Here is a 57,671-nt window from a genome sequence, read left to right as displayed (position 1 = left end):
GATCAGGTTGGTGTAGTAACCCAGCCGGCGCGCCTCGCCGATCAGTTCGGCGAGGTCCTGGCGTACCAGTGGCTCACCGCCGGAAAAGCCGATCTGCGCGGCGCCCATTTCCCGGGCTTCGGCCATCACCTTGAACCACTGCGCGGTACTCAGCTCCTGGCCCTGGGCGGCGAAGTCCAGCGGGTTGGAACAGTACGGGCACTGCAGCGGGCAGCGGTAGGTGAGCTCGGCCAGCAGCCACAGCGGCAGGCCGACTGCGGGCGTGGGCGGTAATTCAGGAGAGGACGATCCAGTGTTCGGCACGGGCCACCTCCATGAACTGCTCGATGTCATCGGCCACTTCCGGGACACCGGGGAACTGTTGTTCGAGTTCGACAATGATCGCGGCAACGTCACGCTGGCCGTCAATCAGGCCACCGATCAGGGCCGCGCTGTCGTTGAGCTTGATCATGCCCTCGGGGTACAGCAACACATGGCCTTTTTGCGCCGGTTCGTACTGGAAGCGGTAGCCGGGGCGCCAGTTCGGCACTTGCTTGCGATTGAAACTCATAAGGTGATCCCTTTGTGCCACACCCGTTCCTGGGTGACGGAGTGATAGGGTGGGCGGTTCAGTTCATAGGCCATGCTCATGGCGTCGAGCATGCTCCAGAGAATGTCCAGCTTGAACTGCAGGATCTCCAGCATACGCTCCTGGCCCGCGCGGGTGGTGTAGTGCTGCAGGGTAATCGCCAGGCCGTGCTCCACGTCACGCCGGGCCTGGCCCAGGCGGGTGCGGAAATATTCGTAGCCGGCCGGGTCGATCCACGGGTAGTGCTGCGGCCAGCTGTCCAGGCGCGACTGGTGGATTTGCGGGGCGAACAGTTCGGTCAACGAGCTGCTCGCGGCTTCCTGCCAGCTGGCCCGCCGGGCAAAGTTGACGTAGGCGTCCACGGCAAAACGTACGCCGGGTAGCACCAGCTCCTGCGAGCGCAGTTGGTCCGGGTCCAGGCCCACGGCCTGGCCCAGGCGCAGCCAGGCTTCGATACCGCCGTCTTCGCCGGGTGCGCCGTCATGGTCGAGCAGGCGCTGGATCCATTCGCGGCGTACTTCGCGGTCCGGGCAGTTGGCCAGGATCGCCGCGTCCTTCATCGGAATGTTGACTTGGTAGTAGAAGCGGTTGGCCACCCAGCCCTGGATCTGCTCACGGGTGGCTCGGCCCTGGTACATCGCCACGTGGTAGGGGTGATGAATGTGGTAATAGGCGCCCTTGGCGCGCAGGGCCTGCTCGAATTCGGCAGGGGACATTGGCAGTGCGTCGCTCATTCGGCTGGCTCCTGTAAAACGATTATCCGGCCTGGCAATACCCACAGGGTTTCTGCCACCTCTTGTGCAGTTGTTACAACTCGATACTCATGCCATCGAAGGCCACTTCCACACCTCTGCGCAGCACTTCGGCGCGTTCGGGCGAGTTCTCGTCGAGGATCGGGTTGGTGTTGTTGATGTGGATAAGCACCTTGCGCTGGCGCGGGAAGCCCTCGAGCACCTCCAGCATGCCGCCAGGGCCGTTCTGAGCCAGGTGGCCCATCTCACGCCCGGTACGGGTGCCCACGCCACGCCGTTGCATCTCGTCATCTTCCCACAGGGTGCCGTCGACCAGCAGGCAGTCGGCGTCGTCCATCATCTTCAGCAGCTTGTCATCCACCTGGCCCAGGCCCGGGGCATAGAACAGTTTGCCGCCGGTGCGGGTGTCCTCGACCAGCAAGCCCAGGTTGTCGCCGGGGTGCGGGTCGAAGCGGTGCGGCGAATACGGCGGTGCGGCGCTGCGCAGGGGGAACGGGGTGAAGCGCAGGTTGGGGCAGGCGTCGATCACGAAGCTGCCTGCCAGTTCGATGCGGTTCCATTGCAGGCCGCCGTTCCAGTGGCTGAGCATGTTGAACAGCGGGAAACCGGTGGTCAGGTCCTGGTGGACCATGTCGGTGCACCACACCTGGTGCGGGCAGCCTTCGCGCAGGCTGAGCAGGCCTGTGGTGTGGTCGATCTGGCTGTCCAGCAGCACGATGGCATTGATGCCGGTATCGCGCAGGGCACGGCCCGGCTGCATCGGCGCAAAGGCCTGGAGCTGGGCGCGGATATCGGGCGAGGCATTGCACAGTACCCAGTGCACGCCGTCATCGGACAGGGCAATGGACGACTGGGTGCGCGCCGTGGCCCGCAAGGTGCCGTCACGGTAGCCCTTGCAATTGACGCAGTTGCAGTTCCACTGAGGGAACCCGCCACCGGCGGCGGAACCGAGAACCTGGATATACATGGCCACTCTCTATGCAGAAAACCGTAGCGAATAAACGAAAACGCCCCGGCAGGCCGAGGCGTTGAACCGTAAGCCAGGCTTAGCGGTTGGCGAAGTACATGGTGACTTCGAAGCCGATGCGAAGATCAGTGTAAGCAGGTTTGGTCCACATGGAATTACTCCTTCCGGATGAGGGTTGGGTTTGTCAGCTAATACTAGGGTACCGCCATGGGCTGGAGGTTCCCTTGAATCGGGATTGCGCTATCTTACAAGAAATAGCTGTACCGAAAGGTTAATTATTAAGAAAAGTGCCCTTGCAGCTGGCGTAACAATCACGCGGTTGCGGTCAGCCAGTCGCCCTCAGGTGCGGCGGCATTGGCCAGGCACAGCCACCGGCTGTCGCTGTCGAGGAGGTAGCCCAGCAGGTGCTCCAGATCCGCTTGTTGCGTGCCGAGAATCGCCCCGCGCAGCGCATCCAGCCCCCCGGTTTGCCTAGCCAGGCATGTCTGCCATGCCCATTCGGCGACTTCCTCGTTGGCCATCGCGGGTTCCGCGAATTGCCCGGCCAGCGCCTGACGAGCGGCAGGGTCGAAAGTAATGCCCTGGCGTAGCAAGGTGAGCAGGTGGTCGAGTATCTGCGTCTGGCTGGTATGTGGCGACTGCACGCCGAACAGCAGGCCACCGACCCCTTCGACCTGACGAAAGGCACTGAATACCGCATAGCCAAGTTGCAGTTCTACCCGCAGCCGTTGATAGACCGGCCCTTGCAGCAGTTGGGCAAGCAGGCGGCCAGCGGCTTCCCACGCCGCCGGCAATGGGCAGAACAGCAGCAGGGCACGTTCACTGCCCGGGACGTCGACCTGCTGCCAGCGGTGGTTGGCCCAGGCCGGCAGCGGGCCAGGCGCCGTGGCCCGACCAGGGCAACGCTGCAACGCCGCTGCCAAGGCGTTCAGGGCGCTATCGTCGAAGCCAACCGCCAGGCCGTGCCAGCGGGCATGCTGCCAGAGACTGTCGAGCTGAGGCCGCGCCAGCGTGCCGGGTGGAACAGGCGCAGGCAAGGCACCGAGCACGGTGTCGGGCAGCTGCTTGAGCAAGGCCCTGATCGGTATCAGCGGCGGAGCCGGGGTCGAAGGGGCGAGCCAGCTATCGTCCGGTGGCTCTGCCAGCAGCACCAACGCCTGTTCCAGGGTACCCAGCACCGCTGCCGGCAGCCCGGCGCAGTGCAACTGCCAGTATTCGCCAGCGGCGCTCAACTGCAACTGTACCGACGCCCGCGCGCAGCGCTCCTGCAGGGGTTGCAAGGCGCGTTCGAGCACCGCGTACAGCGGCTGACGCGAGGGGGCCGGGACCTGCCAGCGCAGGTACAGCGTCGCGTACTGACGGGTGGCCGGCAGCTGGTCGCTGATCTTCAGGGCTGCTGGCAATGGTTGTGGCCTGGCAGCAGGCAGGTCGGCCTTGAGCAAGGGCTCTACGGCGGGCAAATGCCAATGCCCATGTACACAGCTCGGCAGGCCCGCCAGCAGGCTACGGAAGGCCTGCAGGGTATTTGTATCCAGGCCGGTAAATGGCAGACCGGCACTGTCCCGGCGGGCCAGCTCAAGCGCGCTGGCACTGCGTTCGCGGCTTTGCTGCAGCAAGCCGAATTCGGCGTTCAATTGCTCGGCTTCGGTTTGTCGGAGGAAGCCGAACCATCCTTGCAGCAGGGCATCCACCTCTTCCCCGCACGCGTCCTCGGCAAGCTGCAGGTCGATATGCCACAACAATTGCCCGGCGTATGCATACAACGCCTCGGCCTTGAAACCCTGCAGCCAGCCGCGTTGGCGAAGCGCAGCCAGCCAGGTGCCCGGGCGGCTGTCGCCAAGGCAACTGATCAGCAGCTCCAAGGCTTGCTCGGCACCCACCGGCAAGTGCGTGTGGCTGAATACGCGCGCCGTGGTCGCCGCGGCCAGTGGCGGTGGCAGGGCCTGAGGTACCCGTTCACTCGTTGTGAACTGCGCAGCATGCTGTCGGCCGAGCATTTCCAGTTCATCCAGCGGCTGCGGGCCGCACAGGCTCAAGGTAATCTGGCCGCCTTGGTAAAAGCGTTGATGAAAGCCCTGCAACGCTTGCTGGAAGGCCGGGTCGTGCAAGGCCAGGGTGTACCGGTTGCCGGCGTGGAAAGCACTCAGTGGGTGGCCGGGCGCTGCGGCCTGCAGCAAGGCGAACTGCTGCTGGGCCTGCGGGTTGCGCGACCAGGCAATGAACTCGGCGTGGATCACTTCACGCTCGCGGCGTTGGCGCTCGATACCCAGGTCCGGTTCGGCGAGCATCTGGCACAAGCGCTCGAGCCCGCCCGCCAGGGCCCTGGGCGGGACCTCGAAGAAAAAGTCGGTGGTGCGTTCCCGGGTGCTGGCATTGACCTGGCCACCCAGTGCCTGCACGTACCGCATCAGGCCGTCTGCAAGCGGGAAACGCGGGGTGCCGAGGAAGAACAGATGTTCCAGGAAGTGGGCCAGGCCGGGCCATTTACCCGGGGCATCGTGGCTGCCCGCGTGCACCCGCAGGGCAGCGGCCGAACGCTTCAGGCGCGGGGCGTGGCGCAGGGTCAGCTGCAGGCCGTTGGCGAGGGTCAGGTGGCGGATGGCGTCAGGCATGGGGGCTCCGGTTGCTGCATGCCATGCTAACCCATTTGTTGGCAGGCTCGGCCTCTTCGCGGGTTAGCCCGCGAACAGGCCGTCAACCTTTATGCAGGTGCAGTTCCTGGCGCAGATCGGTCAGGTAGGGAAATGCCGCCCGTCCCTGTACCACCCGCTCATGCTCGAGTTCGGCCAGCAACTGGCACTCGTCATGCCCGGCCATTGCCAGCAGGCTGCCATCAGGGCCGATGATGCTGCTCTGCCCGCAATAATGGATCTCGTCTTCGGCACCACAGTAGTTGGCATACACCAGGTAGCACTGGTTCTCCTGAGCCCGCGCCCGCACGGTCACCTGGCAAACGAAGTCGTACGGCGTCATGTTCGCCGTCGGCACCAGGATCAGCTCGGCGCCGTCCAGCGCCAGGCGGCGGGCATTCTCCGGGAACTCGATGTCGTAGCAGATCAGCAGCCCGACCTTCCAGCCATCCAGCTCCACCACGGGGAAATGGTCAGGACCTGGGCTGAACATCGAGCGGTCCAGTTCTCCGAACAGGTGGGTCTTGCGGTAGTTGCCCAGGCTGCGTCCCTGTGCATCGATCAGCTGCACGCTGTTGTAGATCGCGCCGTCAGCGCCGCGCTCCGGGTAGCCATAGACGATGGCAATGCGGTGCGCCTGGGCGATCTCCACCACTTCCATGGCGGCCGGGCCATCGTCGGCCTCGGCCAGGCGTTCGACCTGGCCCAGGCCGATGTTGTAACCGGTCAGGAACATTTCCGGGCACACCAGCAACCGCGCGCCGCGTTCGGCCGCCAGTTGCGCCTGGTGGCGCAAGCGTTGCAGGTTGCCGGGCACGTCCAGTGGCTTGGGCGTGCCCTGGAACAGAGCGATGCGCATGCTGCCTCCTTGTCTCAGTCCGCCAGGGCGATCGGGCCGATGTCGTTGAACACGTCGCCTGGGCCAGGGTTTTCCGGGTGGGTGCGGCCACCAAAGTGGTTCATGATACCCCACACCGCATTCAGCGAGGTCTGCACAGCGCCTTCGACCCAGGCAGGGGTCCAGGACACGTCGTCGCCGGCAATGAAGATGCCACGCTGCTCGGCAGGCATGTCTTGCTGCATGAAGTGCGCATACATGCGCTGGTTGTAGCGGTAGTGGCCAGGCAGCGCACCCTTGAAGGCGCCGAGGAAGTACGGGTCGGCTTCCCAGGAAACGGTGATCGGGTCGCCGATGATGTGCCCGGCGATATCGGTCTTCGGGTAGATCTTCTTCAGCGCGTCCAGGGCCAGCTGCACGCGTTTCTCCACCGGGTGCGGCAGCATCTTCAGGGCGTCGCTCATCCAGGCGTAGGACAGGCAGATCACCCCCGGCTTGTCGTCGCCGTTGTCGAACAGGTAGGTACCGCGGGTGAGGCGATCGGTGAGGGTCATGCTCATCAGGTCGCGGCCGGTTTCCGGGTCCTTGTCCTTCCAGAATGGCCGGTCGACCATGACGAAAGTCTTCGACGACTGCATGTAGCGGGTGCGGTCCAGGGCCATCCACATCTTTTGCGAGAACAGCGATTCCTCGCAGTCGATCTGGGTGGTCAGCAGCCAGGTCTGGCAGGTGGCGAGCACGGCGCTGTAGTGCCGCGTGTCGCCCCAGTTGTCGGTGACCGCCAGGCGGCCATCGGCAGCGCGGGCGATGCGTTTTACCCCGGTACGCGGCGCGCCGCCATGCAGGGAGCTCAAGCTGGTGCCTTCGGGCCAGTGCACGCAACGCTCCGGCACATGGCGCCAGATGCCTTGCGGCACCTGCTCGACACCGCCGACCACCAGGTGCTGGTGGTCGTCGCAATTGGTCATGACCACGCGGAAGATTTCCAGCATCGAGTTGGGGAAGTCCGAGTCCCAGCCACCGGTGCCGAAGCCAACCTGGCCGAACACTTCGCGATGCTGGAAGCTCAGCTTGGCGAACGAGCGCGAGGTGGCCACGAAGTCGTAGAAGGTGCGGTCATCCCACAGCGGTACCAGTTTGTTCCACAGTTCCTTCAGGCGCGGTACGTCACGGTCGCGGATGGCCTGCTGGATGTCGGCGAACTGGGCACCGCTTTCCAGCGCGTCGGCCCAGGCGTCGGCCACCTCCTGGAACAGCTTGGGCAGGTCGCCGGGGTTCTCGGCGTAGTAGGTCTGCCCTTCCAGGTCGATCACGGTGCTGCCGGAGGCCGGCGTCAGCGGGTTGGGGAAGGGCTTGGTTTCCAAGCCCAGCTTGTCCACATAGTGGTAGAAGGCGGTGGACGATACCGGAAACCGCATGCCACCCAGTTCGGCGATGACCCCGTCGGTACCGTTGAAGGCTTGCGAACGCAGGCGGCCACCCAGTTTGGAGGCCTCGTACACCACCGGCTTGAGGCCCAGCTTCATCAGCTCGTAGGCCGCCACCAGCCCGGCGATACCGGCGCCCACGATGGCCACTTCCTCACCATGGCGCTCGGCCGGGATGCTGCCCAGGCCGGCGGGGTGTTCCAGCCAGTCGTCGAAGGCGAAGGGGAAGTCCGGGCCGAAAATGGTAATGGGCTTTTTGCCGTCGGCGGGGTGGCGGTTTTTCTTGTTCATGGAAGTGACCTTGCCAGAGGGGCTGCGCTGGGCGCGGAGCCTGAGTATAGGAGATGCCTGGGGCCATTTTAGGGAGTGGGGTGTTCGTTATTAAGGTGCATAGTGTTGTCCAAATGTCGCTTATCTCGTCTGAATGACGATTAATTCGACGTTTATGATGGATAGCCTATCCGAAGCAGACGCCTTTCCCTGTGGGCTTTGAGTCGGAGGTGATCAGCCATTTCCTACACCCGCGCCGGGCGTTAAAGAATTACCCTACGCCCGCTATAGCCTCGGTCTGGCTGCGTGGGAAACGCCTCATCGTTAACTTCACTGGGTCGCCCCCGTTCGGGCGATCGGGTGTGAGAACCCATCTCCAACTTCGCACCAAGGCTTGTGTCATGGCAGCTGTGCGCGGGCAGGCTTCGGCCTGGCCGGATTTCCAAGTTGGCCGGTTTCTCACCCCGTGCATGGCTGCCGCCCAGTCCCGTGAGAAGGAGTTGGCCGGCAGTTTCCTCAAGTCTCAATTTGGAAATTGCATCATGAAGAGTTCTGATTCCGGTCAACCCGAAAAACTCAGACCCACCGCCGAGAAATCCTTCTGCAACTGCGACTCCAGCCACCCATCGCTGTTCGCCATCCGCCCCGGCATCGACGCCGCAGACGCCCTCGTCCACGCTTGCCTTCTGGCCCGTGGCCTCAACCAGATCGCCAGCGACTACGCCCAGCACCATGCCCCCGAGCGCAGCCGTGACAGGGTCTGGTCGATGCAGCATTGCGCCGAAAGCCTCTCGGCGATCCTGGAGGGCTTGCTCGACGGCCAGGAGGCCTGACCGCCAGCTGGCTCAGAGCGGCTGCCCGCGGTCCACCTTGCTGCTGAGGATGATCGACGTGGTGGTCTTCTCCACCCCGTCGAGACTGCCGATCTGGTCGAGCAACTGGTCCAGCTGTTCGGGCGAGTCGGTACGCAACCAGGCCACATAGTCGAACTCGCCGCTTACCGCACACAGCTGTTGCACCTGCCCCATGGCACTCAGGCGCCGCACCACCTCCTTGCCCGAGCGCGGCTGCACCTTGATCCCCACATACGCCTGCAGCCCGCCGCCCAGCACCCGCTGGCCCAGGCGCACACCATAGCCGGAGATGACCTTGTTCTTCTCCAGCCGCTCCAGACGCGAGTTGACGGTGGTGCGGGCGATACCCAGCTGGCGGGCGAGGGTGGCGACGCTTTCGCGGGCGTTGATCTGCAGCAGGGCGATCAGCTGGCGATCGATTTCATCCAGCGTGATGGAGCGGGGATCCGACATGGCAAGTCTCTACGGTTGGCCCGCTAGCCTAGCCAGCCCTTGGCAATCAGGGCAAGGGCAGCCGCAGTGGCTTTTGTTGACGAGGTGCTGTGCTGGTAGCAGGTGAGGCGTCGGGAGGGGGGGAATCAGGTGTTGGGGTTTTGGCCATCGGCACATGCAGAAACCGAAGCGACCGCGCCCTTGAGGAACGTCAGCAGACCAGGATGGAGCCAGGTGCCGATGTGCAGCTCTGGCTCCGACTCCTCGGCCCGTCGCATGGTCTGGAGGGCAGCGTCGTCCAGCGCGAGCTTGCGGCGCATGTCCAGCCACGACCTGGCGATAGCCTGCACCTCGGCGTTCGTGGTCGGACAACGAGCCTTGCGCAGGGCTTCCAACCTGTCCAGCAGGCGCGGCCACTCGCGCATGACGTCGATGTAGGTGCGTCGCAGATGTTTATAGGCGTTGGCAGTCAGGTGCTTGCGATAAACCAGCAGGCGGTGCTCACAGAACGCACTCAGGATGTACTCTGCGAGTTGTGGAGTAAAACATGTATTCGCCAGATCGGCGCTTTGCGAAGCCAGCAGATTATCTACGCGCACGAACATTCCAGCATTGGACCGCGTGTCTTTTTCCAACAGCGCTATCCAGTCGCGTGCTGCATGACGAGCAACCGATGCGCGTGGTGACACGCCCTTTGCAAGCAAAGCGCGAAGGCCATCAACCCGCCCCTGCCAAGCAGCCGCGAATTTTCCGTTGCTTCCCAGCAAAGGCAAGCTGAGATCGTCCTCGGTGAGGTGTTGGCGGTAGCATGCCAGGGCTTCCAGCGTGCTCAGGCAAGCCGCTTCGGACGGTTCCTCTTCAAGTATTGCGCGCTGTAGACGTTCCAGGCTGGCGCGAAGTTTCTGCTGACGTGCTATTTCCGCATCGACACGGGCCAACTGCGCAGCTAGCACCGCTGGAGTTGAAAGCACGCCTCCATCAAGGGTGTGGCGAATTTCATCCAGAGGAATGCCCAGCTCGCGAAGCGCCAGGATCTTGCCGAGCCTTTGGATGTCTGCCGCGCCATAAAGGCGATAGCCAGCGTCAGAGCGAACTGACGGTTTGAGCAACCCAAGGCTGTCATAGTGGTGCAGGGTGCGTACCGAAAGCCCCGACCGCCTGGCAAGTTCGCCGACTTTAAGCCGCACAGCAATGTCTCCTCATATGACCCCGTTGCGAATGTACGTTAACCGACGGTGGCCCTGTACAGGCGCAAACCGCCATCCAATGTCTGCAGGCCGTCTCGCCGGCGCACGAAGTAGCGAGCGTTGATCGCTTCAGCGTCCAGGCATTCCACTTCGCAGTACCCACTGCAAAGGAGCGTCGCTTTCAGTTCGGCAGGGTCAAACGCGCTTAGCCAAGGCTCGCCTGCGGCCGCGAATGATCGTGCAGCCATATCGTCCATCCACTGCTCGACCGGTGACAGCAATCCGCGTGCAACGCGCGCATCGAACACAATCTCGCTCTGGGACGGATAAAGGGCAACCTGGCGGACCATTGCCAGCGCGACGGAGGTTTCCAGGTAGGGAAGTACGCCCAGGCAACTGAAAAAGGTCGGGCGTCCCGGGTCGATTCCATGTTTATCGAGCACTGCTGGCAAAAGAACTTCAGCAAGGTCTGCGGCAACGAAGGCGACGTTGGAAGGGATCGCGACACCGCTCTCTTGCAAACGCTCCAGTTTCCATTGCTGGATCTCTGCCTGATCCAGCTCAACGCATCTGACGCTGTCGGGAAGGCGGAGGGACAGCGTGTCCAGCCCTGCTCCGAGGATCACGACCTGGCGCAGCCCAGCGCTTATGGCGAGGGCCACTCGGTCTTCCACCAGCTTGCTGCGTGCGACCACGGCCGCGCGCAGCGTACGGAGCATCGGCGCATTGTAGGCATAGGGGTCGACGACCGTTTGCCGTGCCAGGCTGCTGCCCAGTACGTCGAACGCGTGCCTGTCCTGCAATAGCGTGGGTTCATCGAGAAGTTGGTGGGCCGCACGCGCAAGGGCCATGGTAAGTGCTGACCGGCGGCGGGGAATGCCCTCGAGAAGGGGTTGTTGTTTCATCATTACCGTTACATCCCATCACGTCTGGTTGACCATACGCATGGTCAAGCCTCCCGTAGCGTGAGGGTCAAGTCCGCTTACGCGTTCTGTTGGTGCGGGGGTGGCCATTGTTCTACGGGCTGATGAAGCAGTGCGGCAGATGAGAGTGGTTCAGCTGCTCAGCGTGTTATCTGATAGCGTGTGCTGCGCCCGCCACCAGGCAGCCGTTCGATACAGCCCTTTTCCAGCAAGTCGCTCAGGTGACGGGTCGCGGTGGCTTTGGATACCTTGGCTACCGCTTGGTACTGAGCGGCGCTGATGCCATTTTCAAAGCCACGTTCTCCACCATCCAGCAGGTGATTGAGCACTTTGACCTGCTCTACCGACAACGCCTGGCTGCGATGCGCCTGCCAGAAGCGTGCCTTGGCCAGCACGCGATCGATACGAGCAAGGGCCTGATCCAGGCTGTTGAGCAAGGTCGCGAGGAACCATTGCAGCCAGGCGGTGATGTTCAGGAAGCCTTTCTGGCTGGCCTCGAGGATGTGGTAGTAACCGGTGCGGTCATCGAGGATGCTTGCGGACATGGCGTAAAAGCGGATGGCCTGCTGCTCGCCCTGGGCCAATGCCAGGTCGGTGATTGCGCGCGTAAGGCGACCGTTGCCGTCATCGAAGGGGTGCAAGGTAACGAACCACAAATGAGCGACGCCCGCGCGTACAAAGGGGTCGAGGCTCGTATCACTGCGACTGCGCTCGAACCAGGCGAGGAATTCTGCCAGTTGCGCTTCCAGCCCTGCGCGAGGAGGGGCTTCGAAATGTACGGTAGGGCGGTCGATCCGGCCTGATATGACCTGCATCGGCTCATCGCCACGCAGTGCGCCGATGTGTAACGGTCGAGCCAGCAGTTGCTCGTCGCGGGGGAATAACCAACGGTGCCAGGTGAACAGTCGCTGTTCGTCCAGCGCTTGCTGGTGGGCACGGGTGGCGTCGAGCAGGAGTTCCGCCAGGCCTTCGGAGCGTGAGGTGGTGCGGCCTTCTTCCTTCAACCCCAAGCGCCGTGCCAGTGATGAGCGTACCGAACCGACATTCAGTTGTTCGCCCTCAATGGCAGAAGAGGTGATGATGTTCTGCAGCATGGCATCCAGGCTGCTCTGCACTTCGCTGTCCTTCCCCACCGCGCCGAGCATGCCCAGCAAACGTCCCTGTGCCTGACCGCAAGCGCGCAGCAGCGGTGCAAGCGCTTCGGCTTGCCAGCTGAAGTGCGGCCAGTCGGGCTGCTGCCAGATCCAGAGCGGGTCGTTCATAAGGTTCGCTGAGCCGATTAACGAGCCTATTCGGCTCATATGATGAGCCGATAATGCCGGCTATTCGGCTCACTGTCTATTTTCAAGGCAGGTTGTTTGGTTATTGCGGGTTGTGGAACGTCAAAGTCACCTTGCGTTTTCGCAGCGCTAGAAACGCAAAAGCCGCGCAATCGCGCGGCTTCGTCGTAGCTGGTGGGCCCACACGGACTCGAACCGTGGACCAAAGGATTATGAGTTGCTGGGCGAGCTGATATGCCTGGAGAAAGCGCTGTAAAGTGAACGTAGCTTGGCATAGCTGTAGGCCCCGTAATTCCGGATGTTGAGCTTAATCTTGAGAAGGTCGCCCAAGCTGAGCATTGTACCGCTTCCGTACCGATTTTCAGTAGAAATATCCAACGGTACTTGGAGTACGGGGCGTCTGAATGCCCACGTGTAGCTCTGCTACCAAACGGTTAGGCTGAGCAACCGGCGTACCGGGCATTCCTAAGATTGCGCGCTACAAGTGAATGGACCGTGAATTCAGTGCTTCGACTTTTTTAGTGAAAGTAAACGAGCTCGATCCTCTAAAATTATGTTCTTAACTTTCTCATGGCTTCGTTGCTTTGCTCGTAACTCGAAAGCTTCTGCTTGGAAAATATTTGAAATAGAGTTCATGCGTCTTTCACCTAGTCGAGCTAGTAGCCAGTCTACAAATTCCTCGTTAAAGAAAGGGAATGTAAGCGAAGACTTTCGGTGCATTGCCATTGCGCGTAGCTCTGTAAGTCTGAGGATGTCAGCCACATCGGTATCAAAGGTGATTAAATTGCCAAGGTAAAATTCAGCTTCAGGTAGAGTATTCGTGTTGGCCATTGCATCTAAAGCTCTTGGTAAATAAAGATCCCATGAGCAATTCTTTATTATTGCAAGTGGGTCTTTCTTATCAAGCAAAGAGTTGAGTTTTTTTGATAGCGCAGATCGGCCGCTTCGACATAATATGTCAGCGCAAACAATCAACTCTCTTAGCATAAAAATTGATAGATCTTCATGCATGAACTGCATAAGCTCTTCCATCTTGTACTCTGATGATTTGGAAGAGCTTGCTTCAATAATTTTGGTGCGTAAAATCATGCATTCCACAAGGCTTACTTGTTGTTCAATGCCCTCGCTCAACCCATTATCTAGTTGGCTTTGAAAATCAGAAATTAATTGGTCTGCCTGATATTCAGCTTGCTCTTTGTGAAGTTTTCTAAATCGTAAGCCCCAAGACTCGTCTAGAGGGTTAGGGTCTAGTGACAGTGCATGGATTGCTGCGAGAGTCATGCGGCTGTTCTCGATCGTTTGTGAACTCCAGGAACGTTGCGCCTCCCACAGATACAAATATGGATTTAGGTTAGAAAGCTCCTCTCGGTTGAGGTTTTTTCGTAGAGATAGCCCGCGATTAATCAGTTCCGAAGACGGCTTGTCGCGATATCCCAGTGCCTTAATGAAGCTTGCTGCATTGGAATCAACAAACGTACCATACCCCATTTGAAATCTTACTGGCGACAAAGTGCTGATTGCTTCAGTGTCCAATATCCAAAGTGATTTTCCGCGAAAACAGGTTGATATAAAGCCTCGGTCAGCGAACTCTTGGCGTCTAAGTTTAAATGGACCTCGATCATCAGCCGCGGCATAAATTATCCTCCAGTCCTTGAGCAAATGGTGGTTACTTTCATACGCCCTTAATGCTGAGAGCGGATCTGGAGAGGAACATACCTGATGCAGAGCGAACTGCATGTCATAGCTGGCGTGGCTGAGGTCCATAGGATTAAATACTCCTGTCAGAGTGGATGCGCATTTAATTTGGCTGCCTGGCAAATCCAGCATCGTTGACGTAACACTTATATCTGGCCATCATCTATTTGTGTAAGGGAATGCTTTTGGGGGGCGGCTAAGTCCCAGTCATCAATAAGGCCGGTCGGAAGACCATTCACTCCATTTGACCTATAGTGTGCAATTTCCAACCCTTGGATTTCGTAGGCAACGTTATGAGGTATGTCGTTGTCAACCAAAATTATCTGGCAAAGTTTGTTTTTATTGTCGAATTGCTCGGCGGTTTTAATAAGTGCTTCGAATAGGTTTTTGTACTTCTCAGGATCCGCAACTCCATCTGCTTCGTTTAGATCATCGGTTTGATCTGTGGCAGAATTTTCGGGAGTCTTACCCAAAAACTTACCTACGGTGTCAATCATTAGCAGTCCCGGAAGATTGGTGTCCTTCCGTAGCTTTTGAGAAAGGATAGCCGTCAGATAACCAATTGAGACGATCGTGCGCAGACCTCCAGAATTGATTTTCCGATACTCAGTGCCTCTCACTACAGGGAAAAAAGTTTTTGAATGAATTCCTACGCCGTTGTGGTTTTTTATTTTAATTTCTTTTATGAAGTTGTTGAGGTCAATGCCTAAGTCTCTAATTACGTTGTCGAGCGAAGGCGCATTCTTTCGAAGCTCTTCCAATTTTATTTTAAGATTCTCAATATTTCCTGCTAAGCGCGCTATCTGATCAGCAATTCCTGTTTGAGTGTTTCTTACACGCAGAGAATGCACCGCTTTTCCTCTGCGTTCATCAAGCTGGGCAAGTTCTGAAATGATCGCATCTCGCTCTGCTAAGTAAGGCGATATCGAGGTTTTTAGCTCGTCGTCGATCATCTCGCGAGCTTTGTTTTTCTCTGTGTAAAGCGCTGAAAGAAGGCTGTTGGCTATCTCCAGGTCAGCTCTGTTCTCTGCGATTAGCTGCTTCAGATCCCTAGTTCTACGGGTGATAGCTGAAAGTTCGTTTTTTAAACGGCTATCGTCAGGTAAGTCAAATTTTTCAGATAGATCTTGGATTTCGATAACTGTTTCACAAATTGGGCAATTAGTTTGCTCTTGGACGTCACGTCCGATGATTTCCCTGGCTGAAACCCCAGCCTTTATTCGCTCAATATCGTTTTCATACTCGTTGAGGAGCCGAGTGAATCGTTCAATGTTACGTAACTTTGACTTCTTTGTATTTTCTTGCTGATCTATCTTGAGGCTTATTGTGTTTAGCACGTCCTTCAGCCCTTGGTACAGTGCATTATTGCTCGTCATTCTTTTGTTTAAATCAGATACTTGATCCTTTAGCTCTGCTTTAACAAGGTCGATGTTGCTAATTTCTTCATCAAGTGACTCAGTATCTTTGAATTCCGTTTGCTTTAAAAATGAAGTAATTGCCGTATACTGACTGATCAGCTGTGTCTTATCAGTTGATTTTTTTGAGATTTCAACCTCGAGTTCCGAAGCGCTAGAATCTAGAACATTAAAAATGTATTTTAAGACTTCCCTGTTTTTAGTTTCCAAAACAGGGTTGCCGATGTTGAGCATATGAGAGCTGCCTACATCATCTTGGTCTAAATACATGAACTTAAATAAGTCTAAAAAGCTCAATCGAGCTGTTTCTGACGAGTCTTTTGTCGGTGCTTGCTTCAGCCGAACAGTAGGGAACTCCAAAGCCTCTAGCAAAAAGTCAGAAAGACTCTTGTTTTGCTCATCTCCCTTTGTAACGCTTGACCTAAATTTTTCCGGGAAAGAATTAGATATTTTTGAAAGCTCGCAGAAGTATACGTCAATGTCTTTTGACGGATTGAATAAGTCTCGACTTATGCAGTACGGTCTTCCATTGATGTGAAGTTCAAGAGTTGCGTGTTTTACCGAGGAGGTGATTTCTTTGTCCAGCTTGATTTCTTTGCCGCCGAGTAAATAATAAACAAGACGCAGAATGCTTGATTTTCCGGTGTCGGCATCGCCATAGATTATGTTGATGCCGGGATGGAAAGGGACTCGATATTCTTTTCGATGTCCATGCAGAATTAGATTCTTGAGAAGAAGACCTTCAGATGTATTCATTATGCTTCCTGCCTTAAGGCTGAATTTATATATCCATTGAGTTTCGAAGGGGGCTGTGACTGAAGCTCTGATAATAATTTGATGAAGGAAGATATTCTTTGAAAATATCCCTCGGTTAATTCGCTGGCTTTGTTTTTGCCGATGTCAGTCAGGTCGAATAAAAAACCATCGTTATTGGAATATTCTACGGATAGGAAGTCCTTTGAAGCTAGAATTTTTAGCATAGTCAGAATCCTTTCTCGGTCGAACAGCTCTTCGACGTTTGGAGACAAAGTCCCGACTGTGTAATAATCCCTTTCTTCTATAAGGATTTGATTTTTGTTAGCAAGCTTCAGGACGCTATTGAGTAAGGAAGGGCGAGTGGTAAGAAAGTAGAAAGATTGAATTTTATCTAGATTCAATACCTTTTTACGTTTTTTTGTTACGGCGAGCCCGCTTATTACTAGCAATAGCACGCCAAGATTATAGTGAAGCTCTCTCTCTGGTTGTATGTAAGGTAGCTTACTCATTTTTGTCCTCGCTTATAAGTTTTTTCAAGGACGAAGCAGGGATGTCTTTGGTCCACCAAATATTCTCGTCTTCAGAGTTTGAAAGTTGATGGAGCATTCCTTGCTTATGGATGGCATTTATGAAAGGGATGAAGGTTTCTAAAAAGCCCTTGTCTTCTTTTAGAATTACTTCGTGGACGTCTGTTAACAAAAGGCCTGAATTGGGAATGCCGTCATGAAGATACTTAGAGTAGCTAGTTTGGTATATTTTTCTGATTTTTTTGTAAAGATCGGCGAGGCGTTTTTGATCGGATGGGCTGTTAAATATTTTTCTAATATACTCGGCATTTAGAAAGACTTCTTTGGCCTCTCTTATGGAAGTTTTATGTATATCTGCGCTGATAAGCTTTAGTACAAACAGTTCGTCATCAAAATTGGTTTCGTCTAGAAGCTCTTGAAGTTCTAGATTGGACATTCCAGGGTCGCTTTTTTCAAAATCTAAAATTGTTTGTCGAACTGCGATAAAGATTGTGCTGCCTGGGCCCTCAGGCTTAGTTATACTTGTGTGATCTTCGTTAACAGGGATGATATCTGACTTTTCTTTGTCCGATGGAGCTGCGCTGGTTTTTTTCACTACTGTGTCATAAGCGCCATAAAAATATTTTGTGGTAGGTCTGAGACTTGTTTTCAGCCACTCGTCACTGATCTTGTGTATGAAGTCGTTAAGCGGGGCCAACCCTTCAATCTGAAGGTTCTCGCTTATTAGCTTTCCGTATGTCGCTGCTTCCGCTCCGTGATGTGGCACAGCTAATGAAATGAATAGCTTTATTTTCGAAGGGTTTTTATCTAACAGGTCACTAATTATCGCGCTCTTCGTAACTAGCCCGCCCATGCTATGAGCAACAATAATTATATTTTGGTAGGACTGTAGTCTGAAACGGATCTCGGTTCTCAGCAGATTTCCTATTTCTTCAATACTTATATTCTTGGCAAGTTTTCCATGAGAAGTGGAGAAAACTCTTTTGAGAATTGTGGAGACTTTTCCCGCTTTTGCAAATAGATTCAGTAGCTTGGTAAAGTAAGAAAATTGAGCAATGTCGTAGTTTTCTGAAATTTCAGGGTCGTCAAGGAGCAGCTCTGGGAAAGACTTGGCCGTTCCATTTCTCCAGGTTGCTTCTCCGCCGCAGAAACCATGTACGAACAAAATTAGGTTTTGCTTGTTATTCTGAGAGATAAATTCAATCATTGTTTTTACCGAATTATTAGTTTTTCAGAATGCATGTATTATTTGCATAGACAAAAATTTTTGGCGGCGCTTACCAATCGAGGTGTTAGCCAGCCCGGCTTCCCGGCAGTTTAGGTTCACGGTTGTTACGCGTTCGCTGCACCCGGCATCAGCCACCGAAAATGCCCGATCTGTTACCTTTGTTTTTACAACGAAGATGGTGGGATGTAAGAAAGCTGCGAGGATGGTCGAATGTTGTAGCCTGTCGCGGCCGTGTGCAGGATGACGGGCGTCTAGCTTTCTAGCTCTGAGGGCGAAGTAGCCCCTTAGAAGCTCGTGCATGCAGCCCTTGAGTAGAGGCGTTTTGATCAACCAGATGAGCATCGCCACCCGAGTGACCCTGGTCGGCGTGCCCTGCACTCGGGCGTCGAAGGGGTTGAATTCCATTTTCTGATCTTCGGTAGTCGTGAGCTAACCGAATCTTACCGAATCTTCATGTGATGGCACGATAGTATTGCGTAATTTATGCGGATTCCGGGTGCAACGGGGGCTTTCCTAGGCATAGAGCCGAACACGATGACTGAAATGGCTTCATCAATGGTTCTGGCTAGATCGTATTCTTCGCCCTCGATCATGAAGGTCTCCAAGCGTGGATCGCTCTCGGACCTTCAGTCTCGCAAACCCCGGCATCATTCGAGGCTCCAGCGCTCAAGACTGGCTCGGATCGCGTCACTTACGATGTCCGTATACTTGTTGATAAGACGGCTAAGCGCCTCGATTCGCGCAACGGTGATCGGCTCGTAATGACCTTCATTCAAGCTCCTGGCGATCTGGTTGAGATTCCGTCCCAGGGCGAGTATGAATCGCCCCTGGTTTCCTAGACACCTCCTAGCCTCATAATGAAGCCCAAATAGGAGGTGCCATGAGTCGTCAGCGTTACCCTGAAGAATTCAAGATCGAAGCGGTCAAGCAAGTGACCGAGAAAGGCAAGCCTGTCGCCGATGTTGCCCAGCGCTTGGGCATGTCCGCTCACAGCCTCTACGCCTGGATCAAGCTCTACAGCAAACCCCAAGAGCAGCGTCAGCAAGACGATGACCAGCAAGCCGAACTGCGCAAGCTGCGCGCTGAACTCAAGCACGTGACGGAAGAGCGAGACATCTTAAAGAAGGCCGCCGCGTACTTTGCCAAGGAGTGCGGCTGAAGTACGCCTTCATCAAGAAGCACTCGACGGATTACCCGGTGCGGCGCCTTTGCCAAACCCTAAAGGTGCATCCCAGCGGCTATTACGCCTGGTTGGCCGAGCCTCAATCTGCCCGAGCAAAAGAAGATCATCGTCTGCTTGGCTTGATCAAACATGCTTGGCTCGAAAGCGGAGGCGTGTACGGCTACCGCAGAATTCATGATGACCTACGTGAGCTGGGAGAGACATGCGGGCGAAATCGAGTCGGTCGTTTGATGCAGGCAGAGGGGTTGCGTTCGCAAACAGGCTATCGCCGTCGACCTGGGTTTTATAGCGGAAAACCAACCGCGGCCTCGCCCAACCACCTTGCCCGGCAGATCAAGGTCAGCGAGCCGAACAAGGTCTGGATGACAGATATTACTCATGAAGGATGGCTTCATCTGGCGGTAGTGCTGGATCTCTTCTCACGCCAGGTAATTGGTTGGTCAATGAAGCCAAGGATGTGCAGCGACCTGGCTATCGACGCGATGTTGATGGCCGTGTGGCGACGCAAGCCACAGCAGCAAGTAATGATTCACACAGATCAAGGCAGTCAGTTCTGCAGCTCAGATTGGCAAAGCTTTTTGAAGGCCAAAATGTAATCAGCAGCATGAGCCGGCGGGGAAACTGCCATGACAATGCCGTAGCCGAGAGCTTTTTCCAGCTTTTGAAGCGGGAGCGAATCCGACGAAAGATCTACGCAACGCGTGACGAAGCCAGAAGTGATATTTTCGATTACATCGAGATGTTCTATAACCCAAAACGTCGACACAGCAGCGCTATGCAGCTGTCTCCAGTAGAATATGAGAAACGCTATTTTCTGAGCTTGGAGAGTGTCTAGGAAACCAGGGGCGATTCAATTTGGCTGAGTTGGTAAATCTAAATCCGATGGCTGATAGGGTAGGCAGGTGATTTCATGAGTAATAATGCACTCGGGGTAGCTCTTCCGTTAAGTGAAGAGATCCTGACCGATATAGAATTGGGGCGCGTCTCGCTAACCAGTATCGCGCTGAAAGCCAGCCGACTGGCTAGGCTTCTGGGTGATTTTGAAAAGCAGCAGATAATGCTGTATGAGGCTAGCGGGTATCCAAGCAGTCCCAATGGTATACCGTCTGAAGTTTGGTCACTAGCGAAGATTGCTGGGCGCGTATATCAGAAGAAAATTGAAGATGAGATCAAAGAGTTCGCTCGGACCGAATCGCTTGACCAAATAGCTTTGGAAATTGAAGCCGCTCGTGAAGGTGTGAAAGCGGCTGCTGATCCGGACCTTTCAATTTCGTCAGCAAACCCCAATCAGTATGTTTTCAATCCGACGGGTAACGCTAAAGAAAGGAAGGGATATATTGATGTTATTACAATTAAGTCGAAGCTTTTAGCTGAGCGTCGAGCATATGTTCATAATTATGTTAGCGGTGTGTTTTATGAGCTCAAATTCTCCGCTGTGCCGGAGGACGTTTTTCAGCGCACGCGGATCAGAGTTGATAGCAAAGTAGGTGAGATCGTCCCAACCGCAATGAAGAAATTCGCTGCGGTATATGACAACTTGCTGTCTGAAAATGATGAGGACTGGGCGAATGCAGTTCATAGTTGCAGGCGAATTCTTCAAGATACAGCTGACGCTCTTTATCCTCCGACGGCGGATAAGGTTATAGGCGAGGGGAAAAACCAAAAAACGATAAAGCTCGGGCCGGATAACTATATCAATCGTTTAGTCGCTTACGTTGAGCAGAACTCTCACTCCGCTCGTTTTAACGAAATTGTCGGCTCCCACATGAGCTACTTGGGTGAGCGACTGGATGCAATTTTCCAAGCTGCTCAAAAGGGTTCTCATCATGTTATCGCATCGCAGGATGAAGCAGACCGCTACGTGATTTATACATACTTGGTGATTGGCGACATCTTGCAGCTGAGGGAGGATATCAAGAACGCCGAGGCTGCTGAAGGTGGGGACGACTAGAAGCGTGGACGCTTTGTGGACGTTTCCAGTCGTAGCTGAGCGATTCGGGGAGAGAGAAGCAATAATGAAAGCCACGCCCTGCGTGGCTTTGAAGGTGGTGGGCCCACACGGACTCGAACCGTGGACCAAAGGATTATGAGTCCTCTGCTCTAACCGACTGAGCTATAGGCCCTCAGTGAGTGGCCGGATTATAACGAGGGTTTCGCACCTGTGCCATCTGAAAGATCCGATAGTGCTATGCGAAGGAACCCTGCCGCAAACTCCTCGGGTGGCAGTGGCAGGCTGACGATGTAGCCCTGGATCTGTTCGCACCCTTCAGCTGCCAGAAAACGCTGCTGGGCCTGGTTTTCCACGCCTTCGGCAATGATGGTCAGCTGCATGCTGCGGCCCAGGGCGATGATCGCGCGGGCAATGGCTGCGTCGTGTGGGTCGTCGGGCAGGCCGCGGATAAACGACTTGTCGATCTTCAGGATGTCCAGCGGCAGGCGCTTGAGATAGCTCAGCGAGGAGTACCCGGTGCCGAAGTCGTCAATGGCCAGTTGCACGCCAAGTTTCTTCAACTGGTACAGCACGGCCAGGGCTTCTTCTGCCTGGCTCATGATGAAGTTCTCGGTGATTTCCAGCTGCAGGTCGCCGGCCCTCAACTGGTAGTGCCTGAGCAGCTGTTCGATACGCCGGGCCAGGTGCGGGTGGCGCAGTTGCGCGCCGGCCAGGTTGATCGACAGCGGGCCGAAAGGCTCGTAGTGCTGCTTCCAGGCCTGCATCTGGCGGCAGGCCTGCTCCAGCACCCAGTCGCCAAGCTGCAGAATGGTGCCGTTCTCTTCCGCCAGGTGGATGAAGTGCTCCGGCGGTACCTCGCCGAAGGTCGGGTGGCTCCAGCGGATCAGTGCTTCGGCACCTACCAGGCTCTGGGTCTTGAGGCTGAGCTTGGGCTGGAAGCAAAGGCTCATTTCGTTGCGTTCGATGGCGCGGCGCAGCTCATGCTCCAGGGCGATGCGTTCGCTGGCCTGGGCGGTAAGGTCGACGGTATAGGCTTCGACGCGGTTGCGGCCCTTGGCCTTGGAGCGGTACATGGCCGCGTCGGCGTTGCGGATCAGGGTGGAAACGTCGGTGCCGTCCTGTGGATAAAGACTGATGCCGATGCTGGCACTGGTGAAGAATTCGTGCTCGCCGGCCTGGAACGGCGCATTGAAGCAGGCCAGCAGCTTGTTGGCGATGGTGCTGGCGTCGCTGGGTTTGTGCAGGCCGGGCAGCAGGATGATGAATTCGTCACCGCCCAGGCGAGCCACGGTGTCGACGTCACGTACCTGCTCCTTCAGGCGTTGGGCGATGCCTTTGAGCAGCAGGTCGCCAACCGGATGGCCAAGGCTGTCATTGATGTGCTTGAAGCGATCGAGGTCGAGGAACAGCACCGCGCCCTGGCGGTTGGATTGCTGTTCACTGGTGAGCACGGCCTGCAGGCGACTTTCGAACAGGGCGCGGTTTGGCAGGCCGGTGAGCGGGTCGTGGTGAGCCTGGTAGTCGAGCTTGGCCTGGGCGTGCTTGAGGCTGGAGATGTCGGCGAACACGGCGACGAAGTGGGTGATTTCGCGCTCGCTGTTGCGCACGGCGCTGATGGTCAGCCAGCCAGGGTACAGTTCGCCGTTCTTGCGTTTGTTGTAGATCTCGCCTTGCCAGTGGCCTTCGGCGGTCAGCTGGTGCCACATGGCGGCATAGAAGGCGCTGTCGTGCTGGCCGGAAGCGAGCAGCCGCGGGGTCTGGCCGAGCGCTTCGATCTCGCTGTAGCCGGTGATTTCGCTGAAGGCGCGGTTGACGGCACTGATGCGCTGGTCGATGTCGGTGATCAGTACGCCTTCGGCGGTGTTCTCGAACACGGTGGCGGCCAGTTGCAGTTTTTCCTGCATCAGGTGGCGCTCGGTGATGTCGCGGGCGATGGTCAGCATGCAGTCGACGCCGGCAATCGGCAGGGGTCGCGCGGACAGTTCACAGAGGCGGATCTGCCCGTCGCTACGGCGAATGTGGCAGGTGAAGTCGCGCACGAAACCGTCGCGGTTGAGCTGGTCGACCAGGCGCTTGCGTTCGTTGAGGTCTACCCAGATGCCCAGGTCCAGCGAGGTCTGGTCGAGGGTCGGGTGAAGGTCGTAACCGGTCAGGCGGCAGAAGCCCTCGTTCACTTCAAGCAGCAGGCCGTCGGCCTGGCGCGACAATAGCAGGCCGTCGGGGGAGGCGTGGAAGGCCTTGGCGAATTTTTCTTCCGAGGTTTGCAGCTGCTCCTGGGTTTCCTTGAGCTGGCTGATGTCGCGTACCGCAACCACCAGCGCGGGGGTACCGTCGAGCTCGAAGGTTTCGGCCGAGGTCAGGCCGGTGAACAGTTGGCCGTTACTGCGCCGGAAACTCATCTCCAGGTTGCGGATGCCACCCTGGTGCAAGCGTTCGAGCAGGCGCGGGCCGCTGCCTTCGATGCCCCACAGCTTGAGGTCGGTGGCGGTGCGACCGATGACCTGGTCCGGGGTGAGGCCGATCTGCTCTTCGAAGGCTTCGTTCACCTCCAGCAGGCAGCCGTCGCTGTGGCGGGCAATCAGCAATATGTCGGGGCACTGCTGGAACACCGAGGCGAACTTCTGTTCCGACAGGCGCAGGGCATTCTCGGTGCGCTTGGTTTCGCTGATGTCGATCATCAGCCCACGCATCACCGGCTTGTGGCCATGCTCGATCATGCTGACGATGTTGCGTACCCACAGCGGCTGGCCATCGGCCCGGATCACCCGACAGTCCAGGCTATGGTCACGTCCGGCCGCCGTTTCGCTGTCGCAGTAGGCCTGGGCCCAGAGGGCATCATCCGGGTGCAGGATACTGGCCCAGAAGCCGGGCTTTAACCAGTCGCTCAGCGGATAACCCAGCAGGTCTTCGGCGTGAGGTGAAACGTAGCTGTAGATGAAGTCGTTGGCGTCGGCCTCCCAGGCTATGGCGGAAAGGCCCTCGACCAGGCTGCGGTAGCGATATTCGCTGCTGCGCAGCTCCTGTTCGAGGGCGATGCGCCGGGAAATCTCCGAGCTGAGGCGACGATTGATGCGAATGACCACTGCCAGCACCGCCATCAATACCAGTACCGCTGGCAGGCCATATACCAGCAGGTCGGACCAGAACATCCGTTGGTCGACCACATTGCCCACCCAGCGTTGCTGGATCTGGTTGACTTCGCCGCTGCTCATGTCGGCCATCACTTTGTCCAGAATGCCAACCAGCACCTTCTTGTCGCGTGGGGCGGCCATCGCCAGCTGGTAGCGGTAGGGCGTCTCGCCACTGACATAGAGGCCGTCCAGCTTGAGCTGGCGCAGGCTCCAGATACTCGATGCGAGGTCACCGACCACGGCGTCCACCTCATCGGTGGCCAGGGCTTGCAGCGTGGAGCTGACATTGGGCAAGGCCACCAGGTTGAGGTCTGGGTGATGCGTGCGCAGCAATTCGTGAGGGGCGTAGTTTTCCACCACGGCCACCTTCAGGCCGTACAGTTCGTCGAGGTTGCGCGGCTGTGCTCCGCCCTTATGGGCGAGGATGACGATGGGGAAGTCGAGGTACGGGCGGGTGAAGGCCAGGTAGGCCTGGCGCTCGGGGGTGGACATGATGCCGGGCAGCAGGTCGATGCGGTTTTCCCGCGCCAGCGTCAGTACTTCGGTCCAACTGTGGGGTTCGACCGGTTTGAGTGCCACTTCCAGGCGTTGTTGGATGGTAGCGATGTAGTCGGCGGCCAATCCCTGGTACCGGCCCTCCTGGTCGCGAAACTCGAACGGTGGCCAAGAGGCGTCTACACCCAGGCTCAGCTGCGGGTGGGCAACCAGCCAGGCTTTTTCCTCATCTGTCAGGGTCAGGGCGCCGGCCGTTGTGTTCCACAAAACCAGGAACATCAACAGGATGGCCGGCAACAGGGACATAGCGGCCTCGCATTCAGGGGGACTGAATCGAGTGTAGACGGGCATTGCTGCCGGTGTGGGGTGGAAGGTGCAGTCTTTCTTGGAGGCTGCACGGTCCATGTCGGCGTTTCCGGAAGCGGAAAGAAAAACCCCGGCCTGGGCCGGGGTTTGTCATCACTCGTCGAGGAAGGAGCGCAGGTGCTCGCTGCGAGTGGGGTGGCGCAGTTTGCGCAACGCCTTCGCTTCGATCTGACGGATCCGCTCACGGGTCACGTCGAACTGCTTGCCCACCTCTTCAAGGGTGTGGTCGGTGTTCATGTCGATACCGAAGCGCATGCGCAGCACCTTGGCTTCACGCGCGGTGAGGCCCGAGAGCACGTCGCGGGTGGCTTCCTTGAGGCTTTCGACCGTGGCTACGTCGATCGGGGACTGCATGGTCGAGTCCTCGATGAAGTCGCCCAGGTGCGAATCTTCATCATCACCGATCGGGGTTTCCATGGAGATCGGCTCTTTGGCGATCTTCAATACCTTGCGGATCTTGTCCTCAGGCATTTCCATGCGCTCGCCAAGCTCTTCCGGGGTCGGTTCGCGACCCATTTCCTGCAGCATCTGGCGGGAAATGCGGTTGAGCTTGTTGATCGTCTCGATCATGTGCACCGGGATACGGATGGTGCGTGCCTGGTCGGCGATCGAACGGGTAATCGCCTGACGGATCCACCAGGTGGCATAGGTCGAGAACTTGTAGCCGCGACGGTATTCGAACTTGTCCACCGCTTTCATCAAGCCGATGTTGCCTTCCTGGATCAGGTCGAGGAACTGCAGGCCACGGTTGGTGTACTTCTTGGCGATGGAGATCACCAGACGCAGGTTCGCCTCGACCATTTCCTTCTTGGCGCGGCGGGCCTTGGCTTCGCCGATCGACATGCGACGGTTGATTTCCTTGATCTCGGCAACGGTCAGGCCGCTTTCGTTCTCAAGGTCGATCAGCTTCTGCTGGCAAGCGACGATGGCTGCGTCCTTCTCACCCAGGGCGGCAGCCCACTTGGTGTTGCGCTTGGCCAGGTCACCGCTCCAGGTCTGGTCGGTTTCGTTACCAGGGAACATGCGCAGGAAGTCGGCGCGTGGCATGCGCGCATCACGCACGCACAGCTGCATGATGGCACGCTCTTGCTGGCGCAGGCGGTTCAGCGCGTCACGAACACGCTCTACCAGTACCTCGAACTGCTTGGGTACTAGCTTGATCGGCATGAACAGGTCGGCCAGGGCCTGCAGGGCCTCGATGCTGTCCTTGTGCGCGCGACCGTTTTTCTTCAGGACCTTGTTGGTGGCCTGCAGCTGGTCGGAGACGGCACCGAAACGCTGGCGGGCAACTTCCGGGTCCGGGCCGCTCTCGGCCTCTTCCTCGTCGTCACCGCTTTCGGACTCTTCCTCATCGTCGTCGGACTCTTCCTTCGCAGCTGCGGCCTTGGCGCCCGGGATCGGCACTTCTTCGGTCGGTGCGGCGATGTTGTCGTCAGGGTCGATGTAACCGCTGAGCACGTCGGACAGGCGACCGCCTTCGCTGGTAACGCGATCATATTCGCCGAGAATGTAATCGACAGTGCCCGGGAAGTGGGCGATGGCGCCCATGACTTCACGAATGCCTTCCTCGATACGCTTGGCGATTTCGATCTCGCCTTCGCGGGTCAGCAGTTCGACGGTACCCATTTCGCGCATGTACATGCGCACCGGGTCGGTCGTGCGGCCGATATCGGTTTCAACTGCCGCCAACGCAGCAGCGGCTTCTTCGGCCGCAGCTTCGTCGGTGTCGGCTTCCGCCAACAGAAGGGCATCCGCATCCGGAGCACTCTCGAATACGTTGATCCCCATGTCGTTGATCATGCGGATGATGTCTTCCACCTGTTCCGGATCTGAAATATCCTCAGGCAGGTGGTCGTTGACCTCCGCGTAAGTCAGGTAGCCCTGCTCACGGCCGCGGGTGATCAACTCTTTGATACGAGACTGCTGTTGCGCTTTTCCGGACATAACACCCTATCCACTGAAGGTCTTGGCGGGCAAAAAACAAGCCGAGGATTATACCCGAGCATGGGCCTCACGCGCCAGATGAGGTCGGCGTTTGTGCGGGAACATTCCGGCTCAGCAGGGCGAGGAGCTGGGATTTTTCCTCGCAGGTCAATTCGCTTTGACGTGATTTCCTGAGCAGTTGTTCCAGGCTGCGCTCGCGTTGGCGGGCGGACAAGCTAGTTATAGTGTCGAAAAACTGTTGTTCAAGGTTGTCGGCCACGATCAGCCATTCCTTTTCCGCCAGCGCCCGTAGCAGACGGCCCTGTTCGGTGCCGTGCCAACGTGCGATCAACTGCATTGAGCTTAGCCCAGGATTTTTCTGCGCGGCTTCGATCAGGGCCACCAGCAGCTGGCTGTACAGGTGTTCTTCGTCGGCGAAGTGGCTGGCGTCTTCCACCTTGCCGGCCAGCAACGGATGGTGCAGCAGGGTACGCAGGGCGGCCAGGGTCGGCGGTTCGACCGGGGCCGGTACGCGCGGTGGTGCTTCGTCACGTTGTTGCCAGGGTTTGCCGCCCTTGCGGTTCTTGTCCCAGGGCTTGTCGCCCCATTGCTTCTTGCCGCTGCCCTTGTTCGGTTTCCAGGCCTGTTCCTGATGGGCGGCGGCGTAGTCGTGCTGCGGCATGTCGCCGTAGTCGGGGGTGTAGCTGGCCATGGCATCGTAATCGTAGCCAGGGTCGTAGTCCGGCACGTTGCCGGCGGCCGGAGCATGTTGCGCCAGCTGCTCGACCTGCTGCGGGTCGAGGCCGGTGATCTCGCGCAGGCGGTTGCGCATCAGCTGGCGCAGGTTGGCGCCAGGGATCTTTTCGATCAGCGGCGCCGCCAGGGTCGCCATGTGCGCCTTGCCTTCCAGCGAGCGCGGGTCGGCTTCGACGCCAAGTTGCTCGAAGAAGTAGTCGGCCAGCGGCTGGGCGTGCTGGTTGATGCGGGCCATGAAGGCATCGGTGCCTTCGGCGCGCACCAGGCTGTCCGGGTCCTCGCCTTCGGGCAGGAACAGGAAGCGCGCACGGCGGCCATCCTGCAGGTTCGGCAGGGTCGACTCCAGGGCGCGCCAGGCGGCCTTGCGCCCGGCCTGGTCGCCGTCGAAGCAGAACAGCACGCTGGGCACCACGCGGAACAGGCGCTTGAGGTGCTCTTCGCTGGTGGCTGTACCGAGGGTGGCCACGGCATTGCGCAGGCCCTGCTGGGCCAGGGCGATGACGTCCATGTAGCCCTCGACGACGATGATTTCGTCGAGGTTGCGGTTGTGCTTGCGTGCCTCGTACAGGCCGTACAGTTCCTGGCCCTTGTGGAACACCGGGGTTTCCGGAGAGTTCAGGTACTTCGGCTTGTCGTCGCCGAGCACCCGGCCACCGAAGGCGATGATGCGCCCGCGGCTGTCACGGATCGGGAACATCACCCGGTCGCGGAAGCGGTCGTAGCGCTTGCCGGTTTCGGCGTTTTCGATCAGCAGGCCGGCGTCGATCATCACCTTCTGCTGCAGGCTATCGGCACCCAGGTGCTTGAGCAGGTTGTCCCAGCCAGGCGGGGCGAAACCCAGGCCGAAGTCGCGGGCGATCTCCCCGGACAGGCCGCGGCCCTTGAGGTAGTCCACCGCCGCCTTGCGGGTCGGGTGGCTGCGCAGGGCCTGACGGTAGAACTCCGAGGCCGCATCCAGTAGCGGGTACAGCGGCGAATCGGTGGGCTGGCGCGGTTTGTGGTCGCGGCGGCCTTGCTCGCGGGGTACTTCCATGCCAGCGGCGCGGGCCAGCTCCTCGACTGCCTGGGGAAAGTCCAGGTTGTCGTGGTCCATGACGAAGCCCAGGGCATTGCCACCGGCACCGCAGCCGAAGCAGTAATAGAACTGCTTGTCGGGGCTGACCGTGAAGGAAGGGGTCTTTTCCTTGTGGAACGGGCAGCAGGCAGAGTAGTTCTTGCCAGTCTTTTTCAGCTGGACGCGCGAACTCACCACATCGACGATGTCGAGGCGGTTGATCAGGTCGTCAATGAAACTCTGGGGAATCAGCCCGGCCATGGCAGTCTCGTCATCTGGCAACTGGCAAGTCTAATCGCTCACGCGCCGAATGGGGCGGGTGCCGCTTGGAGAAGTACGAGGGAAAATGTGCTCGTCGCCAGCCCCGTAGGGCTCGTCAGTCGGACGTGCACGTCTGGTCATACAACAAGGAGGACCAGCTCTGACGTTTCAGGCAGGTTGCCCATGTGCAGTTCGCAAGAAGCTTGTGCTGGGCCTTGAGCTAGCTGCTCAAGTGTGAAGCGACCACTGCCATCGCCCGGCGGTTAGCCGGGCAGGGCAGAAGCTTTGCGTAGAACGCCTGTATTAGTACAGACGAACGGCGCGGCGCTGTTCGCGCTGAACTTTCTTGGCGTGACGCTTAACAGCAGCAGCTGCTTTGCGCTTACGCTCGGCGGTCGGCTTCTCGTAAAACTCGCGGCTACGAACTTCAGCCAGTACACCGGCTTTTTCGCAGGAGCGCTTGAAACGACGCAGAGCTACGTCGAAGGGTTCGTTCTCTTTAACTTTGACGGCTGGCATCCAGGGCTACCTTAATTCATTACCGGGGTAGACGTGCTCCTGGCAAAACAAAGGTGTGCTGGAGAACGTCGGTTTTCAAGGGTTGCGGATGTTAACCCTTAGCAAGCCGGAATGCAAAGCCTCTGATCGAAAACCGCTGGTCGGCATTCGACACGGGGACTATCATGCGCGGCTTCGAATTCAGCCCCCACAAGGGACGAACCCATGCTAGTACTGGGATTGGAAACATCCTGCGACGAAACTGGTGTCGCATTATATGACAGTGAGCGCGGTTTGTTGGCCGACGCCCTGTTCAGCCAGATCGACCTGCACCGCGTGTTCGGCGGGGTGGTACCCGAGCTTGCCTCGCGTGACCACGTCAAGCGCATGTTGCCGCTCATCCGCCAGGTTCTGGACGAGGCCGGCTGCGTCGCCACCGAGATCGACGCCATTGCCTATACCGCCGGCCCCGGCCTGGTCGGGGCGTTGCTGGTGGGCGCGTCCTGTGCCCAGGCGCTGGCCTTTGCCTGGGGCATCCCGGCGATTGGCGTGCACCATATGGAAGGCCATCTGCTGGCGCCCATGCTGGAGCAGAATCCACCTGAGTTTCCGTTCGTCGCCTTGTTGGTCTCGGGCGGCCACACCCAGCTGGTGCGCGTCGATGGCATCGGCCATTACGAGCTGTTGGGCGAGAGCCTGGATGACGCCGCCGGCGAAGCGTTCGACAAGACCGCCAAGCTGATCGGCCTGAACTACCCCGGTGGCCCGGAAATCGCTCGCCTGGCCGAGCGTGGTGTGCCGGGGCGCTTCGTGTTCCCGCGGCCGATGACCGACCGCCCGGGCCTGGAGTTCAGCTTCAGCGGCCTGAAAACCTTCGCCCTGAACACCTGGCAGCAATGCCGCGACGCCGGCGACGACAATGAGCAAACCCGTTGCGACCTGTCCCTGGCATTCCAGCAGGCGGTGGTAGAGACTCTGACCATCAAGTGCAAGCGGGCACTGAAGCAGACCGGCCTCAAGCGCCTGGTCATCGCCGGTGGCGTCAGCGCCAACAAGGCGTTGCGCGCATCCCTCGAGGACATGCTCGCCAGCATCAAGGGCAACGTGTACTACGCGCGCCCGCAGTTCTGTACCGATAACGGCGCGATGATCGCCTACGCTGGCTGCCAGCGGTTGTTGGCCGGCCAGCAGCAGGACCTGGCAATCAGCGTGCAGGCACGCTGGCCGATGGAGCAGTTGCCGCCGGTCTGACGGCTAGAAATGCCGCTCGCGCCCGGCGAACAGATCTCGCAGGTTGCTGCGGTGGCGCCATACGATCATGACCGTGAGCACGCTGATCGGCAGCAGGGCCTCGGGCTCGCGCCACGCCAGCAAGGGCAAGGTCAGCGGTGTGGCGATCAGCGCGGCCAGCGAACTGGTACGGGTAAGGTAGAAGGTCAGCAGCCAGGCGCCGATGGCCAGTAGCGCGGCCGGGACGTACAGGGCCATGAGCATGCCGGCGGCGGTCGCCACGCCCTTGCCGCCGCGGAAGCGGAAGTACAGCGGGAACAGGTGGCCCAGCACCGCGCACACGCCAACCCAGGCCTGCGCCTGCAGGTCCAGCCCGGCAAGGCGGGCGAGCAATACCGGCAACAGGCCCTTGCACAGGTCGCCAAGCAGGGTCAGGATCGCCAGTTTGCGGCCTGCCAGGCGTAGCATGTTGGTGGCGCCGGCGTTGCCTGAACCGCTGGAACGCGGGTCCGGGCTGCCCGCAAGGCGGCTGAGTACAATGGCGAAGGACAGCGAGCCGAGCAGGTAGGCGAGCAGCGCCAGTAACCAAAACATGCTAACTATTCCGGGCGAGGACGCCCTGATTCTAACGGCGCCAGTCGCCCTTGTCGTGCTGTGGAGAGAAGTGCTTGGACAGAGTGTTCATCGAAGGCCTGGAAGTCGATACCGTCATCGGTGCCTATGACTGGGAGCGGGATATTCGCCAGTGCTTGCGCCTGGATCTGAGCTTTGCCTGGGACAACCGCCCGGCTGCTGCTGGTGACGACCTGAGCCTGGCACTGGATTACGCCAGTGTGTCGGCGCGTATCCAGGCGTTTGCCGAACAGGCCCGCTTCGAACTGGTGGAAACCTTCGCCGAGCGCCTGGTGGCAACGTTGATGGACGAGTTCCACATTCCGTGGGTGCGGTTGAAGCTGACCAAGCCGGGGGCTGTGCCGGCGGCCCGAGGTGGTGTTGGCGTGGAGATCGAGCGCGGATGTCTCTGAGCACGGTTTACCTGGGCCTTGGCAGCAACATCGACCGCGAGGCGCACTTGTGCGCCGGGCTCGATGCTTTGGCCGGCATCCTCACCGGCATGCGCTGTTCGCCGGCATTCGAAAGCCAGGCGGTAGGTATCAAGAGCGGGCCGTTCATCAACTTCGTGGTAACCGGGCAGACGGCGTTGCCGTTGATCGAGCTGGACCGCCGGCTGAAGTTCATCGAGGCCGACAACGGCCGCTATGCACCAGACCGCAAGGGGCTGCCGCTGGATATCGATGTGCTGATGTACGACGATTTGCTCGGCACCTTCGACGGGCTTGTGCTGCCCCGCGCCGAGATCCTGAAGAACGCCTTCGTGCTGTGGCCGCTATCGCTGCTGGCGCCTGACCTGGTGCATCCGGGAGTGGGCAAGAGCATGGCGCAGTTGTGGCAGGAAGCGCGGATTGACCAGGTATTGGCGCCGGTTGCCTTTGAATGGCATGGGTTGCAGCTGACTCCGGCTTGAGCCTGTACCGGCCCTTTCGCGGCTAAAGCCGCTCCATAGGGATGGCTTGAGCCTTGTAGGAGCAACTTTTTTAGCCGCGAAAGGGCCGCTATGTCCTAATTGCGCTGGTAAGCCTCAAGCGCTTTCAACCGCTCGGCCTTGAGCGCTTCGCCCAGTGCCTGGCCGGTCAGCCCGGCCTGCACCAGCGGTTTTACATCCACCGCCCGCGCTGCAGCTGCCGCGCCTCGCAGGTAATCGGCCTGTGGATAACCTGCCTTGCCCTCGCCCAGTGCGATCATCTGGCAAGCGACCAGGAAATCCTCGAACCGCTGCGGCCGCCGGTACACATCGAACTTGAGCAACAACTCCAGTAGCGCCGTGGCAGGCAGCGCCAGTGCCTGGTTGCCCTGTGCCAGGCATTCCCCCGTCAGCAGCGCCAGCTCCTGGCATTCCCGCGGCGCCTTGAGACGCTGATTGACGGCTTTGATCGAGGCAGGAGGCAGCCCATGCAGCAGGCAGGCCCAGCGCACATGCAGGGCTTGCTCGTGCAGCGCCGCCTGTTCCAGCGCCAGCAGCGCCTGGGTATCGCCTTCAAGCTCGGGCAGCAGCTCCGGCAGGGCACCGCAGGCATGCAGCACCTGGAAGAACACTTGCGGCTGCGCTTCCATCAGCGCCCGCTCGATTTCCTTCCAGCTGCGTTCGGCAGTCAACGCCTGCAGCTCGCCCGAAGCACTGATCTGGCGCATCAGTTCCAAGGTTTCCTCGGCCACCCGGAAACCCAGCGGTGCATAACGGGCAGCGAAACGCGCAACGCGCAGCACGCGCAAGGGATCTTCGGCAAATGCCGGGGAAACGTGGCGTAACAGGCGCTGATCGAGATCGCGCTTGCCGTGGTAGGGGTCGTACAGGACGCCCGCTTCGTCCTCGGCCATCGCATTGATGGTCAGGTCGCGGCGAATCAGGTCTTCCTCCAGCGTCACGTCGGGGCTGGCATGGAAGATGAAGCCACCGTAACCACGGCCGCTTTTGCGCTCGGTGCGTGCAAGGGCGTATTCCTCGCCGGTTTTCGGGTGCAGGAATACCGGGAAGTCAGCTCCGACCGGGCGGTAGCCCTTGGCGTGCATTTCCTCGACCGTGGCGCCGACCACCAGCCAGTCGATGTCGCTGACCGGGCGGCCGAGCAAGCGGTCGCGCACGGCGCCGCCGACTTTGTAGATGTGCATGTGCAGCTCTCCATAACTGCCGACAGGATAACCCGTCGGCAGCCATGGCGTTGCATCAGAGGTGGTGGATGACAGCCAGGTCCATGCGCCCGTAGTCGGCGTTTTCGCCGTGCTCGCCGCGCGGTGGCATGTGGTGGGTCTTCATCACCTGGTCGCCCTGCACGGTTTCCAGGTGGATGTCGAAGCCCCACAGGCGGTGCAGGTGCTTGAGCACTTCATCGGTGGAATCACCCAGCGGTTTACGGTTGTGTTGCTGGTGGCGCAGGGTCAGCGAGCGGTCGCCGCGGCGATCGACGCTCCAGATCTGCACGTTCGGTTCGCGGTTGCCCAGGTTGTACTGTGCCGCCAGTTGCTCGCGAATGATCCGGTAGCCGGCCTCGTCATGAATGGCCGGCACCAGCAGGTCGTCGCGCTGGTCATCATCGAGGATGCTGAACAGCTTGAGGTCACGCATCACCTTGGGTGACAGGTATTGCAGGATGAAGCTCTCGTCCTTGAAGCTGCTCATGGCGAACTTGATGGTAGAAAGCCAGTCACTGCCGGCAATGTCGGGGAACCAGTGGCGATCTTCCTCGGTCGGGTTTTCGCACATGCGGCGGATGTCGGTGTACATGGCAAAACCCAGCGCGTAGGGGTTTATGCCGTTGTAGTACGGGCTGTCGAAGCCGGGCTGGAACACTACGCTGGTGTGCGATTGCAGGAACTCCATCATGAAGCCTTCGGTAATCAGCCCCTCGTCGTACAAGTCATTCATCAGGGTGTAGTGCCAGAAGGTCGCCCAACCTTCGTTCATGACCTGGGTCTGACGCTGCGGGTAGAAGTACTGGGCAATCTTGCGCACGATGCGTACCACTTCACGCTGCCACGGTTCCAGCAGCGGGGCGTTCTTCTCGATGAAATACAGGATGTTCTCCTGCGGTTCGGCGGGGAAGCGCGCATCATCGCGCTCATTGCCCTTGTCAGCGCTCTTCGGAATGGTCCGCCACAGGTCGTTGATCTGCCGTTGCAGGTGCTCTTCGCGTTCCTTCTGCCGGCGCCGTTCTTCTTCGGCGGAAATCGGGTAAGGGCGCTTGTAGCGGTCGACGCCATAGTTCATAAGCGCATGACAGGAGTCGATCAGGTCCTCCACGGCATCGATGCCATGGCGCTCTTCACACTGGGCGATGTACTGCTTGGCGAACACCAGGTAGTCGATGATCGAGCTGGCGTCGGTCCAGGTGCGGAACAGGTAGTTGCCCTTGAAGAAGCTGTTATGGCCGTAGCAGGCATGGGCGATCACCAGTGCCTGCATGCACATGGTGTTTTCTTCCATCAGGTAGGCGATGCACGGGTCGGAGTTGATCACGATTTCGTAGGCCAGGCCCATCTGGCCACGGCTGTAGGACTTTTCCGTGCTGAGGAACTGTTTGCCATAGGACCAGTGGTGGTAGCCCAGCGGCATGCCGACCGAGGCGTAGGCATCCATCATCTGCTCGGCGGTAATCACTTCGATCTGGTTGGGGTAGGTGTCCAGGGCATAACGCTCGGCCAGGCGGCTGATTTCCCGGTCGTAGGTCTGGATCAGTTCGAACGTCCACTCGGACCCGGTGGAAATGGGTTGGCGTCTCTGTGCTCTGGCGGTCATGTGGCTAACCTGCGCTGGAAGAGTTCACGGAAGACCGGGTAGATATCACCGGCCGATACCAACTGTTGCTGGGCGAACGTGTCGGGGAAGGCTTCACCGATGCGCTCGTATTCGTACCACAGCGCCTGGTGCTCACGTGGGGTGATCTCGACGTAAGTGTAGTACTGCACATGCGGCATGATCTGCTTGGACAGGATGTCGCGGCAGATCGGCGAGTCGTCGTTCCAGTTGTCGCCGTCGGAGGCCTGGGCGGCGTAAATGTTCCAGTCACTGGCCGGGTAGCGCTCGGCCATGATTTCCTGCATCAGCTTGAGCGCGCTGGAAACGATGGTGCCGCCGGTTTCCCGGGAATAGAAGAATTCTTCCTCGTCGACTTCACGGGCGCTGGTGTGGTGGCGGATGAACACCACTTCGATGCGGTCGTAGTTACGCTTGAGGAACAGGTACAGCAGGATGAAGAAGCGTTTGGCGATGTCCTTGGTGGCCTGGGTCATCGACCCGGACACGTCCATCAGGCAGAACATCACCGCCTTGGAGCTGGGGTTAGGCTGCTTGACCAGCAGGTTGTACTTGAGGTCGAAGGTATCGAGGAAGGGCAGGCGGTTGATGCGGGCCTTCAGGCGCTCGATTTCCTGCTCGACTTCCTGGATATCGGTGAAATTATCCGGCTCCTCGACCTTCAGGCGTGCAAGTTCCTTCTGCGCTTCGCGCAGCAGGGCGCGGCTGCTACCAGTCAGGGCGATGCGCCGGGCATGCGCCGAGCGCAGGGTGCGCACGATGTTGATGCGTGACGGGTTGCCTTCGTTGGCGATACCGGCGCGCACGGTCTTGAAGGTATCGGCACCGGTCAGGTGGCGTTTGACCAGGTTGGGCAGTTCGAGGTCCTCGAACATGAACTCGAGAAACTCTTCCTGGGTGATCTGGAAAACGAAGTCGTCCATGCCCTCGCCGGAGTTGCCGGCCTTGCCACGGCCGCTACCACCACCGCCACCTTGTGGCCTGGGAATGTGCTCGCCGGCGGTGAATTCCTTGTTGCCCGGGTGCACGATGGTCTGCTTGCCGCCGCGACCATGGTGCAGCACCGGTTCGTCGATGTCGCGCCCTGGAATGCTGATCTGCTCGCCATGTTCCATGTCCATGATGGAACGGCGGCTTACCGCCTCTTCGACGGCTTTCTTGATGTGTTCGCGGTACCGCCGCAGAAAGCGCTGGCGGTTGACCGTGCTCTTGTTCTTGCCGTTCAGGCGTCGGTCTATAACGTAGCTCATGGTCCCTCCGGTAGCTGGAGCAGCTGCAAGCCACAAGCTTCAGGCTGCAGGAAAATGCAGCCACCGCCGCTGCAGGCTGCAGCGCCGGGCTCGCGCTCGGCGCCGTGCAACCTGGAGCTTGCGGCTTGTAGCTTGCCGCCTTATTGCGATTTCCTGACCCGCAGGTACCATTCCGACAGCAGGCGAACCTGTTTGTCGGTGTAGCCACGCTCCACCATGCGCGTGACGAAGTCGTTGTGTTTCTGTTGGTCCTCCTTGCTGGCCTTGGCGTTGAAGCTGATGACCGGCAGCAGGTCCTCGGTGTTGGAGAACATTTTCTTCTCGATCACCACCCGCAGCTTTTCGTAGCTCAGCCAGCTCGGGTTCTTGCCGTTGTTGTTGGCACGCGCGCGCAGCACGAAGTTGACGATCTCGTTGCGGAAATCTTTCGGGTTGCTGATGCCGGCCGGCTTCTCGATCTTCTCCAGTTCTTCGTTGAGGGCGATACGGTTGAGAATTTCGCCGGTCTCCGGGTCGCGGTATTCCTGGTCCTGAATCCAGAAGTCGGCGTACAGCACGTAGCGGTCGAAGATGTTCTGCCCGTACTCGCTGTAGGACTCCAGGTAGGCGGTCTGGATCTCCTTGCCGATGAACTCGATGTAGCGAGGGGCAAGATACTCCTTCAGGTAGCGCAGGTAGCGCTCGCGCACTTCAGCGGGGAACTGTTCCTGCTCGATCTGCTGCTCCAGCACATACAGCAGGTGCACCGGGTTGGCAGCCACTTCATGCGGGTCGAAGTTGAACACCTTGGACAGGATCTTGAAGGCGAAGCGGGTGGACAGGCCATTCATGCCCTCATCGACGCCTGCGGCATCGCGGTACTCCTGGATCGACTTGGCCTTTGGATCGGTGTCCTTGAGGTTTTCCCCGTCGTACACCCGCATTTTCGAATAGATATTTGAGTTTTCCGGCTCTTTCAGGCGCGAAAGCACAGTGAACTGGGCCAGCATCTTCAGCGTATCCGGGGCGCAGTGGGCCTTGGCCAGCGAACTGTTGACCAGCAGCTTGTCGTAGATCTTGATCTCGTCACTGACGCGCAGGCAGTACGGCACCTTGACGATGTAGATCCGGTCGATGAACGCCTCGTTGTTCTTGTTGTTGCGGAAGGTGTGCCATTCCGATTCGTTGGAGTGGGCCAGGAGGATCCCGGAGTAGGGGATGGCACCGAGGCCTTCGGTACTGTTGTAGTTGCCCTCCTGGGTGGCGGTGAGCAACGGGTGCAAGACCTTGATCGGGGCCTTGAACATCTCGACGAATTCCATCAGGCCCTGGTTGGCCCGGCACAGCGCGCCCGAATAGCTGTAGGCGTCGGCGTCGTTCTGCGGGAATTCCTCAAGCTTGCGGATATCCACCTTGCCGACCAGGGCCGAAATGTCCTGGTTGTTCTCGTCACCCGGTTCGGTCTTGGCGATGGCGACCTGGTTGAGGATCGACGGGTACAGCTTCACCACCTTGAACTTGCTGATGTCGCCGCCGAACTCTTGCAGGCGCTTGGTGGCCCAGGGCGACATGATGGTATTCAGGTAGCGCCGCGGAATGCCGAATTCTTCCTCGAGGATCGCCCCGTCTTCGCTGGCATTGAACAGCCCCAGGGGCGACTCGAACACCGGCGAACCCTTGATGGCATAGAAAGGAACCTTTTCCATCAGCTGTTTGAGTTTTTCGGCCAGCGACGATTTACCGCCGCCCACCGGGCCCAGCAGATAGAGGATCTGCTTCTTCTCTTCCAGGCCTTGGGCGGCGTGGCGGAAGTACGACACGATCTGGTCGATGCACTCTTCCATGCCATGGAAGTCGGCAAACGCCGGATAGCGGCGGATGACCTTGTTGGAGAAGATACGCGACAGCCTGGAGTTGGTAGAGGTGTCGATCAGCTCTGGCTCACCGATGGCCAGCAACAGCCGTTCGGCCGCCGATGCGTAGGCACTGCGATCCTCTTTGCACAGCTCGAGGTACTCCTGCAGCGTTAGTTCTTCCTGGCGCGTTGACTCGAAACGTTGTTGGAAGTGGCTAAAAATACTCATGACGTCACCTCGCTCGATACCTTGAGACGACGCCGGATCAGTCAGCTGATGCTGGCACGCAACCGGGTTTGCCGGTTGCTGTATACCCCCCAAACACCCTGTAACGCTACCGATGACCCGCACGCCGGTGTACCGGCTCTCCCCTTTTTCTGGATGGCCTGCGCTTAAGAATAGTTGGTTATCCGCAAGGTCAAGGGCGAGGGGCGGAGAAGTTGCGACCGACCGTTCGTCAGATATGCCGCGAGCCCGCACAGGGCGCGGGCTGCAGTGTGTATGAAAAATTTATTCGGCAGCGCCCTGGGCGGTCTCGTTCGGGTAGGTGGCACGCCACAGCTCGAAGCCGCCGTCGACGCTGTAGACCTCGGAAAACCCTTGGTTTGCCAGGTAGGCCGCGGCGCTCTGGCTGGAATTGCCGTGGTAGCACACCACCAGGGTCGGGGCATCGAGGTCGGCATTGCGGATGAACTCGGCAACCGAATGGTTATCCAGATGCTTGGCACCGGTAATGTGGCCGGCGGCGAAAGCCTGGGGGTCGCGAATATCGACGACGACCGCACCGTCTTTCTTGCGAAGCTCCAAGGCCTGCTCGGGAGGGATGCGCTTGAATTCGCTCATGGGTACTACTTCCTTCAGGTGTGGTCGTTGAGTGTAGTGGGTTGCGCCGGTTGGCGCAGGGTGCCGTCGTCGGCGCAGTCACAGCGGTGGTACTCACCGCTGTCGACGTTGTACAGGGTCATGGCGCCACCCCACACGCAGCCGGTGTCCAGGGCAATGATGCCAGGTTCGTTGACGTGGCCCAGCAGGGCCGCCCAGTGGCCGAAGATGATCTTCACGTGGCGTGAGCGGCGCTCCTTGTGGGCGAACCAGGGCTTGTAGCCTTTGGGAGCGGTGTCCAGGCCTTCCTTGCTCTTGAGGTCGAGCTTGCCCTCGGCAGTGCAGAAGCGCATGCGCGTGAGGTAGTTGGTGATGACCCGCAGGCGTTCGACGCCGCAAAGGTTCTTGCTCCACTTGTTCGGCTCGTTGCCGTACATGCCGTCCAGGTACTGCTTCAGGCGGCTATCGTCGCGCAGTACTTCCTCGACTTCGCCAGCCAGGGCCAAGGCCTTGCCCAAGGTCCATTGCGGTGGAATGCCGGCGTGCACCAGGGCAATGCCCCGGGGCTCGTCATAGTGCAGCAGCTTTTGCTGGCGTAGCCAGTCGAACAATTGGTCGGCATCCGGCGCTTCGATGATCTCGCGCAGGGTGTCGCTCTTCTTCAGGCGTTCGACGTTATGCCATACGGCCAGCAGGTGCAGGTCATGGTTGCCCAGCACGCACACCAGCGACTGGCGGATCGAATACAAAAAGCGCAGGGTTTCCAGCGACTCGGGGCCACGGTTTACCAGGTCGCCGACCAGCCACAGGCGGTCGACGGCGGGGTTGAAGCTGACGCGTTCAAGCAGGCACTTGAGTGGCTGCAGGCAGCCCTGCAGATCCCCGACAGCATAGGTAGCCATCAGTGCAGCGCCCCGGGTACCGCCAGGCGGAAGGGGGCGATCTGTGCATCGAAGCGTTTGCCGTCTTCGGCGAACATCTGGTAGCTGCCCTGCATGGTGCCTACGCGGGTGCTGATGACGGCGCCGCTGCTGTAGGTGTGGCTCTGGCCGGGAGCGATGTTGGGCTGCTGGCCGACCACGCCGGCACCGCGTACTTCCTCGACCTCGCCGTCACCGTTGGTGATCAGCCAGTGGCGCGACAGCAACTTGGCATTGAGCGAGCCGTTGTTCTGCACGGTGATGGTGTAGGCGAAAGCGAAACGACTGTTTTCCGGGTCGGATTGTTCTTTGAGGTAGCGGGTCACGACGCTGACGTCGATCTGATAGCGGGGGTCGGACATGCAAGGGCCTTGGGAGAACTGACGCAAAAACGCAGTCTAGGCCATTGAGCGGGGGGAGGGCCAGCGGTGTGGCGACTTGGGGATATCTACAGTCTGTGCCGGCCTGTTCGCGGGCCATGCTCGCGAACAGGCCGATCCAGTCAGGCTTGCTGGTCGGCCAGCTGGTCAGCCAGGCGCACGAAGGCCGCCAGGTCCAGCTGTTCAGGGCGCAGGCTACCGTCCACACCTGCCGCCTCGATGGCTGCGCTGTCGAGCAGGCCCTTCATGGTGTTGCGCAGGGTCTTGCGGCGCTGGTTGAACGCCTCGCGTACCACGCGCTCCAGCAGTTGCGCATCCTTGGCGGGATGTGGCAACACTTCATGCGGCACCAGGCGGACGATCGCCGAGTCCACTTTCGGCGGCGGGTTGAAGGCGCCAGGGCCGACATTGAACAGGTGCTCGACCCGGCAGTGGTACTGCACCATGATCGACAAACGTCCCCAGTCGCCACCGCCAGGGCCGGCGGCCATGCGCTCGACCACTTCCTTCTGCAGCATGAAATGCATGTCGCGGATCAGCCCGGCGTGGCTGAGCAGGTGGAAGATCAGTGGGGTGGAGATGTTGTAGGGCAGGTTGCCCACGACCTTGAGGCTGCGCGGTGGTACACCCAGCTGGTTGAAATCGAATTTCAGCGCGTCGCCCTGGTGCAGGTGGAAGTTGCTGCGGCCGGCGAACTTGTGCTGCAGGATCGGCACAAGGTCCTTGTCCAGCTCCACTACGTCCAGCTGTGCGCCGCTGCCCAGCAGGCCTTCGGTCAGGGCGCCCTGGCCCGGGCCGATTTCCAGCAGGTGTTCACCGGCCTTGGCGTTGATGGCGCGCAGGATGCGGTCGATGATGCCGGCGTCGTGCAGGAAGTTCTGACCGAAGCGCTTGCGCGCCCGGTGTTGGTATTGCTCGTTCATGGTCGGTTCTCGGCCATCTGGTAGGCGGTGTCCAGCGCGACGCGCAGGCTGCCAGTGTCGACCTTGCCGGTGCCGGCAAGGTCCAGGGCAGTACCGTGGTCAACCGACGTGCGGATGATCGGCAGGCCCAGGGTGACGTTCACGGCTGCGCCAAAACCTTTGTACTTGAGTACGGGCAGGCCCTGGTCGTGGTACATCGCCAGCACTGCGTCGCAGTGCTCCAGATATTTGGGGGTAAACAGGGTATCGGCCGGCAGCGGCCCGCGCAGGTCCATGCCCTCGGTGCGCAGGCGGGCCAGGGTCGGCTCGATGATGTCGATTTCCTCGCGGCCCAGGTGGCCACCTTCACCCGCGTGCGGGTTGAGGCCGCACACCAGGATGCGCGGGTTGGCAATGCCGAACTTGTCGCGCATGTCTGCATGCAGGATACGGGTCACACGTTCGACGCGCTCGGCAGTGATGGCGTCGGCAATGTCGCGCAGCGGCAGGTGTGTGGTCACCAGGGCCACGCGCAGGCCGTGGGTGGCCAGCATCATCACCACCTGCGCGGTGTGGGTCAGTTCGGCGAGGAATTCGGTATGCCCGGAAAAAGCGATGCCGCTCTCGTTGATGACGCCCTTGTGCACCGGGGCGGTGATCATCCCGGCGAAATGCCCGTCCAGGCAGCCTTGCCCGGCGCGGGTCAGGGTTTGCAGCACGAAGGCGGCATTGGCCTTGTTTAGCTGGCCAGGCACTACCCGGGCCGCCAGGGGCGTGTCCCAGACGTACAGGCTGCCCGCCGGTGCCGGCTGTTCGGGCCATTGGCCTGGCGCTACCGGCAACAGCTTGACGACCAACCCCAAGCGCGCGGCCCGCTCGGCGAGCAGGTCACGGCTGGTGATGGCGATCAGGGGGTGCGGCTGGGCGTCTGCGGCGAGCAGCAGGCACAGGTCGGGGCCTATGCCGGCTGGTTCGCCGGGGGTGACGGCGAAGCGCAGGGGCTTCACGGGGCAGCCTGGTCAGCGTCAGGCAGCTTGATTTCAACGTAGGCTTCGTCGCGAATCTGGCGCAGCCAGGTTTGCAGCTCTTCGTCGTACTTGCGGTTGCGCAGTACGCTCAGGGCCTGCTGTTCGCGAGCTTGCTCTGTGCTGTCGGTGGCGCGGCGGCCCAGCACTTCCAGGACATGCCAGCCGTACTGGGTCTTGAACGGACGGGTGACTTCGCCTTGGGTGGCGTTGGCCATCTGCTCACGGAACTCCGGTACCAGGCTGTTCGGGTCCACCCAGTTGAGGTCGCCGCCATTGAGCGCCGAACCCGGGTCTTCCGAGAAGCTCTTCGCCAGTTCGCCGAAGTCTTCGCCGTTCTTGATGCGCTCGTACAGGCGCTCGGCCAGTTGCTCGGTGGCCGCTTCGCTGCGGATTTCGCTCGGCTTGATCAGGATGTGGCGCACGTGCACTTCATCACGCAATACGTTCTCGCTGCCGCCACGCTTCTCTTCGAGCTTGAGGATGATGAAGCCGTTGGGAATGCGGATCGGCTGGGTGATTTCGCCAACCGGCATGCTGCTGAGCATCTTGGCGAAATCCGGCGGCAGCTGGCCGGCTTTGCGCCAGCCCATCTCGCCGCCTTCCAAGGCGTTTTCGCTGGCCGAGTTGGCGATTGCCATCTGCCCGAAGTCGGCGCCCTGACGCAGTTGCTGGTACAGGTCACCGACCTTGCGCGCAGCTTTCTGGATGTCTTCCGAGCTGGCCGCTTCCGGGGTCGGGATGAGGATGTTGGCCAGGCGGTACTCTTCCGACATCTGCATCTTGCCGAGGTCGGAGTTGAGGTAGTTCTTCACTTCCTGCTCGGACACCTGGATGCGCTCGGCCACGCGGCGCTGGCGCACGCGGCTGATGATCATCTCGCGCTTGACCTGCTCGCGGGCGTCGTCGAACGACAGGCCGTCACGGGCCAGGGCCGCGCGGAACTGGTCCAGCGACATGCCATTGCGCTGGGCAATGGTGCCGATGGCCTGGTTCAGCTCTTCGTCGGTGATGCGGATGCCGGAGCGTTCGCCGATCTGCAACTGCAGGTTCTCGACGATCAGGCGCTCCAGCACCTGCTGCTCCAGGGCACCCGTCGGCGGCACGCCGCCGCCACGTTTGGCGATGGTCTGCTGCACCTCGTGGATGCGCTGGTCCAGCTGGCTTTGCATGACCACGTCGTTGTCGACGATGGCCACTACCCGATCAAGAGGTTGCACCGCGGCATGCACCGCGCCACTCAGCAATGCGACGCCCAGCAACGCTGGGCGCAGTCGATCAATAAGCTTGGTCTTCACGTTCACGGTAACCTTGAATGCCTTCGTCGAGGAAAGACTCGACCTTGTTGCCGACTACACCACCGAGACCCTTCAGGACGATCTGAAGGAAGATGCCATGGTCGCCTTTTTCGTTCGTCGGAAGCGCCTGGCTGAAGTCGTCGTAGTCCAGCCAGTAACGGTTGATCAGGCGCAGCTTCCAGCAGCAGTTGTCGTATTCGAAACCGCCCATGGCTTCCAGGGTACGGTTGCGGTTGTAGTCATGCTGCCAGCGCGCGATGACGCTCCACTGTGGAACGATCGGCCAGATGACCGAGAAGTCATGCTGCTGGATCTTGTAGTAGTCCTTGATGTAGTTCGGGCTACCCGGGACGCCGTAGTCGCCACCGCCCACTTTCCAGGTACCGGTCGCGGAGTCGTAGGAGATGGTGTCGTTACGGTAGCGATAACCGAGGTTGACCACCTTGTTCGGGTTGTCTTCAGGCTGGTAGTGGAACATCGCGCTGCCCGAACGGGTGCTGCGGCTGTCCGGGTCCCAGTTGAAGTCCGAATTGAAGCGCCAGTCGCGGTTGAAGAAGTAGTTGTACATCAGGGCGTACGGCGATACGTCGGACTGTGCATCGTCGCGGGTGCGGTAGTCGATGCCCGGCAGCTGGACCTTGCGGTCCTTGAAGTAGTACGCCTGGCCAATGCTGAAGTTCTGGCGTTCGAAGCCATTGTCCTCGATCCAGCGGGTGGTCACGCCCAGCGACAGCTTGTTCTCGTCACCGATGCGGTCGGTGCCGCTGAAGCGGTTGTCACGGAACAGCGAGTCGTAGCTGAACAGGGTTTCACCCGAGTCGAACAGCGGGATGTCCTTCTGGTCCTCGTACGGGACGTACAGATAGTACATGCGCGGTTCAAGGGTCTGCTTGTAATTGGTGCCGAACAACGACGTCTTGCGGTCGAAGTAAAGCCCGCTGTCCACGCTGAAGATTGGGATATCGCGGTTCAGCGAGCTGTTGTAGCTGCCGTACGCCGGGTTGGCCGACTGCGCGATTGCCTGGGCCTTGCCCTGGCTGTCCAGATCCAGGTCGTAGTGGGTGTACGCATACTTCAGCTTGGGGGTCAGGAAGCCGTAGCTGGCCTCCATCGGCAGGCTGATCGACGGTGCCACATTGAAGCGGTTGCCGTTGGCACGGGCAATACCGCTGACGTTCTGGTCGAGGCGACGGCCTGCTGCACCGGCGGAGAAGTCCGGGTTGCCGTCCTTGTCGAATACGAAGTCGTCTTTCAGGTCACGATCGAAGCGGACTGCCTCGGTTTCGTAGGCGATGTTGAGCCCACCTGGTTCGTACGGCAGCTTACCGTTGAAGGTGATCTGCGGCAGGCGATCATACGGGGTGATTCTCGAGATGGTGGCCATCTCGTAGGCATGCACGTTCAACCGCGCGGTGTAGCTGTCACCACGGTAGGTCAGCGCGCCCTGCTGGTTCAGCAGGTCCTGGGATTCAACACCAATCTGGTCGGTTTCCAGGTCCTGGAAGTAGAACGGGTCGCTGATGTCGGTGTAGTCCACCTCGGTCATCAGGCGCTCGTTCAACCCACCCTTGTGCTGCCAGTTGGTCATCCAGCGCTGTTCTTTGTAGTCAGTCTGGTCTTTGCGGTCGTCGCTCTTGTCGTTGAGGTACGCACCACCGAACTGGCCTTCGCTGGAAGGCGTCAGGTAGCGGAACTCGCCTTCCATCAGCAGGCCGCGCTTGGTCATGTAGCGCGGGTACAACGTGGCGTCGTAGTTCGGCGCCAGGTTGAAGTAGTACGGCGTGACCAGCATGAAGCCGGTGTCGCTGGTGCTGCTGAACGATGGCGGCAGGAAACCGGACTGGCGACGGTCGTCGATCGGGAAATAGATGTACGGTGTGTAGAACACCGGGAAATCCTTGACCCGCAGCGTAACGTTGGTCGCGGTACCGAAACCGGTGGCCGGGTTCAGGGTGATGTTGTTGCCCTTCAGCTGCCAGGCGTTGCTGCCCGGTTCGCAGGTGGTGTAGGTACCATCCTTGAGGCGGATGATGGCGTTTTCGCCACGCTTGGCGTACAGGGCACTGCCGCGGATGTGCGACTTGTGCATCACGTATTCGGCGTTGTCGACCTGGGCTTCGCCGGTGTCGAGCTGGATCTGCGCCTCGTCACCGACGACCAGCGAACCGTTGTCACGGATCCTGACGTTGCCCTTGAGCTCGCCACGGTTTTCGGTCTGGTAAAGGTTGGCCTCGTCCGCCTCGGCCTGCATGCTGCCCTGGCGCATGACCACGTCACCGGCGAGGGTAGCGATCTGCTGCTCCTGCTGGTACTTGGACACCTTGGCGTTGATGTAGGTCGGCGACTCGTCCTTCGGCGTGGTGTCGGCCATGCCCGGGCGGGTTGGCTCGATGTACGCGCCACCACAGTACGGGCCGGTTTCGGCCAGCTGCGCGGCAGTGAGCTTTTCTCGCGGTACCCAGTCCAGGTGGCTGTAGTCTTCGCTGCGCGACTTCAGGGCACGGCCCTTGGCTTCGGTGACCAGCATCGGCCGGTCCGCCGTTTCGCCTTCGCTCGCGGCTTCGGTACCGGTGCTGACGGCAGCGCCCTCATGCACGGGGCGCGGCGGCAGGTTGTTGACTGGGGTCTTGGGCTTGCAGTCCCAACCACCGGAGGCGGACACTTGGCAGTCGAACTGTTCGGCTGCCACCACGTAAGACGTGGCCAGAGGTTGCAGGGCCAGCAGACCGCCGGTTACCAGCAACGGAAACTTTCTACGAAACGCGGGGGATTTCAATGCCATCTTATTAGTCCGGGCTTCCTGCGTGCCATCTGCCCGCGTGTGGGGCCGCACGCCTCTCGATGGTCTGAAAAAGATGCTGGATAATAAAGCATGACCCGCTTGACGGCTAGGGCCGTCGGAGACCCTTGTAATGCCTGAACACGATGTACGCCTGCAACAACTGTCGGTCTGGCTCGATGAGCAGCTCAAAGATCTTTTCCGGAAAAACGCCTGGGGCGAAGTGCCCGACGGCAGCCTGACCGCGGCCAGCAGCGACGCCAGCTTCCGGCGTTATTTCCGCTGGCAGGGCGCCGGGCACAGCTTCGTGATCATGGATGCGCCACCGCCACAGGAGAATTGCCGACCGTTCGTCGCCATCGACCACCTGCTGGCCAGCGCCGACGTGCACGTGCCGCTGATCCACGCCCAGGACCTGGAGCGCGGCTTCCTGCTGCTGGGCGACCTGGGCCAGCAGACCTACCTCGACATCATCAATGCTGACAACGCCGATTGCCTGTTCAGCGATGCCATCGACGCCCTGCTGGCCTTCCAGCGCCTGCCGATGGAGGCGCCACTGCCCAGCTATGACGACGCCTTGTTGCGCCGCGAAGTCGAGCTGTTCCCCGAATGGTACGTGGGCCGAGAGCTTGGCCTGGCCTTCAATGACGCCCAGCAAGCCGCCTGGCAGCGTGTCAGCCAGCTGCTGATCGATAGCGCCCTGGCCCAGCCCAAGGTGCTGGTGCACCGCGACTACATGCCGCGCAACCTGATGCAGAGCAGCCCCAACCCTGGTGTGCTGGACTTTCAGGACGCGGTCTATGGCCCGGTCACCTACGACATCACCTGCCTGTTCAAGGACGCCTTCATCAGCTGGCCTCAGGCGCGGGTCGAGGGCTGGCTGCGTGATTACTGGCAGAAGGCGCGGGCTGCCGGTATCCCGGTGCAGGCTGACTTCGAGGCATTCCAGCGCGCCAGCGATCTGATGGGGGTGCAGCGTCACCTGAAGGTGATCGGCATCTTTGCCCGTATCTGTCACCGCGATGGCAAACCTCGCTACCTGGGCGACGTGCCGCGTTTCTTCGCCTATATAGAAGAAGTGATCGGTCGTCGGCCCGAATTGGCGGAGCTGGGCGAACTGATTGCCGAGTTGCAGGCCGGAGCGCGTGCATGAAGGCAATGATCCTGGCAGCGGGCAAAGGTGAGCGCATGCGGCCGTTGACCCTGCATACGCCCAAACCGTTGGTACCGGTCGCGGGCCAGCCGCTGATCGAGTATCACCTGCGCGCCCTGGCGGCGGCGGGCATCCGCGAGGTGGTGATCAACCACGCCTGGCTTGGCCAGCAGATCGAAGACCACCTGGGTGATGGCAGCCGTTTCGGCCTGAGCATCCGCTATTCGCCGGAAGGCGAGCCGCTGGAAACCGGCGGTGGCATCTTCAAGGCCTTGCCACTGCTGGGGGATGCGCCGTTCCTGCTGGTCAACGGTGATGTCTGGACCGACTATGACTTCACAAAGTTGCAGGCGCCCTTGCAAGGCCTGGCTCACCTGGTCCTGGTCGATAACCCGGGCCACCATGGGCGTGGCGACTTTCGCCTGGTCGATGGACAGCTGGTCGATGGCGATGATGCGCCTGGCACGCTCACCTTCAGCGGCCTCTCTGTGCTGCACCCGGCGTTGTTCGAGGGCTGCCAGCCTGGTGCCTTCAAGCTGGCGCCGCTGCTGCGCCAGGCCATGGCGGCGGGGCAGGTCAGTGGCGAACACTACCGCGGGCGCTGGGTGGATGTCGGCACCCTCGAACGCCTGGCCGAGGCCGAGCGCCTGATCGGCGAGGGTGCCTGAAATGTGGTGGCCAAGCACGGTGATTGGCGCTGGTGCCGGCTTTGCCGTCGCCAGTATCCCCGGCGCTCTGCTCGGCGCCTTGCTCGGGCAGTTTATCGACCGCCGCCTGCGTTTGCAGGGCTGGGACGACCTGCGTGAACGCCTGGGCGGGCGCCCGGCCTTGCAGGACGATGAGTTGCTGTTCGTGATGCTCGGTCGTCTGGCCAAGTGCGATGGCCGGGTGGCCGAGCAGCACATCCAGCAGGCGCGTCAGGAAATGGTGCGCCTGGACCTGGCCGAAGAGGCGCGGTTGCGCGCAATTGCCGCGTTCAACCGCGGCAAGGCCGGCAAGGACCGGCTGACCGGGCACCTGCGGCGCATCCGCCAGCAGCCACATGCGGCGGAAGGCACCCTGCGCGCCTGCTGGCGCATGGTCTGGGCCGACGGCAAGATGGGCAACAAGGAACGCGAACTGCTGCTGGACTGGGGCCAGAAACTGGGCCTGAGCCGACGCCAGGTTCAGGCCATGTCGCTGGAGTACGAGCCGCGCAAGGCTGCCGGTGCGCGTGAGGCGCCCATGACCTATGCGGCTGCGCTGCGGCTGTTGGCGGTCGAGGCGGACACCGAGGGCGACAAGGTCAAGCAGGCCTATCGTCGGCTGGTCAGCCGTCACCACCCAGACAAGCTGGCGGGCACGGGGGCGAGCGAGGCACAACTGCGTGAGGCGACCGAGCGCACCCGCGAGTTGCACCAGGCCTATGCCTTGATCCGCAAGCGGCGCGGCCTGTAAAGGGCAGAGCAGCCTTTTAGCGACACACGGCCGCTCCTACAGGCTCATCCACCCCCGCACCCGGCGGAACATCTGCTCCTGTTCAGCCGCCTTGTTCCCGGGCATGGCAATCAGCGACAACTGCCGGTACTGGCTGTCCTTCTGCCGCTTGCTGGCCTGCAGGCGCTGCGCGGCCGCGCTGCGGTCAGCGCTGCGGGTAGCGTAGTAAATGTCGGCAGTAGGCACCCTCAAGGTCGGTACCAGGCTTTCCAGGTCATGCTCCACTCGCGCCGGTGTCTGCGCGGCGACCATCACCAGCTTCTGCACCTGTGGTGGCTGCGTTTCGCTCAGGTAACGGGCCGCCCAATACGCGCCGCTGCCATGGCCGATCAACACGATGCTGCGGGCGTTGTGCTGCTGGGCGAAGGCCACCGCGGCATCCAGCCGCGCAAAAATGCGCGCGGCATCGGCCGGGTCGGTTTGCTCGCTGGCCTGTTCGGCATCGGTGCTTTCTGCCGTGTCGGCATCGGCCGCGGTGGCCTGGGCGACGTTGGCGTTGGCATCGGCCGGCAGGTCCTTGGCTGGAGCGCTTTCGCCCTGTTCTGGTGCCGGCTTGGCTTCGACCCGCGCCTGTGGGCTGTCGGCGAGCAGGTCGGGCAGGCTGATGCTCAGGCTGTGCCAGCCGACATCCGGGAACTTCTGCCGCAGCGGGCCGACCGCGTTCGGCCAATCGGCCGTTTCGCCAGCCCCGGGCACGATGATCACGGCCCCTTGCGGGTCGCTGTCGTTGGCCGGTTTCCACAGTGCCAGGAAGCTGTCGGCACCGCCTTGCAGCGTCTGTTGCTCGGCCTTTGGCACCAGCCGTGCAAGCGCCTGGGCGTCCTCCTGGCTACGCTCCAGCAATGGCGGGCGCGGGGCTGGGGCAGCCGGTGTCTCGCTGGCAGCAGGCGGTTGTTCGGCATCGGCGGCCAGGGCGCCGAATGGAAGGAACGAGGCGAGGCAGCACATTGCCAGCGTCGTGCGATAAAGTGTGGACATGAATCAACCCAAGGCCAGAATGATTCCGGCAGCCTAATAGTATTTGCCCGTGACGGCCATGCCGCATGGCCGCCTTTGCCAAGACGAGCGTGTAGATGAAGCGAGTGCGTCGCCTGTTGGTTATCGGCTGTCTATGGCTGCCCTTGATGGCGTTGGCCCAACCTGAGGCGCAGCCATCGGTGGTGCTGGAGCCTGCGCAACAGCAATGGCTGGACAACCATCGCAGCCTGCGAGTCGGCTTGGTGCTGCAGGCGCCTTACGCCCAGTTCGACCGGCGCCTGCAGCAGTTGTACGGGGCCAATGTGGAGTTGGTCAGCAGCCTGGCACAGGCGCTGCGCCTGGACCTGACCTGGCGCAATTTCGCTGACCAGGCCAGCCTCGAGCACGCCCTGCGGGCGGGTGAGATCGATTTTGCCCCGGGCCTGACCCAGACCCCCGCCAGCCTGCGCCTGTGGTTGTTCAGCGACCCCTACATGCGCGTGCCGCAACTGGTGGTCGGGCCTCGCACCGGGGCCATGGCCGTGGAGCTGGAAAAACTCGAAGCCGAGCAACGTGTGGCGGTACGCATGCCCAGCCAGCTGGCGGACTACCTACGCGCCAACTACAACAACCTCAACCTGCAAGGGGTGCCCAACGAGCGCGAAGCGTTGCAGTTGGTAGTGGGCGGCCAGGCCAGTTTCGCGGTGCTGGATGAAGCCCAGCTCAGCCGCCTGTCGCGCGAGAGTGAATTCAGCGAGTTGGCTGTGGTGGGTGACATCGGCTTGCCACAGTTGCTACGCATCGGTTCCAGGCGCGACTGGCCGCTGCTGGCCGATGTGCTTGAGCGTGGCCTGCAGGCGCTGCCAGCCAAGCAGCTGGAGCAACTGCATCAGCGTTGGCTGCAACCGAAGTACCCACGCCTGAGCGAGTCGACCGGTTTCTGGCAGAACCTGGCCTTGTTGTCCTGCATGTTGCTGTTGTGCGCGCTGGCAACCCTGGTGTGGCAGCGCCGACAGCAGCGCCAGCTGGAGCGCAGCCTGCTGGCCACGCGGGAGAACCTGGCAGAGCGGCAGGTTCGCGAGGAAGCACTGCGCCTGAGCCAGTTCGCCATCGACCAGAGCACGGTGGGCATCCTCTGGGTCAACTGGGACAGTCATGTACGCTACGCCAACCACGCCGCCGAGCGCATGCTGGGGTACGGCGAAGGCGAGCTGCTGGAGCGGCCATTGAGCACCTTCGAACCCAACCTGACCATGGACCGCTGGCTGGAGCTATGGAAGGGGGCGCGCACCGGGGAAGGCGGTGTCGGCCAGTTCGAGACGCGATGCCGGCGGGCCGACCAAAGCCTGCTGCCGGTGGAGCTGTCGCTGAGCTTCCTGCGCTTTCGTGATTCCGAGTATCTGGTGGTCTACCTTGCCGATGTCACCGAGCGCCACCGCGCCCTGGCGGCCCTGCGTGAAAGCGAGGCGCGGCTCAAGGGTATTGCCGGCAACGTGCCGGGGCTGGTGTTCCGCCTGGAGCGCGACCCGGCCGAGGGCGACCTCGAGTTCCCTTATATCAGCGAGGGCAGCGAGGCGCTGGTGGGTTACGCACCCAGCGAGATCCAGCACCCGCAGATGGGCTTGCGCAACCTGGTGCACCCCGATGACCGCGCCGATTATCACCGGGTACAGGACCTGGCCCTGGCCAGCGACCAGGACTGGTCCTGGCAGGGGCGTATTGTCACCCGCCAGGGTGAACAGCGCTGGGCCGACATCAAGGCCAGTACCCGGCGCCTGGCCGATGGCCGGGTGGTGTGGGACGGGGTGGTATGGGACATCAGCCAGGGCAAGCGGGCCGAGTTGGCGTTGGCCAGGTCTCAGGAGCAACTGCGCGAATTGTCGGCCCATCTGGAGAGCGTGCGTGAGGAGGAAAAGGCCCGCATCGCCCGCGAGGTGCACGACGAGCTGGGGCAGATGCTGACCGTACTCAAGCTGGAAGTGTCGATGTGCGAGCTGGCCTTCGCCGAACTGGACCCGGGCCTCAATGAGCGCCTGGACAGCATGAAGCGCCTGATCGCCCAGCTGTTCCAGCTGGTGCGCGACGTGGCTACCGCCTTGCGCCCGCCGATCCTCGATGCCGGCATCGCCTCGGCCATCGAGTGGCAGGCGCGGCGCTTCGAGACGCGCACGCAAATCCCCTGCCTGGTACAAGTACCGGATAATCTGCCCGCATTGAGTGATGCCAAGGCCACCGGCCTGTTTCGTATCCTGCAGGAGGCGCTGACCAATGTGATGCGTCATGCTCAGGCACACAGCGTGGAGATCGAACTGGTGCATGAGCACGGGCAATTGCGCATGACCGTCAGCGACGATGGGCAAGGTTTTTGCCGTGATCAGCCCCGGCCTGCCTCGTTCGGCCTGGTAGGCGTACGTGAGCGGGTGCTGATGCTGGGCGGCAGCATGGCGCTGGACAGTGAACCGGGCGAAGGCACCAGCCTGAGCGTGGCCATTCCGTTGGAGTAGGAGAGCGATCGTGATTCGAGTGCTGGTGGCCGAAGACCACACCATTGTCCGCGAGGGCATCAAGCAGTTGATTGGCCTGGCCAAGGACATGCAGGTGGCGGGGGAGGCAGCTAACGGCGAGCAACTGCTGGAAACCCTGCGCCATACGCCGTGCGAAGTCGTGTTGCTGGATATCTCGATGCCTGGCGTGAATGGCCTGGAGGCAATCCCGCGGATCCGTGCAATGCATGACGCACCGGCGATCCTCATGTTGTCGATGCACGATGAGGCGCAGATGGCGGCGCGGGCGCTGAAAGCCGGGGCGGCGGGCTATGCCACCAAGGACAGCGACCCGGCGTTGTTGCTGACCGCCATTCGCCGGGTTGCCGCAGGAGGGCGCTATATCGACCCGGCGCTGGCCGACCGCATGGTATTCGAAGTGGGCCTGACCGAGTCACGGCCGTTGCATACGCTATTGTCGGAGCGCGAATTTTCGGTGTTCGAGCGCCTGGCCCAGGGCGCCAACGTCAACGACATCGCCCAGCAGCTGGCGCTGTCTAGCAAGACCATCAGCACGCACAAGGCGCGCTTGATGCAGAAGTTGAAGGTGAACTCGCTGGCAGAGTTGGTGAAGTATGCCATGGAGCACAAGCTGGTCTGATTGCGACACAGGGTTCTCACAATTGGCACCGGCCTCTGTGGGAGCGGGTTCACCCAGGAAAGGGCCGGGCTTGCCATGTGCATTGTCCGGGCTGGCCTCTTCGCGGGTGAACCCGCTCCCACAGGCGACGCCACAGGGCGGAGGTGAGCATTCCAAATCCGCCATCCTTGTAGGGGAATCCCTACAACAAATCTTCCATCCGGATGATGGCATTCTCTCAGCACCCCCGATTTCCGGGCGCATACGCCTTCTCTAATCTTTTGCCTACGCAGTCATCCAACAAGAAGGTGCAGGCATGAGCGAGGCGAAGTCGAACGCTGCAACCGGCGAAACGCTGGTCAGCTTCCGTGGTGTGCAGAAGAGCTACGACGGCGAGTCGCTGATCGTCAAGAACCTCAACCTGGATATCCGCAAGGGCGAATTCCTCACCCTGCTCGGCCCGTCCGGCTCGGGCAAGACCACCAGCCTGATGATGCTGGCCGGCTTCGAGACCCCCACCGCTGGTGAAATCCAGCTGGCCGGGCGTTCGATCAACAACGTGCCGCCGCACAAGCGCGACATCGGCATGGTGTTCCAGAACTACGCGCTGTTCCCGCACATGACCGTGGCCGAGAACCTGGCGTTCCCGCTGACCGTCCGCAACCTGAGCAAGACCGACATCAGCGAGCGGGTCAAGCGCGTGCTGAACATGGTCCAGCTTGACGCCTTCGCCAAGCGCTACCCGGGCCAGCTGTCCGGCGGTCAGCAGCAGCGCGTGGCCCTGGCCCGTGCCCTGGTGTTCGAGCCACAACTGGTGCTGATGGACGAACCGCTGGGTGCCCTCGACAAGCAACTGCGTGAGCACATGCAGATGGAGATCAAGCACATCCACCAGCGCCTGGGCGTGACCGTGGTCTACGTGACCCACGATCAGGGCGAAGCGCTGACCATGTCTGACCGCGTGGCGGTGTTCCACCAGGGCGAGATCCAGCAGATCGCCGACCCACGTACCTTGTACGAAGAGCCCTGCAACACCTTCGTGGCCAACTTCATCGGTGAGAACAACCGCATCAATGGCACCTTGCTGGCCAGCGATGGCAAACGCTGCCAGGTGCAGCTGGCGCGTGGCGAGCGGGTCGAGGCGCTGGCGGTGAATGTCGGCCAGGCCGGCGAGCCGGTGACCCTGTCGATCCGCCCGGAGCGTGTGCGCCTGAACGGCCACAGCGAGCGCTGCGTGAACCGCTTCTCGGGGCGAGTGGCCGAATTCATCTACCTGGGCGACCACGTGCGGGTGCGCCTGGAAGTTTGCGGCAAGGGCGACTTCTTCGTGAAGCAGCCCATTGCCGAGCTCGACCCGGCCCTGGCCGTGGGCGATGTAGTACCCCTGGGCTGGGAGGTGGAGCACGCCCGCGCGCTCGATCCGATTGCCGAAGCCCATTGATGGATTGCTTCACCAACCCTGTACTGTGGAGAGAATAATAATGCGCAAGCAGTTGAAACTGACCGCCCTGGCCCTGGGGCTGTTCGCCGCTGGCCAGGCCATGGCCGCAGACCTGACCGTGGTGTCCTTCGGTGGTGCCAACAAGGCGGCCCAGGTCAAGGCGTTCTATGAACCATGGGAGAAGGCCGGCAAGGGCAAGATCGTCGCTGGCGAGTACAACGGCGAGATGGCCAAGGTCAAAGCCATGGTCGACACCAAGAGTGTGTCGTGGAACCTGGTGGAAGTGGAATCGCCAGAACTGGCCCGCGGCTGTGATGAGGGCATGTTCGAAGAACTCGATCCAGCCCTGTTCGGCAACGAGGCCGACTACGTGCCAGGCGCCATCCAGCCCTGTGGCGTGGGCTTTTTCGTGTGGTCCACGGTGCTGGCCTACAACGCCGACAAGCTGAAGACCGCACCCACCAGCTGGGCGGATTTCTGGGACACCAAGAAATTCCCGGGCAAGCGCGGCCTGCGCAAGGGCGCCAAGTACACCCTGGAGTTCGCCCTGATGGCGGATGGTGTCGCGCCGAAGGACGTATACCAGGTGCTGGGGACCAAAGAGGGCGTGGACCGCGCCTTCAAGAAGCTCGACGAGCTCAAGCCGAGCATCCAGTGGTGGGAAGCCGGCGCCCAGCCGCCGCAATACCTGGCATCGGGTGACGTGGTCATGAGCTCGGCCTACAACGGCCGCATCGCTGCGGTGCAGAAAGAGAGCAACCTGAAAGTTGTGTGGAACGGCGGCATCTACGACTTCGACGCCTGGGCCATCCCGAAAGGGGCCAAGGACGTCGAGCAGGCGAAGCAGTTCATTGCCTTCAGCGTGCAGCCGGAGCAGCAGAAGATCTACTCCGAGAACATCGCCTACGGCCCGGCCAACTCGAAAGCCGTGAGCCTGCTGTCGGACGAGGTGAAGAAGGACATGCCGACCACGCCTGAGAACATTGCCAACCAGGTGCAGATCGACGTGGCCTTCTGGGCCGACAACAGCGAGCAACTGGAGCAACGCTTCAACGCCTGGGCGGCGAAGAAGTAACAGCCCGGTGTGTGGGGCCGCATGGCGGCCCCTATTTCAGCCTGTATTGCGGAGTTCGCCATGGCCATTGCAGTGCCCCTCAACGAAGGCGCAGGTCCAAGTCTCAAGCAGCGCCTCAAGCACGCCGAGCGGGTCAACCGCTGGAAGGCGCAGGCGTTGATCGCGCCGCTGGCGCTGTTTCTCCTGCTGGTGTTCCTGGTGCCGATCGCGGCACTGCTGTACAAGAGCGTGGGCAACCCGGAAGTGGTTGGCGGCCTGCCGCGTACGGTGGGCGTCATCACCCAGTGGGACGGCAAGAGCCTGCCGGGCGAGGACGTGTACAAGGCGCTGAGCCAGGACTTGGCCGAATCGCGCAAGAACCAGACCCTGGGCGACTTGTCCAAGCGCCTGAACATGGAGCTGGCCGGCTACCGCAGCCTGTTGGCCAAGACCGCGCGGGCGCTGCCATTCAAGAGCGAGCCCGCTTCCTACAAAGATGCCTTGCAGGCGCTCGACGAGCGTTGGGGTGACCCGGCCTACTGGCAGGCGATCCGCCGCAACACCAGCACGGTGACCTCGTTCTACCTGCTGGCCTCGCTCGACCATCGTATCGACGACCTTGGCGAGCTGGCCAAGGCCACCCCTGACCAGGCCATCTACCTGGACATCTTCGCCCGCACCCTGTGGATGGGGGTGGTGATCACTGCCATCTGCCTGGTGCTGGCCTACCCGTTGGCCTACCTGCTGGCCAACCTGCCGACCCGGCAGAGCAACCTGCTGATGATCCTGGTGCTGCTGCCGTTCTGGACTTCGATCCTGGTGCGGGTGGCCGCGTGGATCGTGCTGCTGCAGTCCGGTGGCCTGATCAACAGCGCGCTGATGGCGATGGGCATCATCGACCAGCCGCTGGAACTGGTGTTCAACCGCACCGGCGTGTACATCTCGATGGTGCACATCCTGCTGCCGTTCATGATTCTGCCGCTGTACAGCGTGATGAAGGGCATTTCGCCCAGCTACATGCGCGCGGCGATCTCCCTGGGCTGCCACCCGTTCGCCAGCTTCTGGCGGGTGTACTTCCCGCAGACCTACGCCGGTGTTGGCGCGGGTTGCCTGCTGGTATTCATTCTTGCCATCGGCTACTACATCACCCCGGCGTTGCTGGGCAGCCCGAATGACCAGATGGTCAGCTACTTCGTCGCCTTCTACACCAACACCAGCATCAACTGGGGCATGGCCACCGCGCTGGGTGGGCTGTTGCTGCTGGCGACCGTGCTGTTGTACCTGATCTATAGCTGGCTGGTCGGCGCCAGCCGCCTGCGCCTGAGCTGAGGAGCCTTGTCATGCTGAGCCCTTACATGTCGCCCGTGGAGCGGGTGTGGTTCTACAGCCTGCGTATTCTCTGCGGTCTGATCCTGCTGTTCCTCATTCTGCCGGTGCTGGTAATCGTGCCTCTGTCGTTCAACAGTGGCAGCTTCCTGGTGTACCCGTTGCAGGGCTTCTCGCTGCACTGGTACCAGGACTTCTTCGGCTCGGCCGAATGGATGCGCGCCTTGAAGAACAGCATCATCGTCGCCCCGGCGGCCACGGTGCTGGCCATGGTGTTCGGTACCCTGGCGGCGATCGGCCTGACCCGTGGCGATTTCCCGGGCAAGTCGCTGGTCATGGCACTGGTGATCTCGCCTATGGTGGTGCCGGTGGTGATCATCGGTGTGGCCAGCTACCTGTTCTTCGCCCCGCTTGGCATGGGCAACAGCTTCACTTCGCTGATTCTGGTGCATGCGGTGCTGGGCGTGCCGTTCGTCATCATTACCGTGTCGGCGACCTTGCAGGGCTTCAACTACAACCTGGTGCGCGCGGCGGCCAGCCTCGGTGCCTCGCCGCTGCTGACCTTCCGCCGGGTCACCCTGCCGCTGATTGCGCCTGGGGTCATTTCCGGGGCCTTGTTCGCCTTTGCCACGTCGTTCGACGAGGTGGTGGTGACGCTGTTCCTCGCCGGCCCGGAACAGGCGACCTTGCCACGGCAGATGTTCAGCGGCATCCGCGAAAACCTGAGCCCGACGATTGCGGCGGCGGCCACCTTGTTGATCGCCTTCTCGGTGATACTGCTGCTGACCCTGGAATGGTTGCGCGGGCGCAGCGAGAAGCTGAGGACCCAGCAGCCTGGCTGAAGGTATGTTGCCTGTGCTGGCCTCTTCGCGGCTAAAGCCGCTCCTGCAGGGTTTGTGCAGCTTTCAATACCTGCCCGGTCCAGCTGTCTTGCTCAAATGTCCAAAGCTGGCGTTATTCCTGT

Annotated in this window: 49 protein-coding genes, 2 tRNA genes and 1 pseudogene (1 of these 52 only partly in view); 15 read left to right on the top strand and 37 right to left on the bottom strand. The window is 60.4% G+C overall.

Annotated elements, in window-relative coordinates:
• The 8 genes from pqqE to B4L76_RS19170 form a co-directional block, all read right to left on the bottom strand.
• Positions 1-303 carry the beginning of a pyrroloquinoline quinone biosynthesis protein PqqE gene (gene pqqE / locus B4L76_RS19205; RefSeq protein WP_296234685.1) on the bottom strand. 858 nt of this gene lie to the left of the window's left edge, so the window shows 303 of its 1,161 coding nt (coding positions 1-303); it begins with the start codon at positions 301-303; the stop codon falls past the left edge of the window.
• A complete protein-coding gene (gene pqqD / locus B4L76_RS19200; RefSeq protein ID WP_296234684.1) occupies positions 275-550 on the bottom strand; it encodes a pyrroloquinoline quinone biosynthesis peptide chaperone PqqD in 276 nt (91 codons plus the stop codon). Before pqqD ends, pqqE begins: the two co-directional genes overlap by 29 nt.
• Positions 547-1,302, bottom strand: a complete 756-nt coding sequence (pqqC, locus tag B4L76_RS19195) for a pyrroloquinoline-quinone synthase PqqC (RefSeq protein WP_003255592.1) — start codon at positions 1,300-1,302, stop codon at positions 547-549. Before pqqC ends, pqqD begins: the two co-directional genes overlap by 4 nt.
• 73 nt (positions 1,303-1,375) lie before the next feature.
• Complete coding sequence (gene pqqB, locus B4L76_RS19190; protein ID WP_296234683.1) at positions 1,376-2,287, bottom strand: pyrroloquinoline quinone biosynthesis protein PqqB; 912 nt, start codon at positions 2,285-2,287, stop codon at positions 1,376-1,378.
• A gap of 79 nt (positions 2,288-2,366) precedes the next feature.
• Positions 2,367-2,438, bottom strand: coding sequence for a pyrroloquinoline quinone precursor peptide PqqA (pqqA, locus tag B4L76_RS19185; RefSeq protein WP_003243383.1), 72 nt, complete (start codon positions 2,436-2,438; stop codon positions 2,367-2,369).
• Positions 2,439-2,598: 160 nt separating this feature from the next.
• Complete coding sequence (gene pqqF, locus B4L76_RS19180) at positions 2,599-4,899, bottom strand: pyrroloquinoline quinone biosynthesis protein PqqF (protein WP_296234682.1); 2,301 nt, start codon at positions 4,897-4,899, stop codon at positions 2,599-2,601.
• An 82-nt stretch (positions 4,900-4,981) separates the two neighbouring features.
• Positions 4,982-5,776 (bottom strand): carbon-nitrogen hydrolase family protein, encoded by a 795-nt coding sequence (locus tag B4L76_RS19175; RefSeq protein ID WP_296234681.1) that lies wholly within the window; start codon positions 5,774-5,776, stop codon positions 4,982-4,984.
• A gap of 14 nt (positions 5,777-5,790) precedes the next feature.
• A complete protein-coding gene (locus B4L76_RS19170; RefSeq protein ID WP_296234680.1) occupies positions 5,791-7,473 on the bottom strand; it encodes a flavin monoamine oxidase family protein in 1,683 nt (560 codons plus the stop codon).
• 521 nt (positions 7,474-7,994) lie between these two features.
• Between B4L76_RS19170 and B4L76_RS19165 the strand changes: the two genes are divergently transcribed.
• Complete coding sequence (locus tag B4L76_RS19165; protein WP_296234679.1) at positions 7,995-8,285, top strand: hypothetical protein; 291 nt, start codon at positions 7,995-7,997, stop codon at positions 8,283-8,285.
• Positions 8,286-8,297: 12 nt separating this feature from the next.
• Here the strand turns inward: B4L76_RS19165 and B4L76_RS19160 are convergent, their stop codons facing one another.
• From B4L76_RS19160 to mobC, 11 genes are all read right to left on the bottom strand, one after another.
• Positions 8,298-8,759, bottom strand: coding sequence for an Lrp/AsnC family transcriptional regulator (locus tag B4L76_RS19160; protein WP_296234678.1), 462 nt, complete (start codon positions 8,757-8,759; stop codon positions 8,298-8,300).
• 125 nt (positions 8,760-8,884) lie between these two features.
• Positions 8,885-9,925 (bottom strand): MerR family transcriptional regulator, encoded by a 1,041-nt coding sequence (locus tag B4L76_RS19155; protein WP_296234676.1) that lies wholly within the window; start codon positions 9,923-9,925, stop codon positions 8,885-8,887.
• 38 nt (positions 9,926-9,963) lie between these two features.
• The gene (locus B4L76_RS19150) at positions 9,964-10,833 is read right to left on the bottom strand and encodes a class I SAM-dependent methyltransferase (protein WP_296234675.1); all 870 of its coding nucleotides are present in this window, start codon (positions 10,831-10,833) and stop codon (positions 9,964-9,966) included.
• A 155-nt stretch (positions 10,834-10,988) separates the two neighbouring features.
• The gene (locus B4L76_RS19145; protein ID WP_296234674.1) at positions 10,989-12,110 is read right to left on the bottom strand and encodes a Fic family protein; all 1,122 of its coding nucleotides are present in this window, start codon (positions 12,108-12,110) and stop codon (positions 10,989-10,991) included.
• A gap of 190 nt (positions 12,111-12,300) precedes the next feature.
• Positions 12,301-12,415 (bottom strand) — tRNA-OTHER (locus tag B4L76_RS19140).
• 214 nt (positions 12,416-12,629) lie between these two features.
• Positions 12,630-13,892, bottom strand: coding sequence for a hypothetical protein (locus B4L76_RS19135; RefSeq protein ID WP_296234673.1), 1,263 nt, complete (start codon positions 13,890-13,892; stop codon positions 12,630-12,632).
• A gap of 77 nt (positions 13,893-13,969) precedes the next feature.
• Positions 13,970-15,994, bottom strand: a complete 2,025-nt coding sequence (locus B4L76_RS19130; RefSeq protein ID WP_296234671.1) for an AAA family ATPase — start codon at positions 15,992-15,994, stop codon at positions 13,970-13,972.
• A complete protein-coding gene (locus B4L76_RS19125; protein WP_296234669.1) occupies positions 15,994-16,503 on the bottom strand; it encodes an ABC-three component system middle component 4 in 510 nt (169 codons plus the stop codon). Before B4L76_RS19125 ends, B4L76_RS19130 begins: the two co-directional genes overlap by 1 nt.
• Positions 16,496-17,728, bottom strand: coding sequence for an ABC-three component system protein (locus tag B4L76_RS19120; protein ID WP_296234667.1), 1,233 nt, complete (start codon positions 17,726-17,728; stop codon positions 16,496-16,498). The genes B4L76_RS19125 and B4L76_RS19120 overlap by 8 nt, the downstream gene beginning before the upstream one ends.
• Positions 17,729-17,752: 24 nt before the next feature.
• Entirely contained in the window at positions 17,753-18,154 is a 402-nt protein-coding gene (locus B4L76_RS19115) for a hypothetical protein (RefSeq protein WP_296234665.1), read from the bottom strand.
• Positions 18,155-18,396: 242 nt separating this feature from the next.
• Positions 18,397-18,558 carry a plasmid mobilization relaxosome protein MobC gene (gene mobC, locus B4L76_RS19110; protein WP_296234754.1) on the bottom strand — a complete coding sequence of 54 codons (162 nt, stop codon included), beginning with the start codon at positions 18,556-18,558 and terminating at the stop codon, positions 18,397-18,399.
• A gap of 71 nt (positions 18,559-18,629) precedes the next feature.
• Between mobC and B4L76_RS19105 the strand changes: the two are divergent.
• Positions 18,630-19,767 (top strand): annotated as a pseudogene (locus B4L76_RS19105) (IS3 family transposase).
• A 75-nt stretch (positions 19,768-19,842) separates the two neighbouring features.
• Complete coding sequence (locus B4L76_RS19100; protein ID WP_296234663.1) at positions 19,843-20,883, top strand: hypothetical protein; 1,041 nt, start codon at positions 19,843-19,845, stop codon at positions 20,881-20,883.
• A gap of 95 nt (positions 20,884-20,978) precedes the next feature.
• Here B4L76_RS19100 and B4L76_RS19095 read toward each other — a convergent pair.
• The 5 genes from B4L76_RS19095 to rpsU form a co-directional block, all read right to left on the bottom strand.
• Positions 20,979-21,055: transfer RNA gene (locus B4L76_RS19095), tRNA-Ile, on the bottom strand.
• Between the two features lie 16 nt (positions 21,056-21,071).
• Complete coding sequence (locus tag B4L76_RS19090; protein WP_296234661.1) at positions 21,072-24,815, bottom strand: EAL domain-containing protein; 3,744 nt, start codon at positions 24,813-24,815, stop codon at positions 21,072-21,074.
• Positions 24,816-24,968: 153 nt separating this feature from the next.
• A complete protein-coding gene (gene rpoD, locus B4L76_RS19085) occupies positions 24,969-26,819 on the bottom strand; it encodes an RNA polymerase sigma factor RpoD (protein WP_296234659.1) in 1,851 nt (616 codons plus the stop codon).
• A gap of 67 nt (positions 26,820-26,886) precedes the next feature.
• Entirely contained in the window at positions 26,887-28,869 is a 1,983-nt protein-coding gene (gene dnaG / locus B4L76_RS19080) for a DNA primase (protein WP_296234657.1), read from the bottom strand.
• Between the two features lie 303 nt (positions 28,870-29,172).
• The gene (gene rpsU, locus B4L76_RS19075) at positions 29,173-29,388 is read right to left on the bottom strand and encodes a 30S ribosomal protein S21 (protein ID WP_003255575.1); all 216 of its coding nucleotides are present in this window, start codon (positions 29,386-29,388) and stop codon (positions 29,173-29,175) included.
• 204 nt (positions 29,389-29,592) lie between these two features.
• Between rpsU and tsaD the strand changes: the two genes are divergently transcribed.
• A complete protein-coding gene (tsaD, locus tag B4L76_RS19070; RefSeq protein ID WP_296234656.1) occupies positions 29,593-30,618 on the top strand; it encodes a tRNA (adenosine(37)-N6)-threonylcarbamoyltransferase complex transferase subunit TsaD in 1,026 nt (341 codons plus the stop codon).
• A 3-nt stretch (positions 30,619-30,621) separates the two neighbouring features.
• On the opposite strand, the gene plsY is transcribed toward tsaD, so the two are convergent.
• Positions 30,622-31,191, bottom strand: coding sequence for a glycerol-3-phosphate 1-O-acyltransferase PlsY (gene plsY / locus B4L76_RS19065; RefSeq protein WP_296234655.1), 570 nt, complete (start codon positions 31,189-31,191; stop codon positions 30,622-30,624).
• A gap of 74 nt (positions 31,192-31,265) precedes the next feature.
• Between plsY and folB the strand changes: the two genes are divergently transcribed.
• Together folB and folK are read left to right on the top strand one after the other, a co-directional pair.
• Positions 31,266-31,622, top strand: coding sequence for a dihydroneopterin aldolase (folB, locus tag B4L76_RS19060; RefSeq protein WP_003255570.1), 357 nt, complete (start codon positions 31,266-31,268; stop codon positions 31,620-31,622).
• Complete coding sequence (gene folK / locus B4L76_RS19055) at positions 31,613-32,122, top strand: 2-amino-4-hydroxy-6-hydroxymethyldihydropteridine diphosphokinase (RefSeq protein ID WP_296234654.1); 510 nt, start codon at positions 31,613-31,615, stop codon at positions 32,120-32,122. The genes folB and folK overlap by 10 nt, the downstream gene beginning before the upstream one ends.
• Before the next feature lie 95 nt (positions 32,123-32,217).
• Here folK and B4L76_RS19050 read toward each other — a convergent pair whose 3' ends face one another.
• The 11 genes from B4L76_RS19050 to B4L76_RS19000 form a co-directional block, all read right to left on the bottom strand.
• On the bottom strand, positions 32,218-33,324 hold the full coding sequence (locus tag B4L76_RS19050; protein WP_296234653.1) for a multifunctional CCA addition/repair protein: 1,107 nt from the start codon (positions 33,322-33,324) through the stop codon (positions 32,218-32,220).
• 55 nt (positions 33,325-33,379) lie between these two features.
• Positions 33,380-34,948 carry a SpoVR family protein gene (locus B4L76_RS19045; protein WP_296234651.1) on the bottom strand — a complete coding sequence of 523 codons (1,569 nt, stop codon included), beginning with the start codon at positions 34,946-34,948 and terminating at the stop codon, positions 33,380-33,382.
• Positions 34,945-36,216, bottom strand: coding sequence for a YeaH/YhbH family protein (locus B4L76_RS19040; protein WP_289131785.1), 1,272 nt, complete (start codon positions 36,214-36,216; stop codon positions 34,945-34,947). Before B4L76_RS19040 ends, B4L76_RS19045 begins: the two co-directional genes overlap by 4 nt.
• A 140-nt stretch (positions 36,217-36,356) precedes the next feature.
• A complete protein-coding gene (locus B4L76_RS19035; protein WP_225780133.1) occupies positions 36,357-38,279 on the bottom strand; it encodes a PrkA family serine protein kinase in 1,923 nt (640 codons plus the stop codon).
• A 282-nt stretch (positions 38,280-38,561) separates the two neighbouring features.
• On the bottom strand, positions 38,562-38,894 hold the full coding sequence (gene glpE, locus B4L76_RS19030; RefSeq protein ID WP_296234646.1) for a thiosulfate sulfurtransferase GlpE: 333 nt from the start codon (positions 38,892-38,894) through the stop codon (positions 38,562-38,564).
• A 14-nt stretch (positions 38,895-38,908) separates the two neighbouring features.
• Positions 38,909-39,775: a symmetrical bis(5'-nucleosyl)-tetraphosphatase gene (locus B4L76_RS19025; RefSeq protein ID WP_296234644.1), complete on the bottom strand. Its 867-nt coding sequence runs from the start codon at positions 39,773-39,775 to the stop codon at positions 38,909-38,911.
• The gene (gene apaG, locus B4L76_RS19020) at positions 39,775-40,155 is read right to left on the bottom strand and encodes a Co2+/Mg2+ efflux protein ApaG (protein WP_186675034.1); all 381 of its coding nucleotides are present in this window, start codon (positions 40,153-40,155) and stop codon (positions 39,775-39,777) included. The genes B4L76_RS19025 and apaG overlap by 1 nt, the downstream gene beginning before the upstream one ends.
• 140 nt (positions 40,156-40,295) lie before the next feature.
• Positions 40,296-41,096: a 16S rRNA (adenine(1518)-N(6)/adenine(1519)-N(6))-dimethyltransferase RsmA gene (gene rsmA, locus B4L76_RS19015; protein WP_296234642.1), complete on the bottom strand. Its 801-nt coding sequence runs from the start codon at positions 41,094-41,096 to the stop codon at positions 40,296-40,298.
• Positions 41,093-42,082 (bottom strand): 4-hydroxythreonine-4-phosphate dehydrogenase PdxA, encoded by a 990-nt coding sequence (gene pdxA, locus B4L76_RS19010; protein WP_296234640.1) that lies wholly within the window; start codon positions 42,080-42,082, stop codon positions 41,093-41,095. Before pdxA ends, rsmA begins: the two co-directional genes overlap by 4 nt.
• Entirely contained in the window at positions 42,079-43,398 is a 1,320-nt protein-coding gene (gene surA / locus B4L76_RS19005; protein ID WP_414707227.1) for a peptidylprolyl isomerase SurA, read from the bottom strand. Before surA ends, pdxA begins: the two co-directional genes overlap by 4 nt.
• Positions 43,379-46,180 carry an LPS-assembly protein LptD gene (locus B4L76_RS19000; protein WP_296234637.1) on the bottom strand — a complete coding sequence of 934 codons (2,802 nt, stop codon included), beginning with the start codon at positions 46,178-46,180 and terminating at the stop codon, positions 43,379-43,381. Before B4L76_RS19000 ends, surA begins: the two co-directional genes overlap by 20 nt.
• Positions 46,181-46,310: 130 nt before the next feature.
• On the opposite strand from B4L76_RS19000, the gene B4L76_RS18995 reads away from it, so the two are divergent.
• From B4L76_RS18995 to B4L76_RS18985, 3 genes are read left to right on the top strand one after another with little or no spacing between them, the layout of a single operon-like run.
• Positions 46,311-47,330: an aminoglycoside phosphotransferase family protein gene (locus B4L76_RS18995; RefSeq protein ID WP_296234635.1), complete on the top strand. Its 1,020-nt coding sequence runs from the start codon at positions 46,311-46,313 to the stop codon at positions 47,328-47,330.
• Positions 47,327-47,998: an N-acetylmuramate alpha-1-phosphate uridylyltransferase MurU gene (murU, locus tag B4L76_RS18990; RefSeq protein ID WP_296234634.1), complete on the top strand. Its 672-nt coding sequence runs from the start codon at positions 47,327-47,329 to the stop codon at positions 47,996-47,998. The genes B4L76_RS18995 and murU overlap by 4 nt, the downstream gene beginning before the upstream one ends.
• A gap of 1 nt (position 47,999) precedes the next feature.
• A complete protein-coding gene (locus B4L76_RS18985) occupies positions 48,000-48,767 on the top strand; it encodes a TerB family tellurite resistance protein (RefSeq protein ID WP_296234633.1) in 768 nt (255 codons plus the stop codon).
• Between the two features lie 36 nt (positions 48,768-48,803).
• Here B4L76_RS18985 and B4L76_RS18980 read toward each other — a convergent pair whose 3' ends face one another.
• A complete protein-coding gene (locus tag B4L76_RS18980; RefSeq protein WP_296234632.1) occupies positions 48,804-49,784 on the bottom strand; it encodes an alpha/beta hydrolase family protein in 981 nt (326 codons plus the stop codon).
• A gap of 95 nt (positions 49,785-49,879) precedes the next feature.
• Between B4L76_RS18980 and B4L76_RS18975 the strand changes: the two genes are divergently transcribed.
• The 6 genes from B4L76_RS18975 to B4L76_RS18950 all read left to right on the top strand — a co-directional run bounded on the left by B4L76_RS18975 (position 49,880) and on the right by B4L76_RS18950 (position 57,549).
• A complete protein-coding gene (locus B4L76_RS18975) occupies positions 49,880-52,267 on the top strand; it encodes a PAS domain-containing sensor histidine kinase (RefSeq protein WP_296234630.1) in 2,388 nt (795 codons plus the stop codon).
• Positions 52,268-52,274: 7 nt separating this feature from the next.
• A complete protein-coding gene (locus B4L76_RS18970) occupies positions 52,275-52,907 on the top strand; it encodes a response regulator (RefSeq protein WP_296234752.1) in 633 nt (210 codons plus the stop codon).
• A 295-nt stretch (positions 52,908-53,202) separates the two neighbouring features.
• Positions 53,203-54,327, top strand: a complete 1,125-nt coding sequence (locus B4L76_RS18965) for an ABC transporter ATP-binding protein (RefSeq protein WP_296234629.1) — start codon at positions 53,203-53,205, stop codon at positions 54,325-54,327.
• 40 nt (positions 54,328-54,367) lie between these two features.
• Positions 54,368-55,402 (top strand): ABC transporter substrate-binding protein, encoded by a 1,035-nt coding sequence (locus tag B4L76_RS18960; protein ID WP_296234627.1) that lies wholly within the window; start codon positions 54,368-54,370, stop codon positions 55,400-55,402.
• 60 nt (positions 55,403-55,462) lie between these two features.
• Positions 55,463-56,710 carry an ABC transporter permease gene (locus B4L76_RS18955; RefSeq protein ID WP_144170299.1) on the top strand — a complete coding sequence of 416 codons (1,248 nt, stop codon included), beginning with the start codon at positions 55,463-55,465 and terminating at the stop codon, positions 56,708-56,710.
• Positions 56,711-56,721: 11 nt separating this feature from the next.
• Entirely contained in the window at positions 56,722-57,549 is an 828-nt protein-coding gene (locus B4L76_RS18950) for an ABC transporter permease (protein ID WP_296234624.1), read from the top strand.
• Positions 57,550-57,671: the final 122 nt, after the last annotated feature.

This window comes from Pseudomonas sp. UBA4617 (assembly GCF_002386445.1).
Classification (GTDB): Bacteria; Pseudomonadota; Gammaproteobacteria; order Pseudomonadales; family Pseudomonadaceae; genus Aquipseudomonas.
The sequence above is the reverse complement of the archived record's forward strand: the minus strand, read 5'-3'. Positions and strand labels throughout refer to the sequence as shown.

Coding starts and splice junctions, on each gene's coding strand:
- B4L76_RS19125 (WP_296234669.1), bottom strand. CDS start 16,503: ATGAGTAAGCTACCTTACATACAACCAGAGAGAGAGCTTCACTATAAT.
- B4L76_RS19090 (WP_296234661.1), bottom strand. CDS start 24,815: ATGTCCCTGTTGCCGGCCATCCTGTTGATGTTCCTGGTTTTGTGGAAC.
- B4L76_RS19145 (WP_296234674.1), bottom strand. CDS start 12,110: ATGAACGACCCGCTCTGGATCTGGCAGCAGCCCGACTGGCCGCACTTC.
- tsaD (WP_296234656.1), top strand. CDS start 29,593: ATGCTAGTACTGGGATTGGAAACATCCTGCGACGAAACTGGTGTCGCA.
- B4L76_RS18965 (WP_296234629.1), top strand. CDS start 53,203: ATGAGCGAGGCGAAGTCGAACGCTGCAACCGGCGAAACGCTGGTCAGC.
- pqqB (WP_296234683.1), bottom strand. CDS start 2,287: ATGTATATCCAGGTTCTCGGTTCCGCCGCCGGTGGCGGGTTCCCTCAG.
- folK (WP_296234654.1), top strand. CDS start 31,613: ATGTCTCTGAGCACGGTTTACCTGGGCCTTGGCAGCAACATCGACCGC.
- rpoD (WP_296234659.1), bottom strand. CDS start 26,819: ATGTCCGGAAAAGCGCAACAGCAGTCTCGTATCAAAGAGTTGATCACC.
- B4L76_RS19035 (WP_225780133.1), bottom strand. CDS start 38,279: ATGAGTATTTTTAGCCACTTCCAACAACGTTTCGAGTCAACGCGCCAG.
- murU (WP_296234634.1), top strand. CDS start 47,327: ATGAAGGCAATGATCCTGGCAGCGGGCAAAGGTGAGCGCATGCGGCCG.
- B4L76_RS18985 (WP_296234633.1), top strand. CDS start 48,000: ATGTGGTGGCCAAGCACGGTGATTGGCGCTGGTGCCGGCTTTGCCGTC.
- B4L76_RS19115 (WP_296234665.1), bottom strand. CDS start 18,154: ATGGAATTCAACCCCTTCGACGCCCGAGTGCAGGGCACGCCGACCAGG.
- B4L76_RS19100 (WP_296234663.1), top strand. CDS start 19,843: ATGAGTAATAATGCACTCGGGGTAGCTCTTCCGTTAAGTGAAGAGATC.
- B4L76_RS19040 (WP_289131785.1), bottom strand. CDS start 36,216: ATGAGCTACGTTATAGACCGACGCCTGAACGGCAAGAACAAGAGCACG.
- pqqD (WP_296234684.1), bottom strand. CDS start 550: ATGAGTTTCAATCGCAAGCAAGTGCCGAACTGGCGCCCCGGCTACCGC.
- B4L76_RS19135 (WP_296234673.1), bottom strand. CDS start 13,892: ATGGACCTCAGCCACGCCAGCTATGACATGCAGTTCGCTCTGCATCAG.
- B4L76_RS18980 (WP_296234632.1), bottom strand. CDS start 49,784: ATGTCCACACTTTATCGCACGACGCTGGCAATGTGCTGCCTCGCCTCG.
- B4L76_RS18975 (WP_296234630.1), top strand. CDS start 49,880: ATGAAGCGAGTGCGTCGCCTGTTGGTTATCGGCTGTCTATGGCTGCCC.
- plsY (WP_296234655.1), bottom strand. CDS start 31,191: ATGTTTTGGTTACTGGCGCTGCTCGCCTACCTGCTCGGCTCGCTGTCC.
- glpE (WP_296234646.1), bottom strand. CDS start 38,894: ATGAGCGAATTCAAGCGCATCCCTCCCGAGCAGGCCTTGGAGCTTCGC.
- pqqC (WP_003255592.1), bottom strand. CDS start 1,302: ATGAGCGACGCACTGCCAATGTCCCCTGCCGAATTCGAGCAGGCCCTG.
- B4L76_RS19160 (WP_296234678.1), bottom strand. CDS start 8,759: ATGTCGGATCCCCGCTCCATCACGCTGGATGAAATCGATCGCCAGCTG.
- B4L76_RS18950 (WP_296234624.1), top strand. CDS start 56,722: ATGCTGAGCCCTTACATGTCGCCCGTGGAGCGGGTGTGGTTCTACAGC.
- apaG (WP_186675034.1), bottom strand. CDS start 40,155: ATGTCCGACCCCCGCTATCAGATCGACGTCAGCGTCGTGACCCGCTAC.
- B4L76_RS18960 (WP_296234627.1), top strand. CDS start 54,368: ATGCGCAAGCAGTTGAAACTGACCGCCCTGGCCCTGGGGCTGTTCGCC.
- B4L76_RS19050 (WP_296234653.1), bottom strand. CDS start 33,324: ATGCACATCTACAAAGTCGGCGGCGCCGTGCGCGACCGCTTGCTCGGC.
- B4L76_RS19175 (WP_296234681.1), bottom strand. CDS start 5,776: ATGCGCATCGCTCTGTTCCAGGGCACGCCCAAGCCACTGGACGTGCCC.
- B4L76_RS19170 (WP_296234680.1), bottom strand. CDS start 7,473: ATGAACAAGAAAAACCGCCACCCCGCCGACGGCAAAAAGCCCATTACC.
- rsmA (WP_296234642.1), bottom strand. CDS start 41,096: ATGAACGAGCAATACCAACACCGGGCGCGCAAGCGCTTCGGTCAGAAC.
- rpsU (WP_003255575.1), bottom strand. CDS start 29,388: ATGCCAGCCGTCAAAGTTAAAGAGAACGAACCCTTCGACGTAGCTCTG.
- B4L76_RS19045 (WP_296234651.1), bottom strand. CDS start 34,948: ATGACCGCCAGAGCACAGAGACGCCAACCCATTTCCACCGGGTCCGAG.
- B4L76_RS19165 (WP_296234679.1), top strand. CDS start 7,995: ATGAAGAGTTCTGATTCCGGTCAACCCGAAAAACTCAGACCCACCGCC.
- pqqF (WP_296234682.1), bottom strand. CDS start 4,899: ATGCCTGACGCCATCCGCCACCTGACCCTCGCCAACGGCCTGCAGCTG.
- B4L76_RS19000 (WP_296234637.1), bottom strand. CDS start 46,180: ATGGCATTGAAATCCCCCGCGTTTCGTAGAAAGTTTCCGTTGCTGGTA.
- dnaG (WP_296234657.1), bottom strand. CDS start 28,869: ATGGCCGGGCTGATTCCCCAGAGTTTCATTGACGACCTGATCAACCGC.
- B4L76_RS19150 (WP_296234675.1), bottom strand. CDS start 10,833: ATGATGAAACAACAACCCCTTCTCGAGGGCATTCCCCGCCGCCGGTCA.
- B4L76_RS19025 (WP_296234644.1), bottom strand. CDS start 39,775: ATGGCTACCTATGCTGTCGGGGATCTGCAGGGCTGCCTGCAGCCACTC.
- B4L76_RS18955 (WP_144170299.1), top strand. CDS start 55,463: ATGGCCATTGCAGTGCCCCTCAACGAAGGCGCAGGTCCAAGTCTCAAG.
- B4L76_RS19120 (WP_296234667.1), bottom strand. CDS start 17,728: ATGATTGAATTTATCTCTCAGAATAACAAGCAAAACCTAATTTTGTTC.
- B4L76_RS18995 (WP_296234635.1), top strand. CDS start 46,311: ATGCCTGAACACGATGTACGCCTGCAACAACTGTCGGTCTGGCTCGAT.
- B4L76_RS19130 (WP_296234671.1), bottom strand. CDS start 15,994: ATGAATACATCTGAAGGTCTTCTTCTCAAGAATCTAATTCTGCATGGA.